The sequence below is a fragment of the Enterocloster citroniae genome, from assembly GCF_040545455.1.
In the GTDB taxonomy this organism is placed as follows: Bacteria; Bacillota; Clostridia; order Lachnospirales; family Lachnospiraceae; genus Enterocloster; species Enterocloster citroniae.
The window spans coordinates 1-53,882 of the sequence record NZ_JBEPLZ010000031.1; the positions used below are offsets into that span (position 1 = coordinate 1).

Annotated in this window: 52 protein-coding genes, 1 tRNA gene and 1 pseudogene; 14 read left to right on the plus strand and 40 right to left on the minus strand. The window is 45.2% G+C overall.

Features of this window, described 5'->3' with window-relative positions:
• Nucleotides 1-118: 118 nt before the first annotated feature.
• The gene (locus tag ABID13_RS25290) at nt 119-4,120 is read right to left on the minus strand and encodes an InlB B-repeat-containing protein (RefSeq protein WP_048930353.1); all 4,002 of its coding nucleotides are present in this window, start codon (nt 4,118-4,120) and stop codon (nt 119-121) included.
• A 299-nt stretch (nt 4,121-4,419) separates the two neighbouring features.
• Between ABID13_RS25290 and ABID13_RS25295 the strand changes: the two genes are divergently transcribed.
• Entirely contained in the window at nt 4,420-4,587 is a 168-nt protein-coding gene (locus ABID13_RS25295; protein WP_242849273.1) for a helix-turn-helix domain-containing protein, read from the plus strand.
• 381 nt (nt 4,588-4,968) lie between these two features.
• Here the strand turns inward: ABID13_RS25295 and ABID13_RS25300 are convergent, their stop codons facing one another.
• Nucleotides 4,969-6,030, minus strand: coding sequence for a hypothetical protein (locus ABID13_RS25300; RefSeq protein WP_082173930.1), 1,062 nt, complete (start codon nt 6,028-6,030; stop codon nt 4,969-4,971).
• 535 nt (nt 6,031-6,565) lie between these two features.
• A complete protein-coding gene (locus tag ABID13_RS25305) occupies nt 6,566-6,856 on the minus strand; it encodes a hypothetical protein (RefSeq protein ID WP_048930351.1) in 291 nt (96 codons plus the stop codon).
• A gap of 112 nt (nt 6,857-6,968) precedes the next feature.
• On the opposite strand from ABID13_RS25305, the gene ABID13_RS25310 reads away from it, so the two are divergent.
• Nucleotides 6,969-7,139, plus strand: a complete 171-nt coding sequence (locus tag ABID13_RS25310; RefSeq protein ID WP_048930350.1) for a ribbon-helix-helix protein, CopG family — start codon at nt 6,969-6,971, stop codon at nt 7,137-7,139.
• 37 nt (nt 7,140-7,176) lie between these two features.
• On the opposite strand, the gene ABID13_RS25315 is transcribed toward ABID13_RS25310, so the two are convergent.
• From ABID13_RS25315 to ABID13_RS25340, 6 genes and pseudogenes are all read right to left on the minus strand, one after another.
• Nucleotides 7,177-7,422 carry a hypothetical protein gene (locus tag ABID13_RS25315; RefSeq protein WP_048930349.1) on the minus strand — a complete coding sequence of 82 codons (246 nt, stop codon included), beginning with the start codon at nt 7,420-7,422 and terminating at the stop codon, nt 7,177-7,179.
• A 268-nt stretch (nt 7,423-7,690) separates the two neighbouring features.
• Nucleotides 7,691-8,104 (minus strand): hypothetical protein, encoded by a 414-nt coding sequence (locus ABID13_RS25320; RefSeq protein ID WP_156200121.1) that lies wholly within the window; start codon nt 8,102-8,104, stop codon nt 7,691-7,693.
• A 658-nt stretch (nt 8,105-8,762) separates the two neighbouring features.
• Nucleotides 8,763-9,866 carry a hypothetical protein gene (locus ABID13_RS25325; protein ID WP_048930348.1) on the minus strand — a complete coding sequence of 368 codons (1,104 nt, stop codon included), beginning with the start codon at nt 9,864-9,866 and terminating at the stop codon, nt 8,763-8,765.
• A gap of 67 nt (nt 9,867-9,933) precedes the next feature.
• Complete coding sequence (locus ABID13_RS25330) at nt 9,934-11,097, minus strand: M24 family metallopeptidase (RefSeq protein ID WP_048930347.1); 1,164 nt, start codon at nt 11,095-11,097, stop codon at nt 9,934-9,936.
• Between the two features lie 67 nt (nt 11,098-11,164).
• Nucleotides 11,165-12,391 carry a diaminopropionate ammonia-lyase gene (locus ABID13_RS25335; protein WP_048930346.1) on the minus strand — a complete coding sequence of 409 codons (1,227 nt, stop codon included), beginning with the start codon at nt 12,389-12,391 and terminating at the stop codon, nt 11,165-11,167.
• 101 nt (nt 12,392-12,492) lie between these two features.
• Nucleotides 12,493-12,776: pseudogene (locus ABID13_RS25340) on the minus strand (Rid family hydrolase).
• A 98-nt stretch (nt 12,777-12,874) separates the two neighbouring features.
• Here ABID13_RS25340 and ABID13_RS25345 point away from each other — a divergent pair.
• A complete protein-coding gene (locus ABID13_RS25345) occupies nt 12,875-13,528 on the plus strand; it encodes a GntR family transcriptional regulator (RefSeq protein ID WP_007857850.1) in 654 nt (217 codons plus the stop codon).
• Between the two features lie 12 nt (nt 13,529-13,540).
• On the opposite strand, the gene ABID13_RS25350 is transcribed toward ABID13_RS25345, so the two are convergent.
• On the minus strand, nt 13,541-14,746 hold the full coding sequence (locus tag ABID13_RS25350; protein ID WP_242849272.1) for a M20 aminoacylase family protein: 1,206 nt from the start codon (nt 14,744-14,746) through the stop codon (nt 13,541-13,543).
• Between the two features lie 240 nt (nt 14,747-14,986).
• Between ABID13_RS25350 and ABID13_RS25355 the strand changes: the two genes are divergently transcribed.
• Complete coding sequence (locus ABID13_RS25355; RefSeq protein WP_007857854.1) at nt 14,987-15,889, plus strand: AraC family transcriptional regulator; 903 nt, start codon at nt 14,987-14,989, stop codon at nt 15,887-15,889.
• A gap of 380 nt (nt 15,890-16,269) precedes the next feature.
• On the opposite strand, the gene ABID13_RS25360 is transcribed toward ABID13_RS25355, so the two are convergent.
• Together ABID13_RS25360 and ABID13_RS25365 are read right to left on the minus strand one after the other, a co-directional pair.
• The gene (locus ABID13_RS25360; RefSeq protein ID WP_007857856.1) at nt 16,270-16,806 is read right to left on the minus strand and encodes a chromate transporter; all 537 of its coding nucleotides are present in this window, start codon (nt 16,804-16,806) and stop codon (nt 16,270-16,272) included.
• Nucleotides 16,803-17,450: a chromate transporter gene (locus ABID13_RS25365; protein WP_007857858.1), complete on the minus strand. Its 648-nt coding sequence runs from the start codon at nt 17,448-17,450 to the stop codon at nt 16,803-16,805. The genes ABID13_RS25360 and ABID13_RS25365 overlap by 4 nt, the downstream gene beginning before the upstream one ends.
• 603 nt (nt 17,451-18,053) lie before the next feature.
• Between ABID13_RS25365 and ABID13_RS25370 the strand changes: the two genes are divergently transcribed.
• Complete coding sequence (locus ABID13_RS25370; protein WP_007857864.1) at nt 18,054-18,203, plus strand: DUF6019 family protein; 150 nt, start codon at nt 18,054-18,056, stop codon at nt 18,201-18,203.
• Nucleotides 18,204-18,346: 143 nt separating this feature from the next.
• On the opposite strand, the gene ABID13_RS25375 is transcribed toward ABID13_RS25370, so the two are convergent.
• Nucleotides 18,347-18,757, minus strand: a complete 411-nt coding sequence (locus ABID13_RS25375; RefSeq protein ID WP_048930344.1) for an SRPBCC family protein — start codon at nt 18,755-18,757, stop codon at nt 18,347-18,349.
• A 191-nt stretch (nt 18,758-18,948) separates the two neighbouring features.
• On the opposite strand from ABID13_RS25375, the gene ABID13_RS25380 reads away from it, so the two are divergent.
• The 3 genes from ABID13_RS25380 (at nt 18,949) to ABID13_RS25390 (ending at nt 20,820) form a co-directional block, all read left to right on the plus strand.
• Nucleotides 18,949-19,506, plus strand: coding sequence for a helix-turn-helix domain-containing protein (locus ABID13_RS25380; protein ID WP_048930343.1), 558 nt, complete (start codon nt 18,949-18,951; stop codon nt 19,504-19,506).
• A 124-nt stretch (nt 19,507-19,630) separates the two neighbouring features.
• The gene (locus tag ABID13_RS25385) at nt 19,631-20,260 is read left to right on the plus strand and encodes a CatA-like O-acetyltransferase (protein ID WP_048930342.1); all 630 of its coding nucleotides are present in this window, start codon (nt 19,631-19,633) and stop codon (nt 20,258-20,260) included.
• A gap of 161 nt (nt 20,261-20,421) precedes the next feature.
• On the plus strand, nt 20,422-20,820 hold the full coding sequence (locus tag ABID13_RS25390) for a hypothetical protein (protein ID WP_007857874.1): 399 nt from the start codon (nt 20,422-20,424) through the stop codon (nt 20,818-20,820).
• A 3-nt stretch (nt 20,821-20,823) separates the two neighbouring features.
• On the opposite strand, the gene ABID13_RS25395 is transcribed toward ABID13_RS25390, so the two are convergent.
• The 5 genes from ABID13_RS25395 to ABID13_RS25415 form a co-directional block, all read right to left on the minus strand.
• Complete coding sequence (locus tag ABID13_RS25395) at nt 20,824-21,453, minus strand: DUF3267 domain-containing protein (protein WP_048930341.1); 630 nt, start codon at nt 21,451-21,453, stop codon at nt 20,824-20,826.
• A 30-nt stretch (nt 21,454-21,483) separates the two neighbouring features.
• Nucleotides 21,484-22,002, minus strand: coding sequence for a nucleotidyltransferase domain-containing protein (locus ABID13_RS25400; protein WP_007857878.1), 519 nt, complete (start codon nt 22,000-22,002; stop codon nt 21,484-21,486).
• Between the two features lie 131 nt (nt 22,003-22,133).
• Nucleotides 22,134-22,670, minus strand: a complete 537-nt coding sequence (locus tag ABID13_RS25405; RefSeq protein WP_048930340.1) for an O-acetyl-ADP-ribose deacetylase — start codon at nt 22,668-22,670, stop codon at nt 22,134-22,136.
• 112 nt (nt 22,671-22,782) lie between these two features.
• Nucleotides 22,783-23,412: a cell wall hydrolase gene (locus ABID13_RS25410; RefSeq protein WP_007857881.1), complete on the minus strand. Its 630-nt coding sequence runs from the start codon at nt 23,410-23,412 to the stop codon at nt 22,783-22,785.
• 274 nt (nt 23,413-23,686) lie between these two features.
• Nucleotides 23,687-24,013, minus strand: coding sequence for a hypothetical protein (locus tag ABID13_RS25415; RefSeq protein WP_007857883.1), 327 nt, complete (start codon nt 24,011-24,013; stop codon nt 23,687-23,689).
• Nucleotides 24,014-24,234: 221 nt separating this feature from the next.
• Between ABID13_RS25415 and ABID13_RS25420 the strand changes: the two genes are divergently transcribed.
• Complete coding sequence (locus ABID13_RS25420) at nt 24,235-24,585, plus strand: hypothetical protein (RefSeq protein ID WP_007857890.1); 351 nt, start codon at nt 24,235-24,237, stop codon at nt 24,583-24,585.
• Between the two features lie 151 nt (nt 24,586-24,736).
• Here ABID13_RS25420 and ABID13_RS25425 read toward each other — a convergent pair whose 3' ends face one another.
• Both ABID13_RS25425 and ABID13_RS25430 read right to left on the minus strand, forming a co-directional pair.
• Entirely contained in the window at nt 24,737-24,907 is a 171-nt protein-coding gene (locus ABID13_RS25425; protein WP_007857895.1) for a hypothetical protein, read from the minus strand.
• A 279-nt stretch (nt 24,908-25,186) separates the two neighbouring features.
• On the minus strand, nt 25,187-25,429 hold the full coding sequence (locus ABID13_RS25430) for a hypothetical protein (RefSeq protein ID WP_007857897.1): 243 nt from the start codon (nt 25,427-25,429) through the stop codon (nt 25,187-25,189).
• A 161-nt stretch (nt 25,430-25,590) separates the two neighbouring features.
• On the opposite strand from ABID13_RS25430, the gene ABID13_RS25435 reads away from it, so the two are divergent.
• The 3 genes from ABID13_RS25435 (at nt 25,591) to upp (ending at nt 28,088) form a co-directional block, all read left to right on the plus strand.
• Nucleotides 25,591-26,229, plus strand: coding sequence for a YczE/YyaS/YitT family protein (locus tag ABID13_RS25435; protein WP_045092579.1), 639 nt, complete (start codon nt 25,591-25,593; stop codon nt 26,227-26,229).
• Between the two features lie 154 nt (nt 26,230-26,383).
• Complete coding sequence (locus ABID13_RS25440) at nt 26,384-27,205, plus strand: hypothetical protein (protein ID WP_007857902.1); 822 nt, start codon at nt 26,384-26,386, stop codon at nt 27,203-27,205.
• Nucleotides 27,206-27,458: 253 nt separating this feature from the next.
• Nucleotides 27,459-28,088: a uracil phosphoribosyltransferase gene (upp, locus tag ABID13_RS25445; RefSeq protein ID WP_007857906.1), complete on the plus strand. Its 630-nt coding sequence runs from the start codon at nt 27,459-27,461 to the stop codon at nt 28,086-28,088.
• Between the two features lie 103 nt (nt 28,089-28,191).
• Here upp and ABID13_RS25450 read toward each other — a convergent pair whose 3' ends face one another.
• The 12 genes from ABID13_RS25450 to ABID13_RS25505 form a co-directional block, all read right to left on the minus strand.
• A complete protein-coding gene (locus ABID13_RS25450) occupies nt 28,192-28,929 on the minus strand; it encodes an LbetaH domain-containing protein (RefSeq protein WP_045092578.1) in 738 nt (245 codons plus the stop codon).
• Complete coding sequence (locus ABID13_RS25455; RefSeq protein WP_045092577.1) at nt 28,926-31,043, minus strand: DNA topoisomerase; 2,118 nt, start codon at nt 31,041-31,043, stop codon at nt 28,926-28,928. The genes ABID13_RS25450 and ABID13_RS25455 overlap by 4 nt, the downstream gene beginning before the upstream one ends.
• Nucleotides 31,044-31,211: 168 nt before the next feature.
• Nucleotides 31,212-32,270: an aldose epimerase family protein gene (locus ABID13_RS25460; RefSeq protein WP_007857919.1), complete on the minus strand. Its 1,059-nt coding sequence runs from the start codon at nt 32,268-32,270 to the stop codon at nt 31,212-31,214.
• Nucleotides 32,271-32,371: 101 nt separating this feature from the next.
• Complete coding sequence (gene asd / locus ABID13_RS25465; RefSeq protein WP_007857921.1) at nt 32,372-33,457, minus strand: aspartate-semialdehyde dehydrogenase; 1,086 nt, start codon at nt 33,455-33,457, stop codon at nt 32,372-32,374.
• Nucleotides 33,458-33,676: 219 nt separating this feature from the next.
• Nucleotides 33,677-35,911 (minus strand): DNA gyrase/topoisomerase IV subunit A, encoded by a 2,235-nt coding sequence (locus ABID13_RS25470; protein WP_048930339.1) that lies wholly within the window; start codon nt 35,909-35,911, stop codon nt 33,677-33,679.
• A 26-nt stretch (nt 35,912-35,937) separates the two neighbouring features.
• Nucleotides 35,938-37,857 (minus strand): DNA gyrase/topoisomerase IV subunit B, encoded by a 1,920-nt coding sequence (locus ABID13_RS25475; RefSeq protein ID WP_048930338.1) that lies wholly within the window; start codon nt 37,855-37,857, stop codon nt 35,938-35,940.
• A gap of 176 nt (nt 37,858-38,033) precedes the next feature.
• Nucleotides 38,034-38,104, minus strand: a tRNA-Gly gene (locus ABID13_RS25480).
• Nucleotides 38,105-38,203: 99 nt separating this feature from the next.
• A complete protein-coding gene (locus ABID13_RS25485) occupies nt 38,204-38,935 on the minus strand; it encodes an amino acid ABC transporter ATP-binding protein (protein WP_045092572.1) in 732 nt (243 codons plus the stop codon).
• The gene (locus ABID13_RS25490; protein ID WP_007857928.1) at nt 38,925-39,605 is read right to left on the minus strand and encodes an amino acid ABC transporter permease; all 681 of its coding nucleotides are present in this window, start codon (nt 39,603-39,605) and stop codon (nt 38,925-38,927) included. Before ABID13_RS25490 ends, ABID13_RS25485 begins: the two co-directional genes overlap by 11 nt.
• 197 nt (nt 39,606-39,802) lie before the next feature.
• Nucleotides 39,803-40,651, minus strand: a complete 849-nt coding sequence (locus ABID13_RS25495; RefSeq protein WP_048930337.1) for a transporter substrate-binding domain-containing protein — start codon at nt 40,649-40,651, stop codon at nt 39,803-39,805.
• A 206-nt stretch (nt 40,652-40,857) separates the two neighbouring features.
• Complete coding sequence (locus tag ABID13_RS25500; protein WP_045092571.1) at nt 40,858-42,828, minus strand: fructose-bisphosphatase class III; 1,971 nt, start codon at nt 42,826-42,828, stop codon at nt 40,858-40,860.
• 89 nt (nt 42,829-42,917) lie between these two features.
• Nucleotides 42,918-44,165 carry an AI-2E family transporter gene (locus tag ABID13_RS25505; protein ID WP_007857937.1) on the minus strand — a complete coding sequence of 416 codons (1,248 nt, stop codon included), beginning with the start codon at nt 44,163-44,165 and terminating at the stop codon, nt 42,918-42,920.
• 307 nt (nt 44,166-44,472) lie between these two features.
• On the opposite strand from ABID13_RS25505, the gene ABID13_RS25510 reads away from it, so the two are divergent.
• Both ABID13_RS25510 and ABID13_RS25515 read left to right on the plus strand, forming a co-directional pair.
• Entirely contained in the window at nt 44,473-44,781 is a 309-nt protein-coding gene (locus ABID13_RS25510; RefSeq protein ID WP_007857938.1) for a DUF3837 family protein, read from the plus strand.
• Nucleotides 44,782-44,786: 5 nt separating this feature from the next.
• Nucleotides 44,787-45,155 (plus strand): DsrE family protein, encoded by a 369-nt coding sequence (locus ABID13_RS25515; RefSeq protein ID WP_048930526.1) that lies wholly within the window; start codon nt 44,787-44,789, stop codon nt 45,153-45,155.
• 70 nt (nt 45,156-45,225) lie between these two features.
• Here ABID13_RS25515 and ABID13_RS25520 read toward each other — a convergent pair whose 3' ends face one another.
• From ABID13_RS25520 to ABID13_RS25555, 8 genes are all read right to left on the minus strand, one after another.
• Nucleotides 45,226-46,197 (minus strand): hypothetical protein, encoded by a 972-nt coding sequence (locus ABID13_RS25520; protein WP_048930336.1) that lies wholly within the window; start codon nt 46,195-46,197, stop codon nt 45,226-45,228.
• A gap of 124 nt (nt 46,198-46,321) precedes the next feature.
• Nucleotides 46,322-46,675: a hypothetical protein gene (locus ABID13_RS25525; protein WP_007857943.1), complete on the minus strand. Its 354-nt coding sequence runs from the start codon at nt 46,673-46,675 to the stop codon at nt 46,322-46,324.
• Nucleotides 46,675-47,739 (minus strand): MFS transporter, encoded by a 1,065-nt coding sequence (locus ABID13_RS25530; RefSeq protein WP_048930335.1) that lies wholly within the window; start codon nt 47,737-47,739, stop codon nt 46,675-46,677. Before ABID13_RS25530 ends, ABID13_RS25525 begins: the two co-directional genes overlap by 1 nt.
• Before the next feature lie 223 nt (nt 47,740-47,962).
• Nucleotides 47,963-48,607, minus strand: coding sequence for a K(+)-transporting ATPase subunit C (gene kdpC, locus ABID13_RS25535; RefSeq protein WP_007857946.1), 645 nt, complete (start codon nt 48,605-48,607; stop codon nt 47,963-47,965).
• A gap of 36 nt (nt 48,608-48,643) precedes the next feature.
• Nucleotides 48,644-50,731, minus strand: coding sequence for a potassium-transporting ATPase subunit KdpB (gene kdpB / locus ABID13_RS25540; RefSeq protein ID WP_048930334.1), 2,088 nt, complete (start codon nt 50,729-50,731; stop codon nt 48,644-48,646).
• A gap of 19 nt (nt 50,732-50,750) precedes the next feature.
• Nucleotides 50,751-52,463: a potassium-transporting ATPase subunit KdpA gene (gene kdpA, locus ABID13_RS25545; RefSeq protein ID WP_045092567.1), complete on the minus strand. Its 1,713-nt coding sequence runs from the start codon at nt 52,461-52,463 to the stop codon at nt 50,751-50,753.
• Between the two features lie 61 nt (nt 52,464-52,524).
• The gene (gene kdpF / locus ABID13_RS25550; RefSeq protein ID WP_082082584.1) at nt 52,525-52,614 is read right to left on the minus strand and encodes a K(+)-transporting ATPase subunit F; all 90 of its coding nucleotides are present in this window, start codon (nt 52,612-52,614) and stop codon (nt 52,525-52,527) included.
• 251 nt (nt 52,615-52,865) lie between these two features.
• Nucleotides 52,866-53,555: a response regulator transcription factor gene (locus ABID13_RS25555; RefSeq protein ID WP_161797489.1), complete on the minus strand. Its 690-nt coding sequence runs from the start codon at nt 53,553-53,555 to the stop codon at nt 52,866-52,868.
• Between the last annotated feature and the right edge of the window lie 327 nt (nt 53,556-53,882).

Consider the following 53,882-nt stretch of genomic DNA (forward strand, 5'->3'; position numbering starts at 1 on the left):
TAGAGAATTTTGCCTTAGAAAAGGCCCGAATTCTCTGGGATTGTCTCTTCCTATCATGTTAGGGGTTAAAAGTCGGTATTAACCGATACCCCCTTCTAATTAAGCTTTTACTTCTGAGTCACCTTTTTTCCCACATCTCAAGTGCCCCAATTATCCATTTTTCGCTGTTTCTGGGATAGCTTTCCTCAAAATTAATGAAATGCTCTTCACCTTCCATTCCTGGATCATTTACCATTATTACAATCGTACTATCCGATCTACGATATGCACCTACTGCTAACGAATAGTGTTTGCCCTTCTCGTATACAATAACCACACCTTGAGTATATAATTTATTTTCATTGTTTCTCCCGGTTTCATTTCCTCCTGTCAAGAAATCATATAATACATGTTTATATTCATCATCTGACATATCTTTAATTCGTGTCTCTGAAAATTCGTTATTAAAATTATTTTTTATTATATCTTGATGAATATTAGTATCCTCATTATTCTTTAAATATAAGATTGCCGGATCAACGTCCGTGTATCCTAAGTTATTAATTACCATAGATAATACACATAAATAGCACGCTTGATGAACCCATGGATCTAAACTAGGATTTATTGATTTAACCTTAGCCACCCATTCCGGATCTCTTTGATAGAAGAATTTTGATTTAGAATATCCTTCATTTATCCACTCTTCGTTTGAAAGATTTCTTATAAGCTCCCCGTTTTCATTAAAGTAGTAGTATCTGTTATCAATACAACACCATTCATGTTCAGCCATAGCTCCCACTAATGAACCAGTACCTTCAAATAAAAAATACTTCTTCCCAGATAAATCAAGCCAACCTGTACACATAATTCCATCTTTATCAAAGTAATACCATTTTTTGTCTTTATATACCCATCCAATTGCAAATTTTCCATCCTGTTTTTTCAGTTTCCAACCATTCGCGGCTTGTTCCCATATTGAATTTATGTATGTATCATCTTTTATACTAGGACCAGAAACAACTCCACTATGGCCACCAGTCGATCCTCCTCCAGATGATCCATGACTTCCACTACCACTTTGGGAATTTCCTTTCTTCCATTTAGCATATACGGTTACATCACCAGTATTATTTAAATTAAGAAACGTTATATTTGTCCCATTTCGAAAATCTGGTGTCAAATACCACCCCTCAAAAATATGCCCACTATAAGTTGGATTTTCAAATATCGCTCCCTCCCCATATGTATACTTGGTAGGATTTGAAACATGGTTCACCCCGCCATTTAGAACATACGCAATATCACATGTACGTAATTCCCATTTAGCATATAAAGTTATGTCCCCTGAGGTTTTTGAATCAATTGACGTTATAGATGTGCCCTCTTTAAAATCAGATGTAGTATACCATCCTTTAAAGATAGATCCATTAGCTGTCGGGTCTTTTAATGTTACCCCTATACCAAAAGTGTATGAATCTGGATTTGACTTATGATTCGTACCACCAAACAAATTATATGTAATTTTATAGTCAGCTACATTCCATTTAGCATACACTGTTATGTCTCCAATTTGATTAGGTGCAATAAGTATAATCCCCGTCCCTTCCTTGAAATCCGGTGTTGTATACCATCCTCCAAAGGTATGACCTGCATAAGTAGGCCGTTGAAAAACAGCACCTACTCCAGTTGTATAGGTTCTAGGGTTAAAAGAATGATTCGTTCCATTATTCATTTCATATATTATGTTATATGTATTTCCAGTCCATATTGCGTTAATTATTATATCTTCTGTAATATTACTAAAATCCTTATCCCAAGTTAATGTATAGCCATCTTTAGTTAAAGTTGGAGCGGTCGCTGCCGTATATTCTTCAACCATTATCTCTCTTACAATGGTATCCCCATCTTTAAAAATCACTTTATACTGCTGCTTGGGGTTTTCTTTTACGGTTATCCTGCATTGTGCAACATATTGATCATGTATTGCATAGATATTTGCCGTTCCATTGCTCATTGCAGATAATTTCCCATCAACACCAAGAGATACTACTGATGGATTTGTAGATATCCATTTTAAACTTGTTAGATTGTCGGCAATATTTATAGGAATTACTTCCAAATCTTTGATATCTCCAACATTCATCTCCAGTGTAGATTTATTAAATTTAATACCTGCACTCAAATTATCATCCGTTTTATTAAAGCCGTATCGTTGGGAATCCAAATCCAATCTAAGCATTGGACGTACCCCTAGAATCCAGCTGCAATATCGGTTCGCTCCATAGCCGCACAGCCCCTTTTCAGTTACAAAAAATGGCCTTAAAAATGTGTAATTTAAATCTCCCCTACTACGTGTCCAATAGCTTCTGTCTCCAGCTGTATTTCTATCCTTTAATGAATCATTATTATACGTTGTCTTGCGTGATGGACTTTCTCCCTTCACAGGAAATCCATAATCTTCATCTACAAGTTCTTCTTTAGATGGAAGAAAAATCCTATCATTAGTTGTATTTCCTTCTGGCAGATTACTATCCGCTGCAACAATATCAGTGACTTTGCTTTCTTTTATATCAGCCTGTTCTTCAGATGTAAAATGGTTCTTCATAAATTCAGTATCCAACCAGTGTCTTATATCACTTGTTTCCCAAGTAGGATGATCATTAGATACTGTTCCATAATTATAAACATCCAGCATCTCATCCGACAGTAAGAGTAGTGCGCTTCCATTATTGTTCAGTATTCTCCACTTTATTGGGGTCATTAAGTCGGCGCCTGAATATAATTGACCATTAAGTCTATAAAAATCATTGTTATTTACATAATCCTTTATTTCTAGCCAATTATCGTTACCATTATATTTGTTACTATCTAATCCTTCCCATCCAAAATAAATATAATGTCCTTCCCAGTTTCCCGATGTATTACCACCGATCAAAGAATTTCCCAATGGGTCGTTATCCTGTGCATATGTAGTCGTAAATCCATATACTGAAAAATGGTTAGCTTCAAAGCTTATTATGTCACCGTCCTGATTTGAAGATATTATCTCAAGTTTTTGGTCATCATCAATATGAAATACTTTCGTATCCCCATCAACAGAAAGTTCTGGATAAGTAAATGAAACATTTACCGTTCCATTCTCTACCTCTATCTCATTATCTCCACTCCAAAAGCTTATATCAAATGCAACAGTTTTATCTATTTTAAAACCTTCAATTGAATTGCGTAAAGTTTTTTCTAATTTATCGTCCTGATTGACGTTAGAAATTCTTACTTCCGTATTTTGCGGAAGTATATGATTCTCGGCAGTTATGCGGATTACTACACCATTTATGGTTTCTTCATATTCAAATCCTTCGTATATATATAAGTACAATGTTATCTTTTTAAACCCCTTGGTATCAAAAACTATCTTTTCCGGTATTCTTTCTTTTTCACAATTAATAAGAATAGGTATGTCGATATACTTTTCTAAATCATCCAGTTCAGTGTCAGTCGATAATAAATCTATTGACACTTTACCCTCATCACAAAATTCGCCTATATATGCCACTGTATTTGAATCTGGTGCATCAGTAAAATTATTACCACTTAATTCATTATAGTTTTCTAATAACGATAAAATTTCAGTAGGCAGCTGATATTCAAACCTAATATCATTGCCTGCTAATATATTTTTCTTCATTGAGGAGTTTAACTTATATTCAAAACGGAAAATAATATTATCTCCTGAACGGATTGGATTTGTCTCATCTACAATACTATAATCATCTTCTTTAAGTAAACTTATATTTTTGATTGACTTATTGAATTCATATATTTTTTGTTCAGCATTTGAGTTTGTAGCAACAGTGGCTTCAGAACTGGTCGCTACAACCGCATTAGAATTTGTAGCAATACCAATGTCCTCATCTGCATCCGACTTTTTAGAAGCATTGGAATGCGTTGCAACTTCAACCTTTTTTTCATCCAACACTTCGTCATCTTTATCCTTATTGCGTTTAGCATTCGATGATGTAGCAACACTTTCCTCGCCTATTGTATTAGCATAACTAAATTTAGGCGATAAATCCCCCACCGTAAGACAACCTGTAACAATAGCACAAACTAACAACAATGATACTAGCTTTTTATACATGCTCTTCCCCTCCAAAAAGTTATTATTATATACATATTAACACTTTTGGGTCTTATAGCAAACTAATTCTTATATAATTCCAACATATTACATGGTTTTTTCAATCTTTTTTGCCTCTGTAACGCTATTGTAACGATAATTTCATTCTCCTATCAAAAATATTTACATAGAAACACCGCCTTGTAATCATCCCGGCCACGGCCCTCAGCATATTTGCTATGATACAGAAAGACCGTCAGTTTGTCAGGCATTTCATTCATTTTTTTATTTAGCTAGTAAAGGTATATAGGGGGGTGCGCATGGAAATATATGATTTTGGATACCGTTTAAGGGAACTAAGAGAAACACGCAATTTATCCCAATCGCAAGTTGCCGCACACTTGGATATCACGCGTTCCGCCGTTAGTAATTACGAAGGGAACCTGTCTTATCCATCTGCCGAAGTTCTGTCCAAGCTTGCAATTTAATACCATACTACTACCGATTATATCCTTGGACTTGAAATACGAAAAGTTATTGTGATAGATGGCTTGGCACTAGAGCAAAAAAAGGCAATTGAAGATATAGTGGAAATCTTAAAGAGGCAGTTTAAGTCCAAATAATAAAATTTTAGCGTTAAAATGGGATGGCTGAAACCTTTTTTTAGTCATCCATCTTTAACATTTTCATTTTTTGCTCCTATTCTCTCAATATTAATCGTACTATATGCATCCTGCTATCAATATATAAACCTCCATTTCTTCAAAATAAGCACACATAGTAAAATCCTCATGGTTTAAACTAAAACCACGAGGATTAGAACATGAGTATTGTAATTCTATATTAATCAGAACCTATTGAATTCTAGTCTAACGAGATACTCGTCCGGAACCGTTGCATCGCGAACAAGTTCCCCACGCACAATACGGGCAGTTATCTTTTGAACTTTTTCCCAAAAACTCATGATATGTATAGCCAGAACCATGGCAAACAGGACAGTTACCAGAGCCACCACATCTTGGGCAAGGATAATCTGTATTTCTTTGGGATGAGCCGTTTCCCAATGAGGATCCTGTGTCATAATCAGCAAAACCTCCTTCATAACCGCCACCAGAGGAACGAGAAGGAACCAACGATTTTACCCAGTCTACCTTTTCTCCGTGATATAAATTAAAAGTACCATTAGTAATTGAAACCGAACCACTTCCTCCAACCATTTTGGCAGTTGCAGAGAAGGTACCTTCTACATGTGCACAGTCGGCTTCAATTGCTGTAATATTTACATTATATTTTCCCTTTCCCAACCTTGCTGAATATTGTTCACCATCATAAAATTTTTTGTATTTCAAACTAAAATGAGTATCCCGATTGCTTGGTTTTATATCCTCTCCGGCCTCTGTATCTGGATCAATAACTAAATACAACTGTTTACCAATAGTGCCATCCGCCTTGACTGAATAACAAGTGAATGTTTTATCGCCTCCAACGGTACCACCTGTTGCGGTCAAATAAAATGTTTCCTCTACGCCATCAATAGTCGCTTTCATAGTGTTTCTTTCCAAAGCTGAAGATGATGATGTATCGAATGCTCCAAGCGTCTTTCCATCCCAAATTCCATTAGCATCCAACCAGTATTTTCCATCTGGTGTTGTGGCATTTCTCAACATTGCACCAGAGCTGCTCATAAAGTACCAATTTCCATCGCTCCCTTGTACCCAACCTGTGCACATATAGCCCTCTGTATTGAAGTAATACCACTCCCCGTGAATCTCACAGAAACCATAGCCAACATAAGCACCATTTTCTTGCATATAAAGCCAGCGCCCTTGCTCATCTTGTTCCCATCCAACTTCAGCAAAAGAAGTAACGGACATTCCAATGCTTAGCATCACAACCATTAAAATTAAGTTTCTTATAAAATGCTTTTTCATCTTTTCCTCAATCCTCCTAAGTTCCCCCAAAAATTCAGAGTTTGATTTGCTAACCTATAGCTACTTAAATACATATTATAACTCTTATACGTCATACTTTCAACTTTTATTTGTTACACGTTTTATACTCCTATATTGTAGCCCTAAGTGTCTGTTTAGCCTACATGCGCTGTATTGACTTTCAAATATCTCCGAAGGAAGATATTATATGCATCCGGGATCAATGGCAAAAAAAAATAGAACCCACAACGGGGTTCTATCTATTCTCAATTAAGGTTTTCAGTTCCTCAAATGTCATGTTCTTTTCATTCATTAGACTTACCAAGCCCTCTACTCGAGCCTTATCCATCTCATCCATGATACTATCATACTTTTTCTTTAACTCAGCCAACTCTTGTTCTTTTTTTCTATCTTTTCAGCAATCTTCTTTAACTCATTTTCATACTTAGTCATATCCCGTTTTCTACCGGCCATTTTAAACCTCCTGATATTGTGTCATTTGTACGATAACTATAATTTCATACTATGTGCAGATTTAAAGGGCAATTATCTCCAGCTCCTTTAGAATAATTATTGCATCCTTTACACCTGCCCAATATGCTAATGACACCTTCTCAATATTCATACCATCTCTCTCAGCTAATAGATCATCAACTACCTCTTTTAATTCTGGAGATAGCTTTAAAGAATCATAAGCTACTCCCATAGCAGCAGCCCTTTCCTCCATCTTCTTGTATTCACAATCTTCATTGAACATAGAATCCAGAGATACTTCCATTCTTTTATCGGCTATTATTTTAAGCACTTCCATAAATTCATTATTCATGTAAGCCTCCTATTTACTTTATCGTATATTATACTATTTTATATGATTTTATCGTATTAATCAATATCTTATGTTCAATAATGATATATTATACGCAAAAGGAGAATGTTATATGAGACCATTAAAAACGCGCATAAGTATCACACTTGATTCGGATATCCTGGAAATGATTAAAGAGTTAGCAGAGGATGATGATCGTTCCGTAAGCCAATATATCAATATCGTACTTAAAGATTGGATTACAAAGGAAACGAGTGAAAAATCAAATCTATCTTCCAAATAAGCTAGTCTATTGAAATAGTAAAAAAACAGAGCGCTTATTAGGCGCTCTGCTGAATCTCGTTCTGTGTAGAAACTAACTCTCTGATATCATCCATGGTCATCCCCTGCTCGTTAAGCATGGATTTAAATTCCTTAAACTCCTCTAATTCTATCTGATTTTGGATTGACTTCTCTTTCTCCTTTAATGTTTCCAGGCAACTCTCATACTGTGCAATGGAATCCCGTACCTCCGCCAGTTCATCCTGCAACCTTTCAAGTGGTGATTTTCTTACTCCGCGTGCCATAATTATGTTCTCCTTTTTCTGTAACTAAGTCTTCTATGGATACTTTTAGTTTGTCCATATATTTCCAATATATGCAGCGAAAAAGGAATTTATGCTAACTGAAACTCTCATACAAATATATATTTAGCAAGAATATATTTCTGTATCAAAGTTCCAAATACATATGGTATTTCGTCAAAGGAATACTTTTTTGAAATATTAAGGAATACTCTAAAAAGCGATACCCAGAAACCTCCTATTTACGTTGTTTTTGAGGCTTTTTCTTTTGTCATTGAAACCAATGTCTGCTGCTACAATACGCTATTACAGCTGAGGAAGTAAAGAAATTATTCATATATGGTAAATAACTGTTCACAAAAAAATACCGCCCTTTCGAGCGGTGCAATTCTGAGATTCTTTTACATTGATACATTGCTTCGCATGTTGAAATAGGATTTTCTCTTTCCAAGTTTAATTGAGACCTTTTTTTACCAATATAATATCCCTCTGTCTTTAAAACGTTATTAAGATATTTATTCTTAAATTGGATATCTATTTTTGTTTTTGCTGAATTATTAGCTATTTCTGTTGTTTTGGCTGTTCCTTCCATATATGGACTTGAATCTAAATATAAATACTTATCAATAGGATCATCATTTGGTAAACCTGTTTGAGGACCATATACAAATTTCAAAGCATTCATTCCGCCCCCCAAAATTAGTAGCATTAACCTGAAAATAGTGAATACCAGAACTATATCCACTCCATGCAGATTGGGAAAATACTACCACATTGTTATTAGCATCGCGTTTATAAATATTATAACCTTTAATCCATTCTTACATTGCGCCAGAGTTGGTGATATCATTAATTAGGTTGAGTCCCAGTTTCTCTTCTATAAACTTTGTGAGATTCCGTTGTTTCCGTTCCATCTCGTTAGATTTGACCACCCTTTTCCCGATTGGTTACGGCAGATGTTGTCATTTCTGCAATACGAGACCTACTTCAACTGGTTGATTGTTCGCCCCTTCACTCCATTTTCATTACAGAAACTTCTTCACTACTATGGGCTCGGCTGACTTCTCACAGTTCGTTGTTACTCGGCTCAAAAAACCGCTGTGAAACCTCCACGCTTAAGGTGCGCACTCTTTCCCTCCATATATCCGCCGCATTTACTCTGCTTCTACAAATGTGGTAGTAATTAGACTTTGTTGCTTTGCGCCAACTTATCTCTCGAAGCCTAGCCTTATATGCGATTTCTATCTGTTGGACCAGAGGTTAGTAGTGTTTTTCTTATATCCCCATAACTCTTATCTTGGTTCTTCCAGCATTCAGGCTAATTAAAATTATACCAAAGAGTATCAGACTTTTTTATTCACAGTCAGTCTGCAAATGCAGTTAATCGCAGCAATAATTACAGCAAAAACACCAACCCAACCAGATACAGAAACTAAAATGTTGATAATCTGGGCATATGATCCTAAGAAACTTACTGCAAATTCTGCCAATACCAATACAGTACCAATAATCTTAAACTTCTTTGTATCCGCCTCAGCGAAATATTCAGCTGCGATAACAGCAACTGGTGCTGCTGTGGTAAACGAAGCTGCAACCACTAAAAATACCAGAACACCTGCCATTTTAGGAGCATGATAAGTTGTCATTGCCAAATTAGGAGCCGGAGTGCCGATGATGATGCTTATATTAGCTATCTGAGAAAGTACCATTAAGGCAATCAGTACCGTGAGCGCGATAAAAGAAATTACCACCCACAACGTAGTTTCTTTCATTGTTGCCGTACGATCCATCATGTAACAACTCACAAAATAAGGTAATACAAATAGAATGATATAACTGGAATGCAGAATCGTAGAAACAAACCAGTTGGGATGCATTCTGGAAATTTCCATGGTGGATTTTGCAATGGCTGATCCAGCTTCAATACCATCCACAGGATTTATAAGACTAGCAACAAAACTGATTATCAGCACGACTAAAATAAATGGTGCAATTTTACTGATAATATCAATAACCTTTTTAAATCCAAAAACGACTGACATGATACAAAGCAGCGATAAAATACCGGCACCGGCATAATAAGGCATGCCATAATACTGGGTCAACATACTGCCTGCACCGGATATAAGCTGCACCATAAAGCAAACCACGAATGCGACAGTATAGAAATGTACGGCAGAGCCAACGTATTTTCCACAAAACCAGATAAAACATTCCTTTGCGTTAGTCAATTGATACTTTTTACAGACAAAAATAACGGTTAAAGCAAGGGCCGCTGTAAAAATATGGTATATTGAAATTCCCAAAAGTCCAATCGTGCCATGACTAGAATAAGCTTGCAAAAATTCCTGACCTGTTCCAGTAGCAGAGCCAATATAATAAGCAATCATACCGCCTATCATACTTAACACAAACGCGGGACGAACCGTTTTTCTTTCTTCTAACATGAATGAGAACCTCCTCATATTGTTATTGCTACAGTTAATTGAAATACTCTTTATAATATCGTCTATATCAGGCCTTAATCTGGTGTAGCTTTCTGCTGCCAATGGACAGTCTTTCATATCCATCAGCTGTAATAACATAATTCTCTTCAATACAAAATACACCGTTTTCCACCAGAATCCCCGGCTCCAAATTAATGATCATACCTTCCTGCAAAACGCCCTCCTCATGAACAGTAACTGATACCGGCTCGGTACTCATCAGTCCCATACCATGTCCCATACGGCCACAGTCATAGGTCGCCTGATATCCACGTTTTTCCAGCGCTTCACCACATGCACGGGCTACCTGTGCAATCGGAACACCAGGTGCCATGACAGATGCAGCCTCTTCAGTAATAGCATAGACATCATCCTGCATGCGGTTACGCTCGTCACTGATGGGACCAACAACACCGGCGCGGCAGAAATCCGACCAATAACCATTGTATACAGCACCCAAATCCAGCCACAGCATATCTCCATACTCAAGCCGCCGTTCGGAGCTAATCGCACTAATCCGCTCATAGTTTCCAGGTCCGCTGGTAATAATAACAAAACCTGGGTACTCTGCACCGCCTTCCAACATGAACTGCTGTGCCAGCATAGAGATTTCTCGTTCACTCATTCCTGCCTCGATTGCTGCAAATGTCTTGTCATGTGCATATCCCGTTGCCTCACAGGCAATTCTATGACACGCAATCTCTGCCGGCGATTTAATGATACGCTGCCGCCAGATCAGAGGCGCTGCATCGATAATATTTTCAGCCCCAATTAATTCCCGCAGTGCAAGGAATGTATCCGGCTGATAGTTAATCCTCTGCTCAAATCCCAATTCCAAACCAACGCTTCCAGGCACCATGTTCAACTCCCGCATAATATCATATAGCTCATTGGCAGTCGGACCAAGGAGACTGTCAAAATTGCGGTTGCCGCAACAGTACGACTTAAGTGTTGCTTCCGGTGTTACGAAAGTTTGTGTATAAAGCAGTGGTTCACCCTGAACCGGGATAAACAAGAACATCGGACGGGTAAAGGTAGTCCATGGTGCATGAGTGCGATAGCCAGAATAATAATTGATATTTGCCTCAGCTGAAACCATCATTCCGGACATCCCAGCCCTTTCCATGTTCTTGCGGCAATTATTAATGCGTGATTGAAATTCTGCTTCCGTAAACCTAATTAACTCTTTCATCTTTTTCCTCCTAAATTTTTTTGTTGATATAATTTCTACGTTGTCAGATCAATAAATCTATTGTCTCTTAATTTGGCATTGCCTCCTTTCCTTCATATACGATCTTGCGATAGTTAACCGGGTCCGTATCACCTTCCGTATTAAACAGCAGCACTACCGAATTCTCATCCAGGCCAGCAAGTTCTCTAAGCTGAGCAAATTCATTCTTTTCCAATAGTGCATAAAACAGCCCGGTTGTTACTGCTCCGCTCTCCCCTGATACAATTGATTCATCATCACCTGCAGGTGCTCCTAAAAGACGCATTCCCAATGCAGCTATAAAATCAGGACATTTATAATACCAGTCTGCAAAATCTCGCAGAATCGGCCAAGTTATCGTACAAGGCTCTCCACAATTTAAACCCGCCATTATCGTTAAACCTGTTTCTATTGCGGGATGGGGTTTACCATCATTTATTTTTGCTGATTGATAGATGCAGGCAATATGTTCAGGTTCAACAATGCCAAAAGTCGGCCGATTATCTTCGTAGTGATTCGCCAAATAGCCTAACACACCACCTGCCATAGCACCTACACCCGCCTGCAAAAATACGTGCGTGGGATAATCACACCCGGCCTCTGACAGCTGCGACACGGCCTCCTTTGCCATCGTAGTATAGCCTTGAATAATCCATACCGGTATCTCCTCATACCCATTCCAACTGGTATCCTGTACCAGATGCCAGCCATGTTCTTTAGCCATATGGGCTGCATATCGAACGGTATCATCATATCCGGTTTCCATGATTCTAACTTCCGTTTTCCCAAAGGATTCGATCGCCTGAGCCCGTAATTCAGAAGAACCAACCGGCATATACACATGCGCTTCACATCCCAGCTGAGCTGCCGCCCACGCCACCCCTTTGCCATGATTACCGTCTGTGGTAGTTACAAATACCATGGATTGAACCTGCTCTTTCCATTCCGGCTTCTGCAAATCACTAAAACTAATATGATTCACATCCAATCCCAGTTCCTTACAAACCACTCTCGTTAAGGCATACAAACCGCCAAGCCCTTTAAACGCATTAAGACCGAATCTTTTGGACTCATCTTTTACAAACACAGCCTTTACGCCAAGATGTTTTGCCATTTCCTCCAGGCAAACCAATGGAGTCGGCTGATAACTGTCTAACGTATAGTGGATATTATATACGGATGCGGTAGCCTCATCTGTTAAAAACTGAGGACCTTTTCCTGTACACGTGTTTTCATTTTTTATTGCATAAATATAACTAATATGATGTTCTCTCATTACTGACCCCTGTTTTATTATAATAAGTTTCTAATAAATCATAACGCTCAAGATTAATACAAGCGATATCCAATATATCAATTTGGATAAATAAAAACCATCTATAAAATTGTTATTGCCTCAATCTCACATAATATATTTGAGGCAATGTCCTTACAGCCACCAAGCATCTTCTCGGATTCGATATAAAATGCGGGGCATAGTCTTCATTAGAAACAGTGAAGTCACCCATAATACTGCCTGCTGCTTCGAGGATCGCCGCTACATTTTTACAGCTCTGCTCTGCCTGAGCCTTAATTCCATCAGGCACCGTTTTATCAACAGGATTCACCGGTATCTGCCCTGACGTGTAAACAACGCCATTAACCTCAAATCCTTTACTAATATTTCTTGTTTAAATATTGTATTTTCCTTTTCCAAATAGTAAAATAGCTATACAATCTGTTAAAGCAGATTGTACTATAAAAGGAGTTTGAACTATTTATGCCAATCCCCCCAAAAAAAGAAGTGTACAACCGCCAGACTGCTAAAGAACGTGTTTACAAAACACTCCAGCAGTGGATTATTGATGGTACGTTTCGGCCAAATGAGCGTTTAAATGATACCGAACTTGCCGAATACTTTTCTGTCTCCCGTACCCCGGTACGAGAAGCTTTGCAAATGTTAAAGGAACAAAATCTGGTACATATTATTCCATCAAGTGGAACCTATGTTACTCCAATCGATCTCCAGGATATGAAATACGTTTATGAACTCCTTGGTGAACTGCAGTCAATCTCCCTCAAACTATGCATCAACCAGATCACAGCTAAGGATCTATCCTGTTTAACCGAACTAAATGAGCGGTTTCTGGAAAATGCCAACCACGGTTCTTCCTCTGATGCACATATAGCAGACCGAGACTTCCACAATTATCTCGCCAAAATAACCGGCAATCCTTATTTGATCACATTTACAGATCAACTAACTTTTTTAGCCTGTCGGAATGAAAATCATTTTTTCAAGGAAGTTGCCCGCCATCAGGCCAGTTATGAAAATCACTGCCGCATTATTGCTGCTATAAAAACCAAAAGTTTGTCTGTTGCTCAACAGGAAATTAAAAACAACTGGCTGATTTCCATATCAGATTCATATTAACATTACTATCAATCAACGCAACCTCTGAGCCACAAACTCTGTCCAGAACTCAGTTCCAATCGTCAGGATGTCATCATTAAAGTCATAAAACGGGCTGTGAAGAGGGATATTATTCGAATCCTCTTGGCCGCTGCCTAAAAGGACAAAGCATCCTGGCACGACCTTTAAAAAATCAGCAAAGTCTTCAGAGGCCATCCATGGTTCTCCATTTAGTTCAACATTATCAATACCTGCCACTGCCTGTGCCGCTTTACCAGCATGAACCACACACTCCTCAGAATTAATTAATGGAATAAATTCACGAGTATAACTCACTTCTCCGACTGCATTATTCATCCGACAGACACTCTCTACAATACTTCGCATACGATCTTCAACTAACCTTTGATTCGCCTCTGAGTAACTTCTTACATCACCTTTGACAACTATGTTGGTAGGGATCGCATTGGGCGCTCCATCAGATTTAATTTCCGTGCAGGATATCACCAACGGATGCAATGGATTTGCAGTTCTTGAAACAATGGTTTGTAGGGCTAAATAAATTTCTGCAAAACATACGAAGGGATCAATGCCTTCATGCGGACTGCTTGCATGCCCTCCTTTGCCGGTAATCCGGATTTTAAACTTATCTTCACTGGCCATGATACCGCCGACTCGTGTGCGGATTTTACCGGCCCGCAGAAACGGTGCATTGTGCAGCCCATATATCTCATCCATTGGAAAACGTTCAAACAGTCCATCTGCAATCATCGCTTTCGCACCGCCTCCCGGCTCTTCGGATGGCTGAAAAACCAACCTCACCGTACCATTAAAATTTCTGGTTTCCGAAAGCATCTTTGCTGCTCCAAGTAGCATTACCACATGCCCATCATGCCCACAACCATGCATCTTTCCTGATACATCTGATGCGTATGATATTTCTCCTTGTTCCTGGAGGTTTATAGCATCCATATCTGCCCGAATACCAATGCAGGCACTACTGTCCCCGGCAGTAAGACTTGCTACAATTCCTGTTTTTCCAACACCTTCCGTAACTACCCAGTCCCAACTTTTAAGATTATCAATAATCAGCTTGCCAGTTTCAAATTCCTGGAATGCAGTTTCCGGATGCTGATGTAAATAGTGTCGCCACCGTACTAGATTTTGTTTGAGTTCATCACTGCACTTTTGCATAGTTTCTCCTTCATTAATATACTTCTTTTGTTGCTGTTTTTTCATTTCTTGATAATGTAATTATATTTGACTTCATCTGCAAAATGTGTAATAATTTTGTTTGATAATGTAATGATTTTGAGCATTTATTCATCAGACAATAAGTGTAATAATAAAATCATGATTCTTGTACAAAAAAAATAATTAACACAACCATTTGATCCGACCATTTATTGAGGATTATTATACAAATTAACGGCTCGCTAATCGAGTGATCTTATTACTATCCAGAAACGAGGTTTGTAAATGATTTCAACAATCAAATATCCAGATATTCAAATCGGTCAAAATATGATGGAATGCACTCCCCATGGCAATTATGAATTTCCATTTGTTATCTACCTTGATGATCTTAGAGAAAAAGTCATGGGCTTTGTCAATTGGCATTGGCATAAGGAACTGCAGTTGTGCTATGTAACAGAAGGAACTGTTAGTTTCTTTGTAAATTCCAAACAATATGACATATCTGAAGGAGGCGGTATCTTTATTAATCAAGGATGCCTTCATATGATCAAACCGAAAAATCCCCCATTCGGTACATTTATCTGCTATGATTTTAATGAAAAACTACTTTCTGTTTTTCCGGGATCTGTTTTTGAAACAAAATACGTTACCCCATATAAAAAAGCCCCAGACTTCGAGGCGGTTCCTCTTTCTCCCGACATTGAGTGGCAGAATAAAGTGCTTGTCCATCTAATTACTATATATCAGTTGGCACAGGAACAAACTTTCGGTTTTGAATATAGTATTCAAAGTGAACTGACTAAATTATGGCTCATGATGATTCAAAACAACAAAGGTGATGGTTCAGAAAAACACCATCCAAATAACCATGCTTCTGTAGTACATAGCATCATCCAATATATCCAAAATCATTATTCGGAAAAGATAACGATTCAGAATATCTCGGCAGTTGTAATGTTCAGCGAGAGTGAATGCTGCCGCATCTTTAAGAGCATTTTACATGAGACCATCTCATCTTACATTAAAACCTACCGCATTTACATGAGTACGGAACTTCTTAAAAATACAGAAAAACCTCTTGATTTAATTGCTGAAGAAACTGGTTTCTGCAGTACCAGTTATTATATTAAATCTTTTAAAGAGGTTATGCAAATAACGCCCAATCAGTTTAGGAAACAACTATAACTGTAAGAAAAACACGTATATCTGTCGATTCATTAATTATTCTTGCACAACATTATGACATCGGCATGGATTATATTGCCGGATGCAGTGAAACAAAAGGTATTATTTCAAAAAAACAGACGGGGAGAATTCCACTCCTCGTCTTTCTTATTTTCCAATTTTATACCCCATTCTAAGGATCATCAGCGCATTCTCAGTTATTGATTCTTCAGGCTTTAAGACATACCTCTTGATAATTAGTATCCAGTTTACTGACCTCCTGCCAACAGGACAAAAGCCTCATTATCGGAGATATCCAGATTTGCCTTAAAAGAAACACTAATATGGGGCATTTGAAATTTGACAGTCCGTGGCCCTCACCGCCAGGCATTAATGCCCCATCATCCGAACAAAAGCCCCAATAGAGCTCCTAACAAAATCGTCTTTGGAATAGACAGCTTAAGTTTATTCATGAGGAAACCTACAACTGCTGCAATCGCAACCAGGTTCCAGCCGATTCCCAAAGGTCCCTCTCCAGTCAAAAATGTCCCTCTGCTCTGCGAAACCACAACAGCGGCCAACATGCCGATACAGACAGGGCGGATTCCGGTAAAAAGCCATTCCAAATATCGATTACCCTTGAATTTCGTGATGAAATGTGCGGCCAGCATGCAGAGTGTCAGCGAAGGCATCATGGTTCCCAGATTTGCGCAGAACGCCCCCAGCCACCCGGCCGTGCGAAAGCCCACAAAGGACGCGCTGTTGATTCCCAGTGAGCCTGGGGTCATCTCCGCTACCGCCACAATATCCAGTACCTCTTCCGATGTCATCCATCCGTACCGGAGTACGATATCGCTGATGACCGGAATCATAGTCATCCCGCCAAAGCTGCAGAACCCCACCTTCATAAAAGACCAGAACAAAAGAAGATAGATCATGAATGACCGCCCCCTTCCCGTTTGTTATCCGCCAATCCGTCTTGAGCTGCTTGACGGTCATCCGTCAGTCCGCCTTGGGTTTTCCCGCCAGCCTGCTTCTGATCCCGGACAAAGCCCAGCGCCAGCCCGAACACGGCGCCAAGAATTACAATCATAGGCTTACTAAGGCTTGTAAAGGTGCACAAAAAAAAGGCCACAGCCATGATGACATAGCTAATCCTTGATACAAGCGCCTGTCCTTTTAATTTCCATGCCGCACCTATGATCACAGGAATGACCGCGCCTCTGACTCCATTCAGCACATGGCTGACCGCGCCAATCTGCTTCATAGCCGTATAAAAGTAAGTGACGATAGAAAACACCAGGAGAGCTGGTGTTGAAAGTCCCAGGGTAGCTGAAAGCGCTCCCACCGGACCCGCCACCGTATAGCCGAACATTACCGAAATATTCATGATCATCAGTCCCGGAAGAGATCTGCCTACGGACATAAAGTCAAGAATCTGCTGCTCCGTCACCCAATGACGCCGGTCTGCAAATTCTTCCTGCATCTGAGCCACAATCCCCCATCCGCCGCCGAAGGTAAAACATCCAATCTTAAACATGACACAGAAAATTGTGACATTCTTTTTCCACTTTTCCCACATATACATCCCCTCTTTCCCATTTATCATACCACTTTTCAGAAGGGACGTCCATCATGAAAAAGTCTTAACGCTTCAAAACAGGCAAAGCTAAAATCCTCATGGTTTCCCACGCGCAATACGGGCAGTTATCTTTTGAACTTTTTCCCAAAAACTCACATTTCCCATCCCAATAATTCACTGTAGAATTTCTGTAATTCTTTTTCATCCTGACAGTCGATCATAATATTTCCTATCACTTTTATGTTCTCCGTCTTGCTGGGATTACATATGTAATTCCCTTTAGTTTTAATCTCTTCCCAAACTGACCGGGGATGTATCGACCATCATTTCCACTGATCCTGATAAAACTTCAGCTCTATTATACCAGAACCCAGCCCACAACACCACTGCAGAATAAGCCTCTTATATCCCCTCATCCAAAATATAACCTCTGATTCTAACAGGTATGTATTACCTCCTGATGCTCTGGAAGATACCTCATCGCGGTGCGAACCTTTGCACGTTTTCCGTAAGGTAATTTTAATCATTTCCATACTATGACATTACGCTAATTTATTATATAATTTTAATAACATATATGAAACAATTTTAGGAGGATACCTTATGCATTCATCAATATTCTTTATGATCTTTAGCTTTATTTTGTATGTTGCCCTAATTATTGGATTCTTTGCTCTCGCATACTTCATTCTTAAGAAAGCAATTAAAAATGGTCTTATAGAAGCCTATAAAGAAATTCAAAAGCTTAAATGATCCTAATTCCATAACTACATCCTGGGGAGCCTTATTCGCTCCACAGGATTTTTCTTCTTTATTATGCAAAATAAAAGAACTACTAACTTCATGCCTGATAGTTAGCAGTTCCCTATTTATATATCATTCAAAACCGGAAGCTGTCAATCGAGAAATTTTTTTAAATCTGTTATAAATTGTGTCTGCGCCTTTTTCAAATACGTTTGTTCAAATACACTTTTACCAATTGGCCTTATAGAAAGCTTTTCCGCTGTTACACTCGCTGTAAAGTCAATCTCTGTTTCACTGCCTTTGGATGCAAATACAAGGGTCCAGTGTCCTTTTGTATGGCTGTTTCTTACATCAAGCTCCCAGCGCTTGTGCTGTTCAACCACAGTAACTGTAAACGTAGTGGAATAGCCATTGGGGGAATATTCTATAAACTGTTTTTCATCTATCAATTCTGTTTTGCTCACATCGCTTCGCCATGTATGATAATGTTCAACTGCTAATACGGTTTCCCATACTTTGTAACTATCGCACTGGATCATAGCCTTTATATTGGATGATGTCATATTCATTCCCTCCTATCTGAATTCCATTTCCTATTTACAGAATACACTAAGATCTATTAACTATCAATATAAAACTGTCTAGATAATAAATATCTTTCTTAACGTTTTGGAACGTTTATAATTGAAAATTTAATTTTTGTATGTTATAATATACAAAACAATACTATTCAATACAAACAAGAGGTATAAGAATGGAAAATATCAATTTGAATGTTGGCAAGCGGCTTAAATCAATTCGTAAGAACAAGGAGCTGTCTTTAGACGAGGTTTCAAACTTAACCAATGTAAGTAAACCTGCCTTAGCTCAAATTGAGCGTGGTGCTTCCTCTCCGACTATAAACACTCTATGGAAAATATCGAAAGGGCTTAAAGTTCCATTATCCTATTTCTTGCAGGAACAGGAGAACGATTTTCAGATTGTTGACTTTAAATCACATAAGCCAATTTTGGAATATGGTGAGTTGATGAAGACATATGCAATTTTCCCCTATTGTCCAACGCGGAACATGGAAATATTTTATGTAGAATTTGCTGCTGGCTGTGATTATCGTTCCCAACAACATTTAGATGGAGTGGAAGAATATCTCTTTGTTATACAGGGAAAACTGCAGCTTGTTTTGAACGGCAGGGAAATTGTTGTTAAAGAAAAGCAATCTATCCGTTTTCGTGATGATATTCCTCATCAATACAATAATCCGTTTAATGAAATGTGCGCCGCCTATAACATAATATTTTACTTAAATGCATGAGCTGTTCATACAAACGGAACCACCTTTAACTTATATTGGAATAGGCACAAGGCAATTGCGTATGGTCAAGTATGTTTTAGGCAAATAGCGCAAATTTAGCAAATCCAACTTCAGGAGGGGCATGATGGCTAATATTTATAGAGTAGTGGATGAAAAATGTTGGGAAAGAGCAATGCATTGTATGATCTTTAGAAATAGTATTGAACCTGCCTTTTGCGTGACATTTGAAGTAGATATTACTAATTTCCTGCAAAAAATTAAGAGACAAAATTTTTCCTTTACATTTGCAATGGTATATGCTGTATGTAAATGTGCAAATGAAATAGAAGCATTTAGATACCGCTTTTTGGATGGAACTATTGTTTTGTATGATAAAATCGATACCGCTTTTACATATCTGAATCAAGATACCCAGTTGTTTAAGGTGGTTAATATCCCTATGCAAAATAAGATTGAGGAATACGTGGAGTTGGCAGCAAAAACCGCAAGGGAACAAAAAGAATACTTTACCGGGTCTCTTGGAAATGATGTTTTCCAATGCTCCCCTATGCCGTGGATAACATATACTCATATTTCTCATACGAATTCAGGAAAGAAGGACAACGCAACGCCCCTGTTTGACTGGGGGAAATATTATAAAAAGAACGGAACATTCTTCATGCCAATATCGGTTCAAGCACATCACTCATTTGTTGATGGTATTCATATTGGAAAATTTGCAGATGGATTACAGAAATATATGGACGAATATTAATATATCTTAAACTAATTTAGCATACTGGTTCCAGTGTTCCTATTGACCGCCCATCTTATTTCCAAATATAAAATAAAAGAGGACTAAGAGGTATCAACCATGAAGAAAAAACACGGATCCCATGAACCAGCCCGCCAGATCAACCCAAAAGGAGGCGCCGGATGAACCTAAAAACCATTAGCTGTATATTCCTTCTGGTAATGTCCGCTGTCCTCACCTTCTGCGGATGCACTCAACCAACGCCCGTCCTGTCAGACGGGACCTATGTTACAAGCGGTAATGAGACGGATTTTTTCCAGCCAGCCATTACCTTTGATCTGACAGAACACCGTTTTTCCTTTGGTTTCAATCCCTCATCATCCTACTTAACCGCGGGAACAATCTCTGTTGACAACGGCTATGTCACCGCAGCTACGGACGATGGGGCGTATACTTACATTTTTGAGATCAAGGACAAGAACACGGTATGTTTTGTCCAAAAAGGTTCGGATCCTGTCACTGTCATGAAAGGTGAATCTCCTGTGACAGATGGAACCGAATTCAAATTAACCGGTCAATAGCTGCTACCGCTCAAATGCAACCACACCGCATTCATAGGGGTGATCATAATAGACCACTGTCTTTCCTTTGGTCCTGTGCAGCAGCAGCTTCAGGATGATCAGACCATCTCCTCCTCCGCTGAAGATCATCATCACGGACAGCGCCGTCATCCCCGGGTTTCCAAAACAGACCGCGGCCGCTGACAGCGCAAATCCCAGAATCAAAGTGGGCATGGCGGCACCTATGATGTACTGCCATTTGCTCAGAGGTTCCGAACAGGTGCAGTAGGGAGTCAGGGCCTGCCAGATCACACCAAATTCAATGGAGTGGAAATGTTTCTTTGCAAACATGCTCCATGTCAATCCATGGATTCCCTCATGTACCACGATCAAGAACAGGAACAGGGCAAACAGCCATATAAAACCGGCCCCAAAGTAAAAGTCTCCGCTGGGATTCTTCATACGATACAGAAAGATTACGATTCCGGCAAATGGCATCATTAATATGATCGCAAATATATTGGCCTGTATAATGCCAACTGTGAGATCAGTCTTCGTATACCCTTCTTTTTCCATGGTTTTACAGACAACGTCAAACTGCGCTTTCCGCTCTGATTCTTTGGGGCTTAAGTTTCGTTTGGATTCTTTTGTCATTTCGTATCACCTTCTGTTTGTTGATTTGTCTCATCCATTCTGCCGTTCTTCATTGCTCTGCGCCAACAGACTGTTGATGTTTTTAATATCATGCCTGTCAACCTCCCTCAATTCATACCCGGTATGAAAGACGCTTTGGCCCATAGCTGAAATACAGGGGATCTCCCGCCCTTCCAACATGGTTTTACTGAAATAATCCGGCTCAAACTCATACCATCCTCCCTGCATATCGGCCTGCTTTGCCTTACCGTCACCAGAGATTACAAATGGATGGATGTCTATGTAACTCATTTCCGGATGATACAGTTCAATCCTCACAGGTCTCCAGTCTGTTGTAACCGAATAACCATGGGATACCAGGGTATCGATCAATTGGTCTGTGTATTGGGCGTCAAAATCAATGTCGATATCTCTGTGTTCCCGCGTTTGTTTTCCCACAAGCGCGTCTACTCCCCATCCTCCGTCTAACCAGTAACGGATTTCCAAACGGTCCAGCAAGTCCAGTACATCCATCAGGTCTTCTTTTGTTGCGGTTTCCTTTTTCGGCATCTCATTTCCCCTTTGTCTTTTTTATTTTCCAACATGATATGAATATTTTATCACAATATACTGTTTTTGTATAACCTACAGTTCAACAGGCGGTTCCCCTTGTATGGAACCGCCTGTTTTCGCCGCAATATTTAATTTTGCACCCCAAACACCTTTCGCACCACCATGTCATAGATCAGCTTTGTTCTCTCATCAAACAACACCCATACTATACGGTCCAGCTCCCCGTCATGTTCCTTCAGGAACCTGTCCATCTCATTGGCCGCAGTCTCCGCCGCAAGCTCCACGGGAAAATGATAGATGCCCGTTGAGATGGATGGAAATGCGATCTGCCTCACATGATGCTCCACTGCCAGCTGAAGGGAATTCCTGTAGCAGGAAGCCAACAGTTCCTCCTCGCTGTGCGTTCCTCCGTTCCACACCGGTCCCACGGTATGTATGATGTACGTGCAGGGCAGCTGATATCCCTTTGTGATCTTGGCCTGCCCTGTCTTACAGCCGCCTAACAGCCTGCATTCCGCCAAAAGTTCCTTGCCTGCACCGCGGTGGATGGCGCCATCCACACCGCCTCCTCCTAACAGTGAGGAATTGGCGGCATTGACAATTGCATCCATGCCGCTTACCTTTGTAATATCTCCCAAAACCGTCTCCACAATTGTTTTATACATCCTGTCTCCTCTCCCTTCGCCACATAGTGTTTTCCTGTTTTTACCTATTATATCACATAATCCCAAGGCTGTCCCCCCTCTCTGTTCAAATCTTCAGACAGGGAATGATCACTCAGTAACAATAGCAATGGTATCTGGTTCGTATATAAACGCCATTTCCCTGCCGCCCTCCTGACTGCCATACCACATTGCCCGGAAGGACGCTTCCATTTTCCAACAGATACTTCGCATTGGCCCAGTTCTGAGGCGTAGGCTCACGGTTGTAATTTCCGTCCCTGGTACATGCATACTGCCCGCGCTGGAACACCACATCCTGGATCGTGTTGGGAAAGGACGGATGGCCCACCCGGTTGAGGACCACGGATCCCACGTACAGCTGCTCGTCATCCGGATAGGACTGTGCTTCCCCACAGATCACATGGGCCAGGATATATAGGTCTTCCTGGGTATAAGATGAAAACCTCAGGCCCGCAGGATTCGCAGCCTGAGCGCTGTCAACGGCCAGTTCCATGAGTGCCATTGAGTTTGCATCCAGTTTTTCAAAGACCGCCCTGCCCTCCTGGCTCCCCCCAAATGTCCCTCTTTTCATCACATCCGCTGTGGATATAAGATCATTTATGACCGCATCTGCCTGGGCACAAAGGGTTGCCGCGGCGGCGCCATCCCCGTCCGCATATACCACTGCCGGGAAGGCCAGTGATAAAAGCAGTGCTGTTATACCGGTTTGTATTAGTTTCTTCATCATTGCTCCTATTCTCATAACTGCTTATTTCCATAATCTGCTTTTCTTTATATTTTATCCCAAAAAGCAGACATCTAATCACAGCCAAGGGGCACAGGGGAATGATGGGTACAAAACAAGGGGAAGAAAAAGAGAAGAAAAAGGACTAACAACGGAATAAAACGAAATAAAAAGGGATCCCTCGGCCGCGCCTGGGGATTCCCTCAATCAAGCTACTTCATGATCCATATTTACCCTCAGTGGACAAGGGGGCCTTTGAATGATATAGAGACTTCTATCTTATGCCAAGAACCTGGTCCGGATCCGGTTTAATCATGTTCCAGGCAGCCATTAATGCCTCCCTTAACTTTTCCTCCCCCACAAACTCAATCTGCTTATTCAGCACATAGGCGGTCCGCTCCTCGGGCCCCATCTGGAAATAATCATCCTCATCCCTGTATGTATCGCTTAAAAAGTTGTATTTGTTCACAAGCAGCTTTTTGTAAGCAATCTCCGCTATGGTCCACCGCTTTGTATGTTCCTCACTCATCACGTTAAAATCCACAAATATGATAATATCCAGATTCTGTTCACTTCGGTATTTTAAGGCTTCTACTCTCATAAGCGTCCTCCCAATCAGTTCCTATCCGCTTTCTCCATTATAGCAAAATTACGGCAATAACACCACTGTATTTTCAATTGTTTACACGATTTTCCATTTACAGGGAATTAAAGAACATGGCAGGGGATCATGTCCAATGATTTGGATTTCATTGAAAAAACAGGTGAATTTTTTGTAGAACTGTGTTAGAATTAGAACATACATTCGGCGGGAGGGCAATAATGGAACTACATGTAATATGGTTTATCATTCCATTTATATTATTGTGCGGCATTGTTTATTCGGTGCTGCGCGGCTATATTTACGGCGCAGTTTTGGCAGCTCTTTCTCTGCTTGCAGCACTGATCAACCTTGTTTATTATATTGCCGGTTTTTTCTTACATATCAAGATACGGAACACACTTGCCCTCTGTTTGTTCCTGGGGGTTATGTCTGCTGTCTGGCTGATGGCGGTACTTCCCTTTGCATACAGGCATTGGGCCAAACGGCCCTCCGTTTCCATGTGCCTGATCGTAAACGTATTCCTGATCCTCACCTGGAACATCCTTGTTTATATTTCTTATTTCCTGTGATGCCTGTCCCAGATGCCGGCGTACAGCAGCGCCCCCACTATAGCCACTATGAGCACAATTCCCTTTATGTCTTCCATAATGCCCCTTCCTGTCTTCAGACAGCCTTCTCTTTTCCGTCTTGTTTTTCCGTTCCATTATAGCATATGAATCCCTAAATTACACATTCTTTCATGTATTCATTCACATATCTATGGATCAGTCCTGCCCTTTTTTCTCCCAGTATATTTTCCAGTTCTCTCAAAGTGAGCTGTCCCTCCAGATACATCCACGCAATCCGGATCGCCTCACTACCAATCTCTGCTACAAGCTCCAGCTGTGTCATATTTCCCCCTCTTTCAGCACGTTTTTCAGGCAAATATAATTGCCAGCCTAATATTATATTCCTCACCATGCCGAAAGATTCCTGTATTCATGATAAAAAATAAAATGACCAGTCGGGGAACTGGTCATTTTAGGAGAAGGTATTTCGTTTCTTATGGGGTGTAGCAAAAACTATATAATGTATTGGGGGGATTACGTCTATTATAATAGCATATACCGCAAAAAAAGTGTGCACAAACTTTATGGGATATGAAAATTTATTTTATGCACTTTGCAGATATTAGGCAAACAATGGCTCCACATGGCCCCTGTTGGAGAAATCCAGAAGCGAAACCGGCCTGTCCTCCTCATCCTCTGCGTCCATGGCTTTATACCAGATATCCAGGGCTTTACGGACCGTGATCTCTGTGTCATGATAATAGTAAAGGCTTGCACCGGTATGGGTCACAACGTCTTCGATCAACAGCCGGGCGTCCTGATTCTCAAATAACACTTCATTCAAATTATACTTTGTAATTTTCATACAGGCACCTCCTCGTAAGCGAACATGTGTTTGTTTTCATATCATAATCATATCACGAACATACGTTTGTGTCAAGAGTCAGTATCATGGACTTGCTTTTATGTGCTCCGTATACTATAATGTTGGGGATATTCCAAAACAATCACAGGAAGGCAGCCCATATGCTCATCAATTATTTCAGGAAAATAGGAATGCGGCGTTTTGTCATTATGACCACAGGAAACATATTCCTCGGTCTGGGAATCAGTATATTTAAGCTGTCCGGATTGGGCAACGATCCCTTCAGCGGTATGGTGATGGCCCTGTCCGATCTGACCCATATCACATATGCCACCTTTCTTCTCATGGTCAATGCCGCCCTTTTTATTTATGAGGCCGCTGCCGGCCGGAAGCTCATCGGTGTGGGAACCCTTGTCAATGCTTTTCTTCTGGGGTACATCGTAACCTTTTTTTATAACACACTGCTGCGGGTCATGGGAGCGCCCCAGCAGATGATCCAGCGCGTCATCACCGTGCTTTTCGGCGTTGTCATTACCAGCCTGGGCGTATCCCTGTACCAGTATCCCAATGTAGGCGTGGCTCCCTATGACAGTATTTCGCTGATCCTGGTCCGCAAAAAACCCCATGTGCCGTACTTCCGTTACCGCATCAGCACGGATGCCTTCTGCGCCCTCATATGCTATCTGGCGGGCGGGATCATTGGTCTGGGCACTCTACTGTCGGCATTTGGTCTGGGACCTATTGTGCAGTTTTTTAATGTGCATGTATCCGCCCGGCTTTTAGACAGGGAACGGCTTTAATAATTTGTAAGCTTTTCTTCAAACTGCGTCCATGAATATCATTTATAATTAACACAATCCTGGCACAAGCCAGGAGTGTACTCTCGGAATCATCCCGCAAATCCGAGTATCAGGGGACTACGAGAGTCCACAGGAATACAAAGGAGGAATTATGATGGATACAAATAAGAAAATTCTAATAGGCGCGATCAGTGCAGCGGTGGTGATAGGCGGTGTGGCCATTGGCCTGATCCTAAGCCAGGCGCCGGAAAAGGCAGACCTTTCCACCATACACACGGAAGCTGCCACTGAAAGTCCAAAGGAGACTCTTCCCCCCACCACAGAAGCTGAAACAGAGACTGCCGCTCCCACGGAAAACGGCAATACATCCAGTGTCACAGCAGAGATAGAGACATACACATCCGGTAAGGTTTCCATCCAATATCCGGCCGTGAACAAGATGGATGACGCGGACAAGCAGGCCAAGGTCAATGAGCTGCTAAAGTCAAATGCCCTCTCTGTGATCAAGGCCAATGAAATTGATGAGTCCAAGGATACCCTTTCCATTAAGTGCAAAATCATATCCGTGGACCGCAAGAGGATCACCGCCACCTACACGGGAAGCCTTATGGGAGACGGCGCCGCCCACCCGGTCAATCTGTTCTATTCCAATACCGTTAACCTTCCCCAGGTCCAGGATCTGGGATTTGAGGATTTTACAGATGCCTATACCATGGCCGGCTATGTACTCAGTGATGATGTGAAATTCTCCGGTATTTCCGCTGATGTAGAGGCAGCTGTCCTGGAATACAGAAGCTCTCTGGATATCGACACCCTGACCGCAGTGTTTGACGGCGCGGATTTCCCCCTTTCATCAGGCACCGCCTGGCCGGAGTCCTTCAGCTACGAAAAACAGGGAACCATCTTCTTTTCCATGCCTGTTCCCCATGCATTAGGCGACTATGTCATTGTATCATTTGACCCATCTACCAAATAATGACGGGCGGAATGTCATATAACGGTTGATATCATAAGCTATTTGATATATAATTATCGTGACGTTTCAGGACGGCCCATCTTATTGACCGGAAAAGCCGGTCAATAAGCATCGGATTTTTATCCAATGTGAAAATGGGTGCAAAAACGGACTTATAAGCAAGCTTAACGCCCGCTTTTGCACCCATTTTCCTGCCGTCCTGAACTGTTACTAATTATCATTAATTCTAATAGATAAAGGAGCAGCAACAACTATGGATAACATAATGATTTTTGACCACCCTTTGATCCAGCACAAGATTTCCATATTGCGCAACAAATCCACAGGGACCAACGAATTCCGCGCCCTGATTGAAGAGATCGCAATGCTTATGGGCTATGAGGCGCTCCGCGATCTTCCTGTGGAGGACGTGGAGGTTGAGACTCCCATTGAGACATGCATGACACCTATGATAGCCGGACGCAAGCTGGCTGTGGTTCCGATCCTCCGTGCAGGGCTGGGCATGGTGAACGGCATCCTTGCACTGGTTCCCAGCGCAAAGGTAGGCCATATCGGACTGTACCGCGATGAAGTCACCCATGAGCCTCATGAGTATTACTGCAAGCTTCCCAACCCCATTGAGGAGCGCACCATCATTGTCACTGATCCCATGCTGGCTACCGGAGGTTCCGGCGTGGCTGCCGTTGATTTCATCAAGGAGCACGGCGGGAAAAAGATCAAGTTTATGGCCATCATTGCTGCGCCTGAAGGCCTGGAGCGTCTCCGTGCAGCCCATCCTGATATCCAGATCTATGTGGGCCATCTGGACCGCTGCCTGAATGAGAATGCCTATATCTGTCCAGGTCTGGGTGATGCAGGGGACCGCATCTTTGGAACAAAGTAAAATTGCCCTGTTAAATTGCCTTATAGAAAAAGCGGGAAAACGGATTTGTGCAGACACTGTGTACACTCCGTTTTCCCGCTTTTATTTTCATTCGTTTCCCGGCTTACTTAACTACCTTAAGTCCGCCTTTTCCCGGCTCTGCTGCCTCCGGCTCCGCTTCCTGCTCTCTTACTTCCTTGATAACAATATTATCCTGATTCTTGTAAATGGAATCAGCCGGTACACAGCCCCTTACGCTGGATAAAGGATATACATTGCTGTTTCTTCCGATCACGGTTCCCGGATTAAGGACACTGTTGCATCCGATTTCCACATGATCACCCAGAATAGCGCCGAACTTCTTAAATCCGGTGGTCACATCCCCGTCCTCAGCATGAACCTTAACCAGGGATCTGTCTGATTTTACATTGGAGGTCACCGCGCCTGCGCCCATGTGTGCCTTAAAGCCCATGATAGTATCGCCCACATAGTTAAAGTGCGGAACCTGGGCGCCGTCAAAGATAATGGAGTTCTTCAGTTCACAGGAGTTTCCGATCACAGCGCCCTCGCCGATGATCACACGTCCCCTTAAGAACGCGCTCTGACGGATCTCTGCCTTAGCGCAAACGATCATAGGTCCGCCCATTGCAATGGTTGGCGCAATCTTGGCAGTCTTATGGATCCAGATATTCTTGCCTACCTTTCTGTATTCATTTTCAGGAAGGATGGGGCCTAATTCCTCAATAAATGCTCCGATGTTAGGAAGCACTTCCCACGGATAAACCTGTCCGTCAAACAGCTTCTCTGCAATTGTATGGCTTGTGTCTAAAAGTTCCTTGATCGTCATCTGTTCCAGTTTCATAGTTTAGTCTCCTTTTTATTAGATTCTGTCTTTTTATAGAACGCGGCAGCCGAATCAAATACCCTGCGAAGATCATGCTGGTTATTCATCCGGATCACATTAACTGTCCTGCCTGCTACAAAACGCTCCAGCTTCTCCATATATTCCTCTGAGGTTATGGAGCCCTCTGATACATAGGTAAGCCCTTTTTCCCAGCTGGCGGTCAGATCCGGGTTTAAGAGCTGTCTTATGGAATTGTCCACCACATCATATACCATCTCCCCCAGAAGGTCCGGGGTAATGACCTGTGTCTTCTTATTCAGGCTGAGGTACTTGATATGGAACAACTTTTTCAGTATCTCTGCCCTGGTCGCACTGGTACCTATACCGCTTCCCTTGATCTGGGCACGCAGCTCTTCATCCTCTATGAGCTGGCCCGCATTTTCCATGGCCAGGATCATGGAACCGGAGGTATACCGCTTTGGCGGGGATGTCTCCCCTTCTTTTATGTTCAGATCCACCAAAGTAAGTATATCATTTTTTTTCAATTCTGCAAGCATTTGAAGCAATACTGTCCTGTCAACTTTTGGAGAAAGGGCATTCTGGGCCTCATCACCCTCCCCATTCTGGGTTTCATCCTTAGTCTTTCCGCCCTGGCCCTGATGATCCTCAAAGGTTTCCTCAACGCCGTTCTTACGGGCCAGATTCACATCCGCCACCTTCAGATATCCCGGGTCGGACATGACCTTAAAATTGGCAAAAAAGTGTTCCTTCATCCGCTCCAGCTCCAGGCTGTACTTCTGATAAACGGCCGCCGGATAGAAAATACTTAAAAACCTTCTGCATATCACCTGGTACACCTTTTCTGAAAGAGGCGAAAGCCCCCTGGTGTTCCCGGCTCCCTGTCCTGTGGGCACAATGGCATAATGGTCTGTTATCTGCTTGTCATTGACATACCGCGTCTTTGCAATGCCCTTATAAGCTCCCTTTTCCAGTATCTCGCCGGCAAACTCTGACATGGGCGCATAATTTTTTAGTCCCCCGATATTCTTATAGATCTCCTTGGCAACTGCGGTGGACAGTACCCTGGCATCCGTTCTGGGATATGTGACCATCTTTTTCTCATAGAGTTCCTGGACCACCTTCAAGGTCTCATCCGGGCTGATCTTAAACATCTTGGAGCAGTCATTCTGCAGCTCCGCCAGGTTGTAGAGAAGAGGCGGGTTCTTTGTCTCTTTCTTTTTCTCCTTTGACACCACCACCGCTTCCATGGGCGGCTGTTCCCGCAGCATGGCGATCAATTCCTCGGCATGGTCCCTGTCTTTAAAACCATTTTCCTTATAAAGATGGGGAGTTCCAAAATACCTGGAGCCCTCCACAGCCTTCCACTCCGCCTCAAAAGGCACAGGCTCCCCGTCCTTTCCAGGGGACTCAAAACTGCCGATCACCCTGTAAAAAGGTGTCTTTATAAAACTTCGTATCTCCCTCTCCCTGCGCACCACCATTCCCAGCACACAGGTCATGACACGGCCCACGGACAGCACTGTAAATTTGGTACCCAGGTAGTTGGACAGGGACGGCCCGTACTTCAGGGTCAGGGCCCTGGAAAAATTGATCCCCATAAGGTAATCTTCCTTTGCCCTCAGGTAGGCGGAGGCTGACAGGTTATCATACTCTGATTCGTCCTTTGCCTCTCTGATCCCCCTTAAGATCTCCTCCTCTGTCTGTGAATCGATCCAGACGCGCTTTTGCTTCTTCCCTGTCACACCGGCCATCTGGGCCACCAAACGGTATATATACTCACCTTCACGCCCCGAGTCCGTACACACATAGATGGTATCCACATCCGCCCGGTTCAAAAGGCCTTTGACAATCTCAAACTGTTTTTTTACATTCTCAATGACTTCATACTTAAATTCCTTTGGAAGGAACGGCAGTGTCTGAAAACTCCAGCGTTTATACTTCATGTCATAAGCTTCCGGATAACTCATGGTCACCAGATGGCCCACACACCATGTGACCACCGCATCCTCCGACTCAATGTACCCGTCCCCGCGTCTGCCCTTAATCTTTAGGGCCTCCGCAAACTGTACTGCCACGCTGGGCTTTTCCGCTATGTATAATGACTTTGACATCCAATCCCTCTTTTACTTTTCTCTCCTGTACGCGGCCTGGCAGGCCATGGTTTTGAGCCGTTTTCCAGGCGCGTATTTTTATAGTATACCATTAAATCCGTTTTGTGGCAATGAATGACGTACAAAAAGGCGCTGAACCAGTTTATTCAGCGCCTTTTACCGATCATGTTACTCAACCAGGAACTTATAGACCGTGGTTGTCTTATACTCCTGCCCCGCCTTTATCATGGGGGAAGGAAAATTCCCTTTGTGTACCGCATCCGGATAGTATTGTGTCTCAAAACAGAATGCATGGCGGCGGTCATAATGGGCACCGCCCTTTCCAGTCAGCTCATCCGTCAGGAAATTGGCAGTGTAGAACTGCATGCCCGGAAGATCTGTGTAACATTCCATCACACGGCCGCTTAACGGGTCCATTGCCCTGGCTGCCAGGGCCAGTTCTCCGGCCTTGTGATCCAGTACCCAGTTGTGGTCATATCCTTTGCCAAATATCAATGCTTCAAACGGTGCTTCGATGTCACGGCCAATGGGCTTCATTTCCGTAAAGTCCATGGGTGTTCCGGCTACCGGAACAATCTCCCCGGTGGGAATGGATACCTGGTCGGCAGGCGTATAACAGGACGCATCGATCCGGACCTCCTGCTTCAGCACATCCCCGCTGTCATGGCCCGCCAGGTTAAAATAGCTGTGATTGGTAAAGTTAGCCACCGTATCCGCATCACACACCATGTGATAATCCAGAATCAGGCTGTTGTCATCTGTAAGGGTATAGCTTACCGTTATCTTGGCATTGCCAGGATATCCCTGGTCCCCATCCGGGCTTTCCAGGTAAAAATCCAGTCTGCTTCCCTGCTCTGTGTCAGATGCCTGACAGGACCAGACCCTGTCATGATACAGGTTTGGACCGCTGTGAAGGTTATTAGGGCCGTCATTAGCGGCCAGGGGGTATTCCTTTCCCGCAATGGTGAGCACAGCCCCTCCGATCCGGTTGGCGTTGCGTCCCACCGGTGCTCCGAAATGGGGCGGATTCTTTCTGTAGCTGTCCAGATCGTCATATCCAAGCACCACATCCCCCATCTGTCCCTTTCTGTCAGGCACCATCATGGATACCCATACGCCGCCCAGGGTGATAAAGGAAGCTGACACCTTGTTTCTGTTGACCAGTGTATACTTATAGACCTCTGTGCCGTCCGGCATTGTCCCGAATAATTCCTTTGCGATTGCCATATGCCTCTCCTTCTCCTGTTTCCTGATGTAAATGAACCTGCATCGGATCCTGTATTGGATCCTGCACCGGATCCTGATTGGTGCTCTGCAAAAAACCGCCTCTATTTAGCCTGAATGTATCCCTTTGCCGTAAGCAGCTCCGCACACAGGACAGCTCCGCCTGCCGCCCCGCGGACCGTATTGTGTGACAGGCCCACGAACTTATAATCATACACTTTATCTTCCCTTAAGCGGCCAATGGAAATGCCCATGCCATTCTCGAAATCCACGTCAGCCGTAACCTGGGGGCGGTTATCCTCTTCCAAATATTGGATGAACTGTTTGGGTGCGCTGGGAAGCTCCAGTTCCTGGGGAAGGCCTTTAAAATTCACCAGCTTTTCAATGAGCTGTTCCTTTGTCACTTTCTTCCTGAACTTTACAAATGCCGCGGCCGTATGTCCGTTGAGTACGGGAACACGGATACACTGGCAGGTGATCACAGGGTCCTCCGCCTTCACGATCACGCCGTCTTCAATCCTGCCCCACAGGCGCAGCGGCTCCTGTTCGCTCTTTTCTTCCTCGCCGCCGATATAAGGAATAATGTTGCCCTCCATCTCCGGCCAGTCCTTAAATGTCTTGCCCGCACCGGAAATGGCCTGATATGTGGTGGCCACCACCTCATAGGGCTCAAATTCCTTCCACGCAGTCAATGCAGGGGCATAGCTTTGAATGGAGCAGTTGGGTTTTACTGCAATAAAGCCGCGCTCTGTGCCAAGGCGCTTTTTCTGGAAAGGAATGACCTCAAAATGCTCCGGGTTGATCTCCGGCACCACCATGGGCACATCCGGCGTCCAGCGGTGGGCGCTGTTATTGGACACGACCGGCGTCTCGGTTTTTGCATATGCTTCCTCTATGGCCTTGATCTCATCCTTTGTCATGTCCACTGCACTGAACACAAAGTCCACGCCTGCCGCTACCTTCTCAACCTCGTTTACGTTCATGACAATTAAGCCCTTAACGGCGTCCGGCATGGGGGTATTCATCTTCCAGCGCCCTCCCACCGCCTCCTCATAGGTCCTGCCTGCTGAACGCGGGCTGGCTGCCACTGTCACCACTTCATACCAGGGATGATGTTCCAGCAGGGAGATAAACCGCTGTCCAACCATTCCAGTTGCACCTAATATGCCGACTCTTAATTTCTTTTCCATAGTCCCTTCATTCTCCTCATTGTCCTTTTTTCTTCCGCCAGTGATGGAACTTCCGTGTGTGGGGGAATTTCCTTGATCGGGGAATCTTTCCCTATCCTATACCAAATCATAGAAAAATGCAACAGGAAATTCGTCTTTTACGCACATTTGTATTTTATACGCGGACACGCCTTGGATTTTGTGTGCGATATCCCGGCGCCAAACCCCGGCACCGCTTTTTTACAGGCGGACCTTGCTGCCCTTGCCGTCCCTCTTGGCAATCTTCAGACGGTTCATATGGACTTCCTTGCCCTTATACTCGATCACCGGGTCTTCTCCGATCAGATATAAGTTCTCCAGTTCCTCATTCTTGGCCAGTTTGATTCCCCGGACGCCTCTGGACGCCTTTTTCAGCACGGATATTTCCTCCAGTGGGAACCGCAGGAACACGCCGCCGGTGGTCTGCAGCACCACCTCGCTCTGCCCCTCTACAGGAACAATCGTCACCACCCCGTCACCTTCCTGGAGCTTCGTGGCCGCCACCATACGGTTGTTGGTCTCAAATTCTTCCGCAGGCACCTGTTTTACCATGGCCATCTTTGTGGCAAACACAAGGGTGCGGCCCTTCAGGTCCTGGGCGCTGGTCAGGTATATGATGGAATCCTTTGTTCCATCGTATTTGCTTAAGTTCTCAATGGGCGTTCCTTTGTCACGCAGTTTTCCTGCCGGCACATCCGCGGCCTTGATCTGGTACAGGTTGCCGCTGGAGGCAAACAGACAGATCTTATCCGTGTTCAGGCACCTTACCACATGCACCTGTTCCGTATCCACAGTCTCCTGGTTCCTCTCATAGGTGGACTTGTCAAGAAGCTTGCAGTATCCGAACCGGTCCAGGACAAAGACCACCTCCTGGACCGCAACCGCGGTCTCGTCATAAAAGGCCTCCGGCCCGTCCTCAATCAGAGTGCGCCTTGGAACGGAAAACTCCTTCCTGATAGCCGCCAGGTCATCCTTGATCACGCGGTTCATCTCATCCCTGCTTCCCAGGATCTTTTTATACTCGGCAATCTTCCGCAGGGTTTCCTTATGCTCCTTTTCCAGAGCCAGGATCTCCAGTCCGATCAGCTTATACAGGCGCATTTCCAGAATAGCCGAGGCCTGACGCTCTGTAAAATGCAGCTGCTTTGCATCCTCCTCAAATCCCGGCACCTTAAACTGGATCTTTGACACATCTCCGGACATCAGACAAGCCTTGGCATCCTTCAGGTTCTTGGCCCCCCTGAGAACCGCGATGATCAGGTCGATACAGTCACAGGCCGTGATCAGGCCTTCCTGCACCTCTTTTTTATCCAGTTCCTTCTGAAGCAGCACATTGTATTTGCGCTCTGTATTTTCATACTGGAAATTCAGGAAATTGCGCAAAATTCCCTTCAGGTTCAACGTCTCCGGGCGTCCGCCCGCAATTGCCAGCATATTGACCCCAAAGGTGTCTTCCAGCTTGGTCTTCTTATACAGAATGTTCTTTATCTTGTCAATGTCAGCGTCCTTGCGCAGTTCCAGCACAATGCGGATCCCGTCTTTATTGGACTGGTTGGAAATGTCCACCACATCGGTCAGTTTCTTGCTCTCCACCAGGTCCGCAATATCCACCAGCATCTTGTTGATGCCGGCTCCGATCATGGTATAGGGGATCTCTGTGATCACAAGCTTATCCTTATCCGCCTTGCGTTTGCCCAGTTCCACCTCAAATCTGCCCCGCAGCTTGATCTTGCCCACTCCGTTTTCATAGATGCCCGGAAGTTCACTTTTGTTGGCAATGATCCCACCGGTAGGGAAATCCGGTCCAGGCATATATTCCATCAGCTGTTCTGTGGAGATCTCAGGATCATCAATATAAGCCCTGACCGCATCCACCACCTCGCCCAGGTTGTGGGGCGGGATGCTGGTACTCATGCCGACTGCAATGCCTTCCGCCCCGTTGATCAGAAGGTTGGGCACACGGACCGGAAGAACCTCGGGTTCTTTTTCCGTCTCATCATAGTTAGGCACAAAGTTGACGGTCTTGTCCAGATCCTTCAGATACACTTCCTGGGCAAATTTCTCCAAACGCGCCTCGGTATACCTCATGGCGGCCGCCCCGTCTCCCTCAATGGAGCCAAAGTTTCCGTGTCCGTCCACCAGTGCCATGCCTTTTTTGAAATCCTGGCTCATGACAACCAGTGTCTCATAAATGGAGCTGTCTCCATGGGGATGGTATTTACCCATGGTATCGCCCACGATACGCGCCGATTTCCTGTGGGGCTTATCGTAATCCAGACGCAGCTCACTCATATCATAGAGGACCCGGCGCTGCACCGGCTTTAATCCATCCCTGGCATCGGGAATGGCTCTTGCAGTGATGACGCTCATGGAGTAATTCATGTAGCTTCTCTGCATTTCCTCGCTGTATTCTGTCCTTAATATCTTTTCAGCCATGTTATTATCTTCTCCTCGTTATACACCTATGCGTCAATCTCCGCTTCATCCGCATGTTCATAGATAAACTCGCGGCGCGGCGCCACTTCGCTTCCCATAAGCATCTCTGTTATCTCGGAAGCCATTCTGGCATCCTCGATCTCCACCCGCTTAAGCACCCGGCGCTCCGGATCCAGAGTAGTCTCCCACAGCTGTTCGGCGTCCATTTCACCAAGTCCCTTATATCGCTGAAGGGTAAAATCCCCGGTATGGGTCCTGCGGTAGCGCTCCAGCTCCTTTTCATCATACAGATACTGCTCCTCGCCCCGCTTCGGGATCACCTTAAACAGGGGCGGCATTGCAATATACACATGTCCGTCATAGATCAGCTCAGGCATAAACCTGTATAAAAATGTGAGAAGAAGCGTATCGATATGGCTTCCGTCCACATCGGCATCCGTCATCAGTATGATCTTATCATAGCGCAGCTTGGTAATATCAAAATCATTGCCATAGCCTTCCGAGAACCCGCAGCCAAAGGTATTGATCATGGTCTTGATCTCGGCGTTAGCAAGAACCTTGTCCATGGATGCCTTCTCCACATTGAGGATTTTTCCCCGGATCGGAAGGATTGCCTGATATTTGCGGTTTCTGGCCGTCTTGGCGGAGCCTCCGGCGGAATCTCCCTCTACGATAAAGATCTCGCATTTTTCCGCTTCCCTGCTCTCACAGTTGGCCAGCTTTCCATTGCTGTCAAAGGAAAATCTGGATTTGGTCAGCATGTTGGTCTTGGCCTTTTCCTCAGCGCGCCGTATCTTGGCCGACTTCTCGGCACAGGCGATCACACCCTTTAGCACTTCCACATTGCGGTCGAAATACAGCTGCAGCTCGTCTCCGGCCACAGTAAACACAGCCTTGGTGGCGTCCGCACTGGCCATCTTTGTCTTAGTCTGTCCCTCAAAGATAGGGTCCGGGTGCTTGATAGCGATCACCGCCGTCATGCCGTTGCGGGTGTCCGCTCCCGTAAAGTTGGTATCCTTTTCTTTTAAAATCCCAAGCTCCCTTGCGTAGCTGTTGATCAGCGCCGTAAACTTGGTCTTGAATCCGGCCAGATGGGTGCCGCCCTCCTGGGTAAATATATTGTTGCAAAAGCCCAGGATGTTCTCCTCAAAGGTATCCACAAACTGAATGGCGGCCTCTACCTCGATCTTGTCCACAGTACCCTTAAAATAGATAGGATCGTGAACCGCGGTCTTGCCCGTATTCAGTTCCTTAACATAGGCCACAATGCCTTCCGGCTCATGGTAAGTGACCTTCTCCTCTTCCCCCGCCCGCTTATTCTCATAGTAGATGGTCATCTGCGGATTCAGATAGGCAGTCTCATGAAGACGGCTTTTAAGCCATTCGGCCTTAAATCTGGTCTTCTCAAAAATCTCGCTGTCCGGAAGGAAATTGATTCTGGTTCCGGTCTCCCTGGTCTTTCCCACAATGGGAAGCAGCCCGTTCTCAAGCTTGACCACGGGCTTTCCTTTCTCATATTCGTCATGGTGAATGAAACCGTCCCGGTACACCTTTACATCCATGTGTTCCGACAGGGCATTAACTACGGAGGAACCCACTCCGTGAAGTCCTCCGCTGGTCTTATACGCGTCATTATCAAATTTACCGCCTGCATGTAAGGTGGAAAGAACGATCCTGGCTGCCGATACCCCCTTCTTGTGCATCCCCACCGGTATACCGCGTCCATTATCCCGCACCGTGCAGGAACCGTCCGCTTCCAGGGTCACCCAAGCGCTGTCACAGTATCCGGCCAGATGCTCGTCCACCGCATTGTCCACAATCTCATAGATCAGGTGGTTTAATCCCTTTGATCCAACGCCTCCTATATACATACCCGGACGCTTACGCACTGCTTCCAACCCTTCCAGCACTGTAATACTGTCCGCATTATACTGTTCCTTTGCCATTGCAATCCTCCATAATCAATAAGTACATACGTACGTTTCATCTTATAGTATTAAAACATATTTGTATTGTTTTGGCAAGTTTTGAGGGAGAAAAATTCTCCTGTGTAAAAATCTCCTGCCGTTTTGATAATTTTAAGAAACAAAAAAGGCCCTGTATTCACAAGGCCCTCAGTGTAAGCAGATGACGGGAATCGAACCCGCCTCCCCAGCTTGGGAAGCTGGTGTTCTACCGATGAACTACATCTGCACAACACTGATATTATACCACATCTTCCCGATATTTCAAGCAGATTTTATAAAATTTGGAAATTTTTTTATATGTTCTCTTATATTCGTCCTGCCATCTCTACAATACCTTGTTTAAAAAGCTTCTGGTACGCTCCTCCCTGGGGTTCCCAAATACCTCCTCAGGCGTGCCTTCCTCCACAATATACCCTTCATCCATAAAGATCACCCGGTCGGCCACTTCCCTGGCAAATCCCATCTCATGGGTGACCACCACCATGGTCATGCCATCGGCTGCCAGCTGCTTCATAACCTCCAAAACTTCTCCTACCATCTCAGGATCCAGGGCCGAGGTGGGCTCATCAAAGAGCATGACATCCGGATTCATGGCCAGGGAACGGGCAATTGCCACCCTCTGCTTCTGTCCCCCGGAGAGCTGTCCCGGATATGCATCCGCCTTATCAGCCAGACCCACCCGGTTCAGAAGCTCCATTGCCTTTTTGTCCGCGTCAGCCTTGTTCAGAAGTTTCAGCTCCGTGGGAGCCAACGTAATGTTCTCACGCACCGTAAGGTGGGGGAACAGGTTAAAATGCTGGAACACCATGCCAATGTTCTCACGCACCTTGTTGATATTGGTGTTGGGATCGGAAATCGGATGGCCGTCCACCACAACATCACCTGCCGTGATCTTCTCCAAACGGTTAAGGCAACGCAGAAACGTACTTTTACCCGAGCCGGAAGGCCCGATCATACACACGACCTCCCCTTCCCTTATCTCAATATTGATATCCTTTAAAACTTCCAGATCCCCAAAGCTTTTCTGGAGTTTCTTAACTGAAATCTTATTTTCCATAGGACACTCTCCTCTCCACATATTTTGCCATCCTGGACAGTATGGTACATACAACCAGGTAGAAAATTGCCACGGCCAGGTAAATGGGCATTACCATGGAACTGGCATTGGCGGCAATGATTTTGCCGTTCTGTGTAAGCTCCCTTGGGCCGATGACAGAAATCAGGGATGTATCCTTCAGCGTGATAATGAACTGGTTAATGATGGTGGGAAGCATGGTGCGGAATGCCTGGGGCAGGATCACCTTTCTCATGGCCTTGCCGTAGGACAGTCCAAGGCTTCTGGCCGCCTCCATCTGTCCCTTGTCCACAGCCTCAATGCCGCCTCTGATGATCTCGGCCATATAGGCGCCCGCATTCAGGCTCAGGGTCACGCAGCCTGCCGTAAAGGCCCCGCCGTAAAGGTTCCACTGGAACCCCAAGGGACGCAGCATACTGCCCACTCCATAGTACATGATATAGACCTGCACCAGAAGCGGCGTTCCTCTGATGATATCAATATAAAAATTGGCAATCACCTTCAGCGCCTTAAAGTCAGAGACCTTAAACAGTCCAAAGATCACTCCCAGGACCGTGGCGCAAAGAAGTGAAATGACCGTCATCTGCATGGTGATTCCCAATGCCTTAAAAAACGATGGGTAATACTGTGTCAAAATGTTAATAATCTGCATACTATCATCCTTTTCTCTTTTATAAGCTGCATGTGTCCTCCGGCAGGCTGCCGGACCGTTATAGCCAAATTTAAAACACTTAGCGCCACTGCATGTAACTGCTTTAAATTTATCCATAACATTTGTTTTCACATTCAGGCGCCGGTCCTGCTCCTGGCAGCAACCGGCGCTCATTGACTGCTGTGTGCCAGCAGTACTTATTTAGCAATATAGGTGTTCAGAATCTCTTCATACTTTCCATTTGCCTTGATGTTCTCCAGTCCCTTGTTGAACATGTCAACCAGTTCTGGATTAGCGCCCTTTAAGGTTGCAAAGCCATAGGAAGAACCTTTTTCCATATCAGTGGGAAGTGTCAGTTCAAGGCCTCTGGAAATCTCATAGCCGATTACAGGATAATCCTCAAAGCAGGCAGCCGCCTCGCCGCTGAGAACTGCCTGGTACATGTCGGAGGAGCTCTCGTACTGTGTCACCTCAAAACCATACTGGTCAGCAATGGACTCCGCAAAGGTGCATCCTTCCGTACCGATCTTTGCAGCCACATTCTGTCCCTTTAACTGGTCATATGTAGTGATGTCGGAACCGGACAGCACTGCCATTCCAACACCGGAATCATAGTATGGTTCAGAAAAATCGTATTTCTGTATCCTCTCATCTGTGATGGACATGCCAGCGATCACGCCATCGCACTCTCCGGACTCCAGAGCGATACATGCTGCGGAAAATCCAACCGGAATCACTTCATACTCAAATCCCTGGTCCTGGGCAATTGCCTTTAAAATATCCAGGTCAATCCCCACCATCTCACCCTTCTCATTCTCAAATTCAAATGGGGCAAATGTGGTATCCGTGTTGATGACGTACTTCTTTCCTGACGCTGCGGTACCTGCTGCTGATTCAGCTGCCGTGGTATCGGCCGCGCTGGTATCGGCCGCTGCCTCTGTTGCCGCCGTGGTATCGGCCGTGGTCGTCTCCGCCGGCTTGGAACCACATCCGGTCATGGAAAGTACCATAACAGCTGCCATTGATAATGCCATGAATTTTTTCATATCTACTTCCTCCTTTTGCTCAATGAAATAAAATAAGGGTGACTTTAATACATCCTGTCCCCTTTGACCTGTGACGCACCTGCATCATGCAGAATACTATAACACAAAGAAAAGCCAAAGTCAACTTATTGTAACTACCACAATCGAAAAATTGTGGTTTTCCGTAACAGTTCAGGACGGCGGGAAAATAAGTGCAAAAGCGGGGTCTAAATCCCCTGGCGAACCGGAAATTTCTCCACGATCTTCCCTGTGTGATATGCCTCCAGGAGCATTTCCAGATCACGTATCTTTGTCTTCAGCTGGCATCCCACATCCGTATCGCCCACAAGCTTGCGGTTGGACACTCGTTTGACAATGATGCTCTCCGAGTGGATATCGCTTTCCTTTTCTATGGCCGCCTCCGTGGACTCAAAGGGTTCATGGGCTGCCAGGATCAGCCCGTAGGAATTATAGCTGAGCGTATAACCTGCAATGCCGGTTTCCTTCTGGTATGCCCGTGAAAATCCGCCGTCAATGACCAGCACCTTTCCGCCGCATTTGACGGGATTCTCGCCGTTTTTTGACTTCACGGGCACATGGCCGTTGATGATGTGCCCCTCCTCCTGGGAAAGTCCGAATTCATCCAATATTGCCCGGGCCGTGGCCTCATCCTCCAAAAGGCTGTAGTAGGGATTCTTCTTCTCCCTGTGCGTCTCCTTGTCTGTCAGGAAATACCGCTCAAAGGTAGCCATCTTGTCCTTGCCAAACAGCGGGGAGTTCTGATGGAGCCAGATATACCAGCAGATATCCCTTCCCTTTTTCTGTTCCTCACAGTCGGTGGACATAAAACCCTTGCGAACATAGCTGTCCAGCCGTTCATATAGGGCCTTGCCCTTACAGGTTTCCCCGTATATCTCAACTTCCTTAAAGCTGCCGTCCTCATTTAGAGGGATGCAGCCGTGATAGAGGAGGTTTCCGTTGTATACCTTGTACAGGCTGCCTTTGGCCAGCAGAAAACGCATGTGCTGCTGCAGTTTTTCACAGTTCATGAATGCCTTTACCAGGCGTTCCATGATTCCTTCCTCCTCCTCTGTCAGCCGGTATGGATCCGCCGGGTCCACGGTGGGGAAATGACAGTCCGTCATCTGGTACTCCTTCCCATCCAGACAGATGGTGCCTTTCTCAAAATCAACCAGATGGAGAAGATTCCTGGCCTCCAGTTCAAATTCCGGATGCTCCTTGATGAGCTGTCCCTCCACCTTAAACTGGATAATGGAGATGGCTTTGTGCATCTTCATATTCAGGTCCGTCTCGCTGGGACTGCAGGTGTTGGTCCCCTTAAGCACAAAACAGGTGCAGGGATCATTTCCATAGACGTCCAGGGCAAAGGTGGCCAGCGGAAGCAGGTTGATGCCATATCCGTCTTCCAGGATATCCAGGTTTCCGTACCTTGCACAGATGCGGATCGCATTTGCAATGCATCCCCTCTGCCCCACCGCGGCTCCCATCCAGAGCACATCATGGTTCCCCCACTGAATGTCCAGGGAATGATAGGACATAAGCTTATCCATGATGATATGGGGTCCCGGCCCCCTGTCATATATATCTCCCAGTATGTGCAGATGGTCTACAATGAGGCGCTGGATCAGTTCACACAGGGCCACGATAAATTCCCCGGCCCGGCCCACCCGTATGATGGTCCGCACAATGGCGCTGTAGTAGGATTCCTTATCCCTCACATCCACCTTTTCCGTGATCAGCTCCTCAATCACATAGGCAAATTCTGGCGGCAGGGCCTTTCTCACTTTAGATCGGGTGTATTTGCTCGCCGCCCGCTTGCTCACCTCTATGAGGCGGTACAGGGTTATCTTATACCAATCCTCCCTGTTATGTACCTGATCCAGGATCTGCGCCATCTTCTCCCTGGGATAATAGATCAGGGTGGCCAGTTTCTGCTTATCCTGGCTGCTCAGCGTGTTTCCGAACACGTCATTTACCTTGCGCCGCACAGCTCCCGACCCATTTTTTAACACATGGGAAAATGCTTCATATTCCCCATGGATATCTGTCAGGAAATGCTCGGTCCCTTTTGGCAGGTTCAAAATGGCCTCCAGATTGATCACCTCCGTGGAAGCTGCCGCAATGGTGGGGTACAGTTCCGACAACCGCTCCAGATACCTAGTTTCAAGATTACTCATAGTTACCTCCTCCCTGTTTAAAAGGGCCTGCCACCCTTACAGCGGGAAAGCAGGCCCGAATACCGGCCGGTATCAGACAACGGGAACATTTACTCCTGTATGTCCCGGTCGATATAAATCTTTTCTTCTTCATCTATATGGTCCAGGCGCAGATAATCCTCCGTTCTGGAGGACAGGTCCTTTTTCACAAGGGAATTGCTCACATACATGGATGTAAGCCTGTATATAACGGCAAATGTGGGAACCCCGATGATCATTCCCACAAAGCCCATGAGTCCGCCAAACAGCAGGATGGAAAACAGCACCCAGAAGCTGGGAAGCCCCGTGGAATCCCCCAGTATCTTCGGCCCCAGGATATTGCCGTCAAATTGCTGTAAAATCAGTATGAAAATGAGGAAATACAGGCACTTCATGGGACTGACCAAAAGGATCAGGAATGCGCTGGGTATGGCTCCGATAAAGGGGCCGAAAAAGGGGATCACATTGGTCACGCCTATGATCACACTGATGAGGAGCACATAGGGCATTTTCAGGAATTTCAGGGCAAAAAAGCACATGATCCCGATGATCAGGGAATCCAGAAGCTTGCCGGTGATAAAACCGCCGAACACACCGTGGGCAAAACGCACTTCACTTACGATCCGGTTGGCTTCCTTGAGCTTGAACACACTGTATATGATCTTCTTGGACTGGGCTGCCAGGGTATCCTTGATATTCAGGAAATAAACCATGACAATCACGCCGATCAATATATTCTTCACCACCGTAACCACGTTCAGCAGTCCCGTGGACAGCTGTCCGATGATCATTGACATGTTGGGGACCAGCTTCTCGGTGAGCCACTTCTGGAATTCCTCCACAGCCTGCTCATAATATGGCATAACAGCCTGCTGGACATCCGGGTTGTCCTCAAACAGCTTGGTCATCCAAAGGGTCAGGTTGTTGATATACTCTCCTATACTCTCCTGCAGCCCGATGATACTGGTGTAGATCTGGGGGATGATCATACTGAACAACCCAGCCACAATGGCGAACAATACAATAAGGCTTACCAGGGTGCCGGCCGTCTTGGCCAGCTTTCCGATGGCAGACTCACTTTTCATAACAGTCTTCAGCTTCAGCGTGGTGCATGCTCTTGTCTTATTGTAAATGGGCAGCATCAGATATGCCAGCACTGCCCCGTATATGATGGGCATCAGAATGGAGGCAATCTTCCCCAGCGCCCCGGATACCAGTTCAAACCGGGACAGAAAGAATCCAAACGCCACGCTGAGGGCGATCACGGCAAGGGCGGTGGTGCCCCAGTATATATAATTTTTAAATCTTGGGTTTTTCATGTACTATACTCCTATATCTTAAGTATTCCGTCATTTTCACAGGTCATACACCTGGACTTCCGTTTTAGTATACCATAAGCAGATGTTTCCAGCAATTGAGATTTATTTGAACCCGATGTTCCGGGGAAATTTTCACGGTTTCTTAACGCCTGTACCCCCTTCCCATTGCCCTGTTCCCTGCCCTTTAAAAGGAAACTCACACAAATCCTCGCATTTGTGGTATGATAGGGTTTACAGGAGTGCTCCGGGGACCCCTTTATATCCGGATCCCCAGGAGTGCCCCAGCAATTGATCGAGGTGTTGAACTATGTCATACATTATAAAAATGGCCCTGGATATCAAGGCCCGTTTTGAACCCCCCGCCCCCATGACATCTCCCCTGGAGGCCTACTGCGCCATCGGCACCATTGCCAAGGCCATGAAATTCAAGATGCCGGACCGGCAGGACACCCTGTTTCAGATGCGTGAAAAACTGAACGCTGACATAGGCCCGGATGGGCCTGAAGATGAGCGCATCAGAAAGATACATACCATCCTTATGAATTTCATCCGGGATGATGAGACAACAGATCAGATGATGGAATATGTCGCATATGGATATGAGAATGAGAGGTGACGGAAATGGATTATACGGAATATAGGGTTATTTTTCATATTGACGAACGTTCCAAATGGAAGCTGCTTCTGGGCAATGTGGAAAACCTGCTGCAGGCAGCTGATTCCCATGAGGATTGTCAAAGCATCACAGTGGAAGTACTGGCCAACAGCGAAGCAGTGCTGGAGTACGCCCCGGCCAGAGGCGCCGGCAGTTACTCGGCCCAAATGGCCGGTCTGCATCAAAGGGGTGTTACCTTTGCCGCCTGCAGGAATGCAATGAAAGGCAACGGTCTTACCGAGACGGATTTGGAAGTTTTTGTGGTTGCGGTGCCTGCCGGTGTGATGGAACTGGTAAAGCGGCAGGCTCAGGGTTACGGTTATATCAAGCCGTAACCCGTTGAGCTGCAATACCGTTAAGCGGGCCATACCCCTGTCGGGCTCTGATATTGTTAAACGGGCAGGATTATGTCCTGCCTTTTTTCCTGGTCATTACGTAGATCAGGGACGCGGTCAGGGCCACGGTCAGTATGATCATGCCTGCCACCGGAAGGAGAAGTCCGTACTCAGCCCTTCCTGTTTTGGGGAGGGCTTGAAGCTCCTCCTGCGACACGGCCTGGATCAGTGTCGGCTCTTCCGGCTGGCCAAGTCCGCCTTTGTCCTGACCCGGATCGCTTAGATTGACCCAGAAATCCCTGTTCCCGTAATAGTAACCGCAGTACCCCCACAGATCCCCGTTGGGATCCTTATATATCATATCAAACTGCATATCACTTTCCATTATCTTCAGTTCATTGTACCAGTCTTCAGCCCCCGGATACTGCCACAGATAAATGATCCCCTGTTCCGGCATTTCAACACGGGGCATGGATTCCTGGTCTGTCTCCTGCAGCTCACCCTTATGTTCTTCCCGGAAACTCTGTCCATCGTAGACCACCAGAAGGTCTGTCATGGGGATCCAGCCCACAGCCGCGCCATCCTCCCATCCATAATCCATCACCGGACTGCCGTTTTCATCCATGCGGTACTGAACCACTCCCCAGGTCCCGGAACGCCCGGTATCATAGGTCATGGAAATATAAAACACCGCTCCATTGGCAATGTGGTCTATGATCTTCCCTGTATCCGGCTGTTCCATGACCGTCACATATCCGTTGGAACCATTGGCATAATACCTGCGTCCCACATATTCGCAGTCCTCATAGTGCTCCTCGTAAAAGGAGTCATTGGGGGTCCATATCACATCGCCATAGGCAGTCCCATTGCCCAGAAAACAGATGGATACTGCCAAAAGCATGCACCAAATCCACGGAACAGCATACCGCACTTCTGCCCGTTCCATCTCTGCCCGTTCCATCTTTGCCCGTTTCACCTCTGCCCGTTTCCTGTCCCTCTGTTTCCTTCCCCAACACGTCCTGCCGCCAAAACCGCTTTTCATCTTGATCTCCTCCTACTTTTTATCTCCTCCAGCTTATCCTCTGGTCCCATCTTTTATTCCCGCCTTTAGCATCTGCCTTCTATTTCTGTCTTCCATCCCCGCCTTTAGCATCTGCCTTCCCGCTCTATCTGCCGGCCAGCGATGTGATGGTCGCTCCCACAGTAAAAGAAAACAGGTTGGCCCCTGCTGAAAACAGCCAGGGACGGCGGATCCGTCTGGATGCCGCCCTGTAGCACAGCCCTTCGGCCGCCGCCGCGCCTATCTCCAGCGCCGCTGTAACCGCTGCCTGGTTCTGTCCCATATACAGCAGATTCACATAATAAAGAAACACCACCGCCGGATTAGTCAGCAGGTTTACAAGTATCACCAATGTCATATCCCAGGGATTCCTGATTCCAAGGATCATTCCAAAACCAAGTTCCAGCACAATGGTCAGCGCCAGCGATATGGCCAGTGTTTTTAATATCCATATTCCCATTAGTTTACCACCTGCCTTAATCCCCACCCCAGAAGGAACAGGGACAGGACAGCCATGAGCGCCATCCCCGCCGGCGCAGATGCCGCAGTGAAAAGACCGGCAGATGACAGCAGGTTCCTTGTCCCTGATCCGGCGCCTTCCAGATAGACCGGGCAAAAGCCAAGGAACAGGCCAAATGTGAGAAGGCCGAAGCCAAATCCCTTTGCGCCGGGAAAGGCCCCGGCCACTGCCCAGAGTGTGAGGGGCATGGACATGTTCCAGAAAAGCACGGCCCCCAGCCCGCCAAAGGGATGCTCCAAACATAGAAATCCCAGCGCGGCTGCGCCCATGGAGAGGAACGCTGTCCTCGTGATGCCCATCCGGTCCCCCAGGATCCCTCCCAGGATCTTTCCCAGCACTACGCACAATATAAGGAGCAGGGCGCCTCCAGGAAAAGTCTCTTTCCAGGGAAACTTCTGGACCATGCCGGAAAAAGATCTCAGTATAACGGCACACAGGCAGCATCCCACAGCCAGAAGAACCCGCCGGGAACGCGCCCTGTTTTCAAACCGGACAGGCAGGTTTCCTGAGGAACGCCATAAGCCGCGGCTGTCTGCGGCCACAGGGATGAGAACCGCTGACAAAAGCAACAGCCCGGCGACCCAGATGGCCATACCCGTTCCTGTCTTTCCCGCCACTGTTCCAATATAGACGCCCAACGCTCCCGGAGCCACAAACAGGCCCAGAGGCCCTGCTTTCTTTTCACAGTGGTTCAGCACATCGATCCCGCCTCCCACATGAAAACAGGCATTGCCGACCCCCGCGGTCAGGGAAGCGGCAGCGGGATATCCGGCAGCTCCCAGTCCCAACCCGGCCAGGACACCCACACATCCACCCGCAGCCACCATACCGTTGCGGTTCAACCGGTCGGCAGCCGCGCCAATGGGCATTTGCATGGCAAAGGCACAGAAATTATAAACAAGCAGCCAAAGGTACCACCCTTCCCCTCCCACCACATAGGCAAATACAAGAAAGGCACATGATAAATCCACTGCCATATGGACCAGCGCATAAATTCCCGTCACCTGTTCTCCCCCTTACCCGGGTCCTGCGGTTTGTTCCTGAACCTGCCATCCCCTGCATTCTTTTGGATATCCGGGATATCCATATTCTTCCTTTACTATACCACAGGAATTATGGGCATTGTTTTAATATTTGCTTACGGTTCCTAAAAGAAAAACGGCAAAAAAGCGGAGGGATGGTTTCCACCCCCTCCGCAATTACCTGCGCCCGCTGCATAAATCATCCCTACTCTCTTGAGATCATGCCCAACGCTTCCGCTATGTCCAGATTACAGCCAAGTACGTTGACTGTCTCTTCACCGAAGATGCCTAATGTCTTACCTGTGGTATTCCTGTCTATGATGGAATTCAGCTCATCTTCTGTCAGGCCCGAGGCTTCCATGACAGCTCCAACCTGTACTCTGGCCCCCTGAACCGTTATATGCGGGTCCAGGCCGGACCCCGATGCAGTCAGGAGCTCAGAGGGTATATCTTCCTGTTTCACACCGGGATGATCTTTCATCCAGGCGGCCAGGTCTGCTTCCACCCGCGCCTTCAGATCCGGATTGGAATTTCCATAATTATAGGAACCGGATGACACACCGCCATAGCTGCCCTCTGCTTTTTCCTCCTCTGTATAGCAATTATAATTGACTGAAGAGATCCTTCCGTGGAAAAAGCGGGAATCCTCAAATTGCTGCCCTACATATTCAGAGCCCACCACCTGTTCCTGGCCGTCCACAGTAACCGTGATCAGGCTTCCGTTTGCCTGTTTTGGGAAAAGTGCCTGCCCGGCCAGGGTTAATGCCGCCGGATATACCACACAGCATAACACGCCCAGCACCAGGGAACATTTAAATGCGCTGTTTAAATACTTCATAACTGATTTCATATTTATCTCCTTCCGGCCGTTTTATTTGCCTTGATTTTATAAGCCTAACAATGCAAGTAACGGTGACACCATGACATCGATGATCTTAATTCCTATAAATGGCACGATCACACCGCCCACTCCATAGATTCCCATATTTTTAAGCAGCATCTTATCAGACCGCATGGGCTTATATTTTACTCCACGCATGGCAATGGGAATCAGGCTGGGGATGATGATGGCATTAAATATAAGCGCCGAAAGGATTGCACTGTATGGGGTTGTCAGCTTCATGATATTCAACATGTTCATCTGCGGAATCACCAACATGAACATTGCCGGTATGATGGCAAAATATTTGGCCACATCATTGGCAATTGAAAACGTGGTCAATGACCCTCTTGTAATCAAAAGCTGCTTGCCTATTTCCACCACTTCCAGGATTTTTGTCGGGTCGGAATCCAGATCCACCATGTTGGCCGCCTCTTTGGCCGCCTGGGTCCCCGAATTCATTGCAAGTCCCACATCCGCCTGAGCCAGAGCCGGAGCATCATTGGTTCCGTCTCCTGTCATTGCCACGATTTTTCCCTCAGCCTGCTCTTTCTTGATTTCAGTAATTTTATCTTCCGGCTTGCATTCGGCGATAAAACCGTCCACACCGGCTTCCTTTGCAATGGTTGCGGCAGTTAGTGGGTTATCACCGGTACACATAATGGTCTTGATGCCAATTTCCCGAAGTCTTGCAAAACGCTCCACCAGCCCCGGTTTTACCGTATCTTTCAAATAAATGACGCCGAGAATACGGTTGTCTCTGCAAACAGTAAGAGGTGTTCCGCCTAATTTTGATATTTCCTCTACAATCGTGTCCAAATCCTTTGGAAGCTTTCCGCCATGGGCGCTCACAAATGCCTTGATCGCCTCTCCCGCCCCTTTTCGTATCCTGGTGCCGTCCTCCAGATCAACTCCCGACATCTTGGATTGGGCTGTAAACTCGATGAAATCCATGTTCTTCTCAACGGAAAGATCGATCCTGCTCCCCATCTTCTTCCCCAACTCCACAATGGACTTTCCCTCAGGTGTTGTATCTTCCAGCGATGACAATACCGCCAAGTCAATCAGTTCCCGTTGATCCGCCCCTGCCACCGGCCGGAAATCCGCCGCAAGGCGGTTGCCAAATGTGATGGTACCTGTTTTATCAAGTATCATTGTATCCACGTCACCACAAGCCTCCACAGCCTTTCCTGACATGGCGATCACATTAAATCTGGTAACGCGGTCCATGCCCGCGATACCGATTGCAGACAGCAGCCCTCCAATGGTGGTAGGGATCAGGCAGACCATCAGCGCAATCAATGTTGCCACCGGAATCTGCACCCCTGAATAAACCGCAAAGGGGTATAGGCACACAATGACGATCAGGAATATAATAGTCAGCCCTACCAGCAATGTGTTAAGAGCGATTTCATTTGGCGTCTTCTGCCTGGACGCTCCCTCTACCAGGGCAATCATTTTATCGAGGAAAGAACTTCCCGGTTCCGCTGCGATTTTTATCTTCAGCCAGTCTGATACCACAGTCGTTCCGCCTGTCACGGAGGAAAAGTCACCTCCGGCTTCGCGGGTAACCGGCGCGGATTCACCCGTGATGGCCGATTCGTCAACAGAGGCAATTCCTTCAATGACCTCGCCGTCATTGGGGATCAGCTCGTTCATCCTGACCATCACCACATCTCCCTTTTTCAGTTCAGAAGCCGGAATGTCCGTCTCTGAACCATCCGGCATCAGCAGATGGGCAATGGTGTCCTTTTTTGTCTTCTTAAGGGTTTCCGCCTGAGCCTTTCCCCTTCCTTCCGCTACTGATTCAGCAAAGTTTGCAAATAATACAGTGATAAAAAGGATGATGGTAACAATAACATTATACGCCCTCAGGGACGCCACGGAAAACCCGTCTCCCATGGCATCTACATCTCCAAACATATTTGGGATAAAACAGAGAAGAAGGGTTATAAAAAATCCTATCTCAACCACAAACATGACCGGGTTCTTACTCATATATCTTGGATCAAGCTTCTGGAATGCCCCCATTATAGAGCTTTTCAGTATATCCTTTGTTATGAATTTTGTTGTTTGCTGTTTCTTGTTTGACATTTGAAATTTCCTCCTTAACTTAACCCATTACCGGGAACCAGACTGTCAGGTGCTCCGCGATGGGTCCCAGCGCCAGTGCCGGAAAGAACGTCAATGCCGCGAATATATATACGACAAACACAAGAATCAATGTAAATATTACATTATCCGTTCTAAGTGTACCGATCGTTTCATTTACCTTTCGTTTGGCAAGAATGCTTCCGGCAATTGCCAGCTGCAGTATAATAGCCGGAAAACGTCCAAAATACATTGCCAGGCCTGCCGTCATGTTCCAGAAAACAGAGTTATCTGCAAGCCCCTCAAAGCCGGATCCATTGTTTGCCGCTGAGGAACTATATTCATACAGTACCTGGGACAGACCGTGGAACCCCGGATTGGTAATCCCCTCAAGGCCGCCTGCCGTGGATACGGCCAGAGCTGAAAAGCCAAGGATCAGCAGCGGATGAATGATAAGGCAGACCGCCACCAGTTTCATCTCCCGCCCTTCTATCTTCTTGCCCAGGTATTCCGGTGTACGCCCAATCATCAGGCCGCTGATAAACACCGCCAATATGACATACATGACCATGTTCATCAGGCCTACGCCCTTTCCTCCAAATACACAGTTGAGCATCATATGGAGCAAAGGTACCAATCCTCCTAACGGCGTCAGTGTATCATGCATGTTATTAACGGTTCCGGTTGTAAATGAAGTGGTCGTAGTGGTGAATAACGCTGACTGGGCAATTCCAAACCGCACTTCCTTGCCTTCATAGGATCCCATATCCTGATTCAGGCCCACGCCTGCAAGGATGGGATTACCTGCTTTTTCAGATACATAGCAGACTGCCAGGCCTGCCATGAAGATAATGGCCATTGCTGCAAACACAGTCCTGCCCTGTTTCCCGAAGATAGTCTTCTTCCCCAGCTCCCTGCGCTTGTCGGCAATCATACGGCCAAAAGCAATCACACAAGCACCCGGAAGGATCATCATGGAATAAAGCTCTGCAATATTTGATATGATCGTAGGGTTTTCCAATGGTGTGGATGAGTTGGCTCCCAGAAATCCACCTCCGTTTGTTCCCACATGCTTAATGGATTCCAGCGCTGCAATGGGTCCCGTTGCAATATCCTGGAGTTTTCCCTCCATTGTATGTACCGTAAAATTTGACTGGAAGTTCTGCGGTGTACCCTGCCAGATCAAAATCAGTCCTACTATAAATGCAATGGGAATCAGGATACGTGTGGTGTTCCTGACCATGTCTTCATAAAAATTACCCATAGGTCTCCCGGACATGCCGCGGCAGAATGCCATACAGGCTGCGTATCCGGTTGCCGCCGAGGTGAACATCATAAATATGATGACAACCACCTGGCTCAGGTAGGTCAGGCCGGATTCGCCGGAGTAATGCTGAAGGTTCGTGTTGGTCATAAATGAAATGATCGTGTTATAGGAAAGGGTGGGTTCCATTGCCCCAATTTTATTGGGATTCAGGAAAAGCAATCCCTGCAGCCTTAAAACCAAGTAACCGATCAATATCATAACTGCATTTGTCATAAGCAGGTTAAGGGCATAGGTTTTCCAGCTCATATTCCCCCGCTCAATGCGGCAGACCTTATAAATCCGATTGTCGATCCGGTCAAATACAGGATCAGCAAATGTCTTTTGTTTTGTTGCCACATGATACAGATAAATTCCCACAGGAACCACCAAAACCATGTAAATGAGCAACGTCATCAATATCTGAAACATCTCTATTCTTCCTCCTCTTAATCTGTTGTGCACTCCCGGAGACTCCGAGGGTACACCTGTCTTACAGCTTTTCCGGATACACAAGCGCATACACCAGATATGCAGCCATTCCTGCAATGATGATCCCTAAGATAATCATACGATTCCTCACTCCTTTTTTATTCCGTCCTTTAAAATCCCGAACCGCCTTACTGCTTCTCCTTTGGATCCACCTGGGATTCACACCAGTCCACAAACAGCTTCATCAGCACGCAGCTGGCTAATATGGTGCCAACCATACAAATATCCATCATTTACATTTCCTCCTTCATATACGTTGCAACTGTTTTCGTATTGTAGCATCAAACCATATAAAAATTCCAATGGGATTCCCCCTATTGCTTATAAATATTTCATAAAGCATTATTCTACCAATCGGTATCCCGCTCCTTCAACAGTTTGGATAAAACGTGGATTTTGATAGTCGTCATCTATTTTCTTTCGGACTGTCCCGATATAAACCCTTATCTTCCGGATATCCACTTTGAGGCTTTTCCCCCACACAGCATCGTTAATGTCTTCATAGGTCATCAGGCGCCCTCTGTTGTTGATGAGGACTGACAGCAGCCTATATTCCGTAGGCGTCAAATGCACACTCCTGCCATGGACAATGACTCTCATCTTTCCGAAATCAACGGTCAGATATCTCATCTTGAATATGGGCTGTTCCTGTGTGTCCTCAACCAGCATTCTGCGCCTGCACCTTGCTCTTATCCTGGCAAGAAATTCTCCCTCGCCAAATGGTTTCCTGATGTAATCATCCGCACCGCATTCCAATGCCTCGATCACGATTGCATCCTCCCCTTTCATAAATGATGTTGCAATAATAGGTATCTGTGACACACTCCGTACATCCCTTATGAATTCCAGGGCCCCATAGTCCTCCAGCATCATGTCCAAGATAATCAGATCCATTGAACTGTTCCTTAAAACAGACCAGCCAACCTTACCCTTATCTGTCAATACGCATTGATACTTATGCTTTTCAAGAAAAGACCCCATGTACTTTTGCACCTGGGAATCACTTTCAATCACTAAAATCCGTTCAAACACAATCCACATGCCTCCCTATTGCTGTCAAACATGGTAAATACTGCCCTAATACCATAACAAATAAGCATATAAAGAAGCCATACGGCTTTTGCTCATGACAATAAATATTGTATAAGCGCTGAGATATGGCCTGTTCGTCATAACGTCCTGATATGTGAAAAACAAAAAAGAGGCTATAAAAGCCTCTTCAAAATCTTTTAAAATTTAAATAAACCCCTGTAAACACAGGGGTTCAGACTGTAGACAACTAGCCTCCTAATAGGAGGCGGTTGTCTTTTTTCTTTCACTCAGGATTTCGATGTAGTATAATAGTACTATACGAAAGTG

Bases quoted from the DNA above. Each gene is read 5' to 3' on its own strand.
- ABID13_RS25290 (WP_048930353.1), bottom strand. From the start codon at position 4,120: ATGTATAAAAAGCTAGTATCATTGTTGTTAGTTTGTGCTATTGTTACA.
- ABID13_RS25295 (WP_242849273.1), top strand. From the start codon at position 4,420: ATGGAAATATATGATTTTGGATACCGTTTAAGGGAACTAAGAGAAACA.
- ABID13_RS25300 (WP_082173930.1), bottom strand. From the start codon at position 6,030: ATGAAAAAGCATTTTATAAGAAACTTAATTTTAATGGTTGTGATGCTA.
- ABID13_RS25305 (WP_048930351.1), bottom strand. From the start codon at position 6,856: ATGAATAATGAATTTATGGAAGTGCTTAAAATAATAGCCGATAAAAGA.
- ABID13_RS25310 (WP_048930350.1), top strand. From the start codon at position 6,969: ATGAGACCATTAAAAACGCGCATAAGTATCACACTTGATTCGGATATC.
- ABID13_RS25315 (WP_048930349.1), bottom strand. From the start codon at position 7,422: ATGGCACGCGGAGTAAGAAAATCACCACTTGAAAGGTTGCAGGATGAA.
- ABID13_RS25320 (WP_156200121.1), bottom strand. From the start codon at position 8,104: ATGAATGCTTTGAAATTTGTATATGGTCCTCAAACAGGTTTACCAAAT.
- ABID13_RS25325 (WP_048930348.1), bottom strand. From the start codon at position 9,866: ATGTTAGAAGAAAGAAAAACGGTTCGTCCCGCGTTTGTGTTAAGTATG.
- ABID13_RS25330 (WP_048930347.1), bottom strand. From the start codon at position 11,097: ATGAAAGAGTTAATTAGGTTTACGGAAGCAGAATTTCAATCACGCATT.
- ABID13_RS25335 (WP_048930346.1), bottom strand. From the start codon at position 12,391: ATGAGAGAACATCATATTAGTTATATTTATGCAATAAAAAATGAAAAC.
- ABID13_RS25345 (WP_007857850.1), top strand. From the start codon at position 12,875: ATGCCAATCCCCCCAAAAAAAGAAGTGTACAACCGCCAGACTGCTAAA.
- ABID13_RS25350 (WP_242849272.1), bottom strand. From the start codon at position 14,746: ATGAAAAAACAGCAACAAAAGAAGTATATTAATGAAGGAGAAACTATG.
- ABID13_RS25355 (WP_007857854.1), top strand. From the start codon at position 14,987: ATGATTTCAACAATCAAATATCCAGATATTCAAATCGGTCAAAATATG.
- ABID13_RS25360 (WP_007857856.1), bottom strand. From the start codon at position 16,806: ATGATCTATCTTCTTTTGTTCTGGTCTTTTATGAAGGTGGGGTTCTGC.
- ABID13_RS25365 (WP_007857858.1), bottom strand. From the start codon at position 17,450: ATGTGGGAAAAGTGGAAAAAGAATGTCACAATTTTCTGTGTCATGTTT.
- ABID13_RS25370 (WP_007857864.1), top strand. From the start codon at position 18,054: ATGCATTCATCAATATTCTTTATGATCTTTAGCTTTATTTTGTATGTT.
- ABID13_RS25375 (WP_048930344.1), bottom strand. From the start codon at position 18,757: ATGACATCATCCAATATAAAGGCTATGATCCAGTGCGATAGTTACAAA.
- ABID13_RS25380 (WP_048930343.1), top strand. From the start codon at position 18,949: ATGGAAAATATCAATTTGAATGTTGGCAAGCGGCTTAAATCAATTCGT.
- ABID13_RS25385 (WP_048930342.1), top strand. From the start codon at position 19,631: ATGGCTAATATTTATAGAGTAGTGGATGAAAAATGTTGGGAAAGAGCA.
- ABID13_RS25390 (WP_007857874.1), top strand. From the start codon at position 20,422: ATGAACCTAAAAACCATTAGCTGTATATTCCTTCTGGTAATGTCCGCT.
- ABID13_RS25395 (WP_048930341.1), bottom strand. From the start codon at position 21,453: ATGACAAAAGAATCCAAACGAAACTTAAGCCCCAAAGAATCAGAGCGG.
- ABID13_RS25400 (WP_007857878.1), bottom strand. From the start codon at position 22,002: ATGCCGAAAAAGGAAACCGCAACAAAAGAAGACCTGATGGATGTACTG.
- ABID13_RS25405 (WP_048930340.1), bottom strand. From the start codon at position 22,670: ATGTATAAAACAATTGTGGAGACGGTTTTGGGAGATATTACAAAGGTA.
- ABID13_RS25410 (WP_007857881.1), bottom strand. From the start codon at position 23,412: ATGAAGAAACTAATACAAACCGGTATAACAGCACTGCTTTTATCACTG.
- ABID13_RS25415 (WP_007857883.1), bottom strand. From the start codon at position 24,013: ATGAGAGTAGAAGCCTTAAAATACCGAAGTGAACAGAATCTGGATATT.
- ABID13_RS25420 (WP_007857890.1), top strand. From the start codon at position 24,235: ATGGAACTACATGTAATATGGTTTATCATTCCATTTATATTATTGTGC.
- ABID13_RS25425 (WP_007857895.1), bottom strand. From the start codon at position 24,907: ATGACACAGCTGGAGCTTGTAGCAGAGATTGGTAGTGAGGCGATCCGG.
- ABID13_RS25430 (WP_007857897.1), bottom strand. From the start codon at position 25,429: ATGAAAATTACAAAGTATAATTTGAATGAAGTGTTATTTGAGAATCAG.
- ABID13_RS25435 (WP_045092579.1), top strand. From the start codon at position 25,591: ATGCTCATCAATTATTTCAGGAAAATAGGAATGCGGCGTTTTGTCATT.
- ABID13_RS25440 (WP_007857902.1), top strand. From the start codon at position 26,384: ATGGATACAAATAAGAAAATTCTAATAGGCGCGATCAGTGCAGCGGTG.
- upp (WP_007857906.1), top strand. From the start codon at position 27,459: ATGGATAACATAATGATTTTTGACCACCCTTTGATCCAGCACAAGATT.
- ABID13_RS25450 (WP_045092578.1), bottom strand. From the start codon at position 28,929: ATGAAACTGGAACAGATGACGATCAAGGAACTTTTAGACACAAGCCAT.
- ABID13_RS25455 (WP_045092577.1), bottom strand. From the start codon at position 31,043: ATGTCAAAGTCATTATACATAGCGGAAAAGCCCAGCGTGGCAGTACAG.
- ABID13_RS25460 (WP_007857919.1), bottom strand. From the start codon at position 32,270: ATGGCAATCGCAAAGGAATTATTCGGGACAATGCCGGACGGCACAGAG.
- asd (WP_007857921.1), bottom strand. From the start codon at position 33,457: ATGGAAAAGAAATTAAGAGTCGGCATATTAGGTGCAACTGGAATGGTT.
- ABID13_RS25470 (WP_048930339.1), bottom strand. From the start codon at position 35,911: ATGGCTGAAAAGATATTAAGGACAGAATACAGCGAGGAAATGCAGAGA.
- ABID13_RS25475 (WP_048930338.1), bottom strand. From the start codon at position 37,857: ATGGCAAAGGAACAGTATAATGCGGACAGTATTACAGTGCTGGAAGGG.
- ABID13_RS25485 (WP_045092572.1), bottom strand. From the start codon at position 38,935: ATGGAAAATAAGATTTCAGTTAAGAAACTCCAGAAAAGCTTTGGGGAT.
- ABID13_RS25490 (WP_007857928.1), bottom strand. From the start codon at position 39,605: ATGCAGATTATTAACATTTTGACACAGTATTACCCATCGTTTTTTAAG.
- ABID13_RS25495 (WP_048930337.1), bottom strand. From the start codon at position 40,651: ATGAAAAAATTCATGGCATTATCAATGGCAGCTGTTATGGTACTTTCC.
- ABID13_RS25500 (WP_045092571.1), bottom strand. From the start codon at position 42,828: ATGAGTAATCTTGAAACTAGGTATCTGGAGCGGTTGTCGGAACTGTAC.
- ABID13_RS25505 (WP_007857937.1), bottom strand. From the start codon at position 44,165: ATGAAAAACCCAAGATTTAAAAATTATATATACTGGGGCACCACCGCC.
- ABID13_RS25510 (WP_007857938.1), top strand. From the start codon at position 44,473: ATGTCATACATTATAAAAATGGCCCTGGATATCAAGGCCCGTTTTGAA.
- ABID13_RS25515 (WP_048930526.1), top strand. From the start codon at position 44,787: ATGGATTATACGGAATATAGGGTTATTTTTCATATTGACGAACGTTCC.
- ABID13_RS25520 (WP_048930336.1), bottom strand. From the start codon at position 46,197: ATGAAAAGCGGTTTTGGCGGCAGGACGTGTTGGGGAAGGAAACAGAGG.
- ABID13_RS25525 (WP_007857943.1), bottom strand. From the start codon at position 46,675: ATGGGAATATGGATATTAAAAACACTGGCCATATCGCTGGCGCTGACC.
- kdpC (WP_007857946.1), bottom strand. From the start codon at position 48,607: ATGAAATCAGTTATGAAGTATTTAAACAGCGCATTTAAATGTTCCCTG.
- kdpB (WP_048930334.1), bottom strand. From the start codon at position 50,731: ATGTCAAACAAGAAACAGCAAACAACAAAATTCATAACAAAGGATATA.
- kdpA (WP_045092567.1), bottom strand. From the start codon at position 52,463: ATGTTTCAGATATTGATGACGTTGCTCATTTACATGGTTTTGGTGGTT.